Origin of the sequence: Pantoea sp. EKM101V (assembly GCF_011800325.1) — a bacterium.
GTDB lineage: Bacteria > Pseudomonadota > Gammaproteobacteria > Enterobacterales > Enterobacteriaceae > Pantoea > Pantoea anthophila.
In genome coordinates this window covers 284,586-334,711 of the sequence record NZ_JAALFP010000005.1, presented here as the reverse complement: position 1 = coordinate 334,711, position 50,126 = coordinate 284,586, and the positions used below count along the sequence as shown (strand labels likewise).

Sequence of the window (50,126 nt, the reverse complement as noted above, 5' to 3'; positions counted from 1 at the left end):
TCAGAAGTGAAACGCCGTAGCGCCGATGGTAGTGTGGGGCCTCCCCATGCGAGAGTAGGGAACTGCCAGGCATTATACAAGTGAAGAAGCCCCGCACCGACGTGCGGGGCTTTTTTACGTCTGCTGTTTGCCAGTTTAAGCTGAAACATTTTCATTTTCTGCATGAAACCTCGACAACTCACCCCAATCAGGCTAATGTTGGGCATCCAGATGTCTAAACGTTTATACGGTTGTATGAGGTGAGCAGGTTATGCCAATCAGGGTTCCCGACGAATTACCGGCAGTAAATTTTTTGCGTGATGAAAATGTCTTTGTCATGACATCATCGCGCGCCAGTGTTCAGGAGATCCGTCCGCTTAAAGTGCTGGTACTGAATCTGATGCCGAAGAAGATCGAAACGGAGAATCAGTTTCTGCGTCTGCTGTCCAACTCACCCTTACAGATCGATATTCAGCTGCTGCGTATCGACAGCCGTGAGTCGCGCAACACCCCCAGCGAGCACCTCAACAACTTCTACTGCAATTTCGAAGATATTCAGCACGACAACTACGATGGCTTAATCGTGACAGGTGCGCCGCTCGGACTGGTTGATTTTAACGATGTCGCTTACTGGCCACAGATTCAGCGCGTGCTGCACTGGGCAAATGAGCATGTTACCTCGACCCTGTTTGTCTGCTGGGCAGTGCAGGCTGCGCTGAATATTCTCTATGATATTCCGAAACAAACCCGACAGAACAAACTGTCTGGCGTCTATGAGCATCAGATACTGCATCCGCACGCGTTACTGACCCGGGGTTTTGATGATAATTTCCTGGCTCCGCACTCACGCTATGCTGATTTTCCTACCCAGCTGATCACGGATTACACCGATCTTGAGCTGTTTGCTGAATCGGAACAAACCGGTGCGTATCTGATGGCGAGCAGAGACAAGCGACTGGTCTTTGTTACCGGTCACCCGGAGTATGATGCCCTGACCCTGGCCGGTGAGTACCATCGCGATTATGAGGCAGGCGTGAAACCGGAGATTCCGTATAACTATTTCCCGCAGAATAATCCGGCGCTGCCACCGCGGGCCACCTGGCGCAGCCACGGCAATCTGCTGTTTTCGAACTGGCTCAACTACTACGTCTATCAGATCACGCCATTCGATCTGCGTCACATGAATCCGACACTGGAATAGTCCCGCTTAATCTTCAACTGAACCGTGTTAGCCGATGGCAGCACGGTTTTTTTTCGCCTGTAAAAAGCCAGATGAAAAGCATTCCTTTAAAAGATGAAACTTTAATCCGTTCTGAAACAGAGAGATATCGCCGTTTAAATATAAAAATGGAAATAGTTTTTGATTTAAGAAAATAAATGCTTATGCTCTGGATCTGTAGCTCACAAAACAAACAGCGAGTGGATCCGCTGCATTCGATCTTTTGAATACAGGAGAGCGCCAGCATGACAGATTCCGTGATCAGCCATACACTGACCTTCAGCCAGCCCCTGAACCAGGGAGCAGAGAGCCTGTTTACCCCTGAAGCCATCTCGTTTTTAGAGGCTCTGGTGACACGCTTTGCGCCGCAACGCGAAGCACTGTTACTCGACCGTCAGCGGCGACAACAACGCTATGACCAGGGCACGCTGCCAGACTTCGATATGGAAACCGCTTCCATAAGAGAAAGTGAATGGCATATTCGATCCATTCCGGCCGATTTAGCGGATCGCCGGGTGGAGATCACCGGGCCGCCCGATCGGAAGATGGTGATCAACGCGCTGAATGCTGACGTGAACGTCTTTATGGCTGACTTTGAGGATTCGCTTTCCCCGGCGTGGTCAAAACTGATTGACGGTCAGCTCACGCTGCGCGAGGCGGTGCAGGGGACGCTGAGTTACACCAGCGACAAGGGAAAAATCTATCAGTTAAACGCCCATCCGGCGGTGCTGATGTGCCGGGTGCGCGGTCTGCATCTGTCAGAAAAACATGTCAGCTGGCAGGGTAAGGCGATTCCGGGCGGCCTGTTCGATTTCGCTCTCTACTTTTTCCACAACGTTCGCGCTTTACTGGCGAAAGGCAGCGGCCCTTACTTCTATCTGCCGAAAACCGAAAGCTGGCAGGAGGTCGCCTGGTGGCGTGAGATCTTTCGTTTCAGCGAGGATCAGTTCGATCTGCCGCGCGGAACGATCAAAGCGACGGTGCTGATCGAGACCCTGCCTGCGGTCTTCCAGATGGATGAGATCCTGTGGAATCTGCGCGATCACATCGTCGGCCTGAACTGCGGTCGCTGGGATTACATCTTCAGCTATATCAAAACCCTGCAACAGCATCCGGATCGGATATTGCCGGATCGCCAGTCGGTGACCATGTCGCAGCCATTCCTGGATGCCTATTCGCGACTGCTGATTAAAACCTGTCATCGCCGGGGAGCATTTGCGATGGGAGGCATGTCGGCCCTCATTCCCCACAAAGATCCGGCGCGCAATGCCTGGGTATTGCAACGCGTAACGGAAGATAAGCAGCGTGAGGCGGGCAATGGACACGACGGCACCTGGATAGCGCATCCTGGCCTGGCAGAGAGTGCGATGGCCGTCTTCAATGCCGCTCTCGGCAACCGGCCTAATCAGCTGCATGTCATGCGTGAAGCGGACGCCCCGATCACGGCAGAGCAGTTACTTGCGCCCTGCGAAGGGCAACGCACCGAGGCGGGTATGCGTGCCAACATCCGGGTCGCGCTGCAATACCTCGAGGCCTGGATTAGCGGTAACGGCTGTGTGCCGATTGATGGACTGATGGAGGATGCCGCTACGGCGGAGATTGCGCGCACCTCTATCTGGCAGTGGATTCGCCACCAGCAAATCCTGGACAGCGGCCAGCCGGTCACCGCTGAACTGTTTCTGCGCTGGCTGAACGAAGAGCTGCATCTGCTGCAAAACACGCTGGGTGAATCCCGTTTCAGCGGCGGTCGCTACCACGACGCGGCGCAGCTGATGGCGCAGATCACCACCGAACGCGAACTGGTTTCCTTTCTTACCCTGCCAGGCTACCGCCTGATCCCCTGAACAGAGGAGCTATTGCCATGACACGCACTCAACAAATCGAGCAACTTGAACAGGATTGGCAGACCGCACGCTGGCAGGGGATTACCCGCCCGTACAGCGCAGCAGAGGTGGTTAATCTGCGCGGCTCATTACAACCCGCCTGTACGCTGGCGGAGCGCGGTGCAGAGAAACTCTGGGCACTGCTGAACGGCAAGGCAAAGAAGGGCTACATCAACAGTCTGGGCGCGCTGAGCGGCGGTCAGGCCCTCCAGCAGGCGAAAGCGGGCATTGAAGCGATCTATCTCTCTGGCTGGCAGGTGGCGGCAGATGCCAACGTTGCCGGGCAGATGTATCCCGATCAGTCGCTCTATCCGGTCAACTCAGTGCCGGAGGTCGTGACGCGCATCAATCAGACCTTTCAGCGTGCCGATCAGATTCAGTGGTCCGCGGGTATCGAAGCGGGTGACAGCCGGTACACCGATTTCTTTCTGCCGATTGTTGCCGATGCGGAAGCGGGTTTTGGCGGCGTGCTGAACGCATTCGAACTGATGAAGGCGATGATTCAGGCGGGTGCCGCGGCGGTTCACTTCGAGGATCAGCTGGCTGCGGTGAAAAAATGCGGCCATATGGGCGGTAAGGTGCTGGTGCCGACCCAGGAGGCGATTCAGAAACTGGTGGCGGCCCGGCTGGCCGCCGATGTGATGGGGGTGCCCACCCTGCTGCTGGCCCGCACCGATGCCGATGCCGCTGACCTGATCACTTCAGACTGCGATGAATACGACCGTCCCTTTATCCGGGGCGACCGGACGGCTGAAGGGTTCTTTCGCACCCATGCGGGGATAGAACAGGCGATCAGTCGCGGTCTGGCCTATGCACCCTATGCTGACATCCTGTGGTGTGAAACCTCGACGCCGGACCTGGCGATGGCGCAGCGCTTTGCCGACGCCATTCATGCGCGCTTTCCCGGCAAGCTGCTGGCCTACAACTGTTCGCCGTCGTTCAACTGGAAGAAGAATCTCGACGACAGCACCATCGCGATGTTTCAGCAGTCGCTCAGCGACATGGGTTATCGCTTCCAGTTCATCACGCTGGCAGGCATCCACAGCATGTGGTTCAACATGTTCGATCTGGCCCATGCCTATGCTCAGGGCGAAGGGATGCGACACTATGTTGAAAAGGTTCAGCAACCTGAGTTTGCGGCGCGCGATCGCGGTTACAGCTTCTCGTCGCATCAGCAGGAGGTGGGCACCGGCTATTTCGATCAGGTCACCACCACCATTCAGGGCGGTAAATCGTCGGTTACGGCGCTGACCGGTTCGACCGAAGAGCATCAGTTCTGACGCGCTTTCCTGACGGATCTCCCGCCCGCACGCTGCGGGCGGGCCTTTGCCGGAGCTGATTATGCCGCCACGTGAATCTTTAATCGCCCACACGATTCTGCAGGGGTCAGATGCGCAGTATGGCCGCTTTCTGGATATCACCGCCGGAGCGCAGCAGCGGTTTGAACAGGCGGAGTGGCAGGCGGTGCAGCACGCCATGAAGGCTCGCATCCACCTCTACGACCATCATGTCTCGCTGGTTGCTGACCAGCTGCGGGTGCTGAACGGCGCGGCAGACTGGGATCAGGCATTCTGGCTGCGGATCAAGGAACACTATCAGAGTCTGCTTCCCGGCTACCCGCGGCATGAAATTGCCGAAAGCTTTTTTAACTCCGTCTACTGCCGGTTACATGGCCATGCCGATCTGCAGCCGGAGCGCCTGTTTATCTTCAGCTCTCAATCCCAGGCTACGCCGGTTACCCCTTTGCGGCCCCTGTCGCGACGTTATCTGCCGGACAGAGGCTGGCGGGCCGTGGTGGATCAGGCTCTGGCCGATTTACCACTGACCCTGCCGTGGCAGCATCGCGCCCGGGATGTCGGCTGGATTGTCCGTCACCTGACGTCGCACTTTGCCGGTCTGGATCAGGGCTGGCTTGAGGTCAGCAGTGAGCTTTTTTATCGCAACAAAACCGCGTGGCTGGTGGCGCGCCTGCATCTGCCGGACGGCATCGCTCCCTGTCTGCTGCCGATTCAGCGCACTGACGCCGGCGAACTCTGGATAGACACCTGTCTCACCGATGTGAATGACGCCAGCATTGTCTTTGGGTTCGCCCGCGCCTGTTTTATGGTCTATGCCCCGGTGCCTGCTGCGCTGGTCGCCTGGCTGCAACCGATTCTGCCGGGCAAAACCCTGGCGGAACGGTACAGGGCAATTGGCTGCCAGAAACATGGCAAAACGGAAAGCTACCGTGAATATCTTCAGGCGCTGGCAGAGAGTGATGCGGCCTTTGAGATCGCGCCTGGCGTGCGCGGCATGGTGATGCTGGTTTTCACGCTGCCGGGGTTTGATCGGGTGTTTAAGGTGATTAAGGATCGCTTCGCGCCACAGAAAGAGGTGACGGAAGCGCAGGTGCGCGCCTGTTATCAGCAGGTCAAAGAGCATGATCGCGTGGGACGTATGGCCGATACGCAGGAGTTTGAGCAGTTTGCGCTGCCGCTGGCGCGCTTCTCACCGGCGCTGCTGGCTGAGCTGAACGCCTGTGCGGCAGAAAAAGTGGAGATCCAGGGCGACCGTCTGATTATTCGTCATCTGTGGCTGGAGCGACGGATGCAGCCGCTTAATCTCTATCTGGCGCAGGCCAGCGCGGCAGAGCGGCATCATGCGATCGAGGAGTATGGCAACGCCATCCGGCAGCTGGCGGCCGCCAATATCTTTCCCGGCGATATGCTGTTTAAAAACTTCGGCATCACCCGCCATGGCCGGGTCATTTTTTATGACTACGATGAGATCCGCCCGATGCTCGAACTGAACTTCCGGGAGGTGCCGCGCGCGCGTTATGAGGAAGATGAACTCAGCGCAGAGCCCTGGTACAGCGTCGGACCGGACGATGTGTTTCCGGAGACTTTCCGCTATGCGTTATGCAGCGAAGCCGCGACCGGCGCCTTGCTGCTGCAACTGCATCCGGAGCTTTTTGACCCCGGCTGGTGGCGCGCTCAGCAGCAGCGCATCGCTCAGGGCCATGTGGAAGAGGTGATTGCCTGGCGGCAGACGCAGCGTTTCAGCGTCTGCTACGCGGCAGAAACCGTTAACGACCACTGTACGCCAGCGTAACCTGTCGCGCCTCGCGGATGACCAACGCGCCGAGTTCAGTAATGCGGTCATCCGTCATGCGGGCAATCGGGCCGGAGATGGAGAGCGCCGCAAAGGCGTCGCCATGTTCGTCATAGATGGGGGCGGCGACACAGCGCAGACCCAGCGCATGTTCTTCATCGTCAAAGGAAAAGCCCGCTTTACGCACCTGCGCCAGATTCTCCTTCAGGCTCTGCGGCGACATCAGCGTCTTCGCGGTGTAGTAGTGCAAGCCCTTCTGATGCAACAGCGCCGTGACCTGCTCATCGCCCAGATGTGCCAGGAACGCTTTGCCGGCACCGGAGGCGTGCATCGGCAGCTTGCCGCCAATCGGCGCGGACATCCGCATCAGCTGCGTACACTGCACCTGATCGATGATCACGGCCTGATGATCGCTGAGATCCAGTACCGCCAGATTGACCGTCTCGCCGGACTGCTCCATCAGCCTGCGCAGCACCGGGTGCACCAGCGCCAGCAGGTTACGGCTTTGCAGAAAACTGCTGCCGACCACAAAGGCGTGTGCGCCGATAGTCCACAGACCCAGGTCGCCCACCTGACGGACAAAACCCTGCTGCTGCATGGTGCTGAGCAGGCGATGGGTGGTGGAGTTTGGCAGGCCCGCCTGCTGGGCCAGTTCGGTCAGCGCCACGCTGCCGTGTGAATCGGCAATCAGCTCCAGCAGGGTCAGGCCGCGCGTCAGCGACTGGACCTGACCGCCCGCAGGTGCGGCGACAGGGGTGCTACGGGGTTTTTTGCCGCGCTTAGCGGGAACCGGCGTTGCCATGGGAAACTCCTCTTTTGCATTGTGGAAATCATTTTCGTTTTAATCGTGACGTTTGCAAACGCTGCTTTTCTGGTCAGACCTCTCAGCCCGCGATCGTTATCCGTCCCGGATAAGGTGACTTTGTCGCCAGTTAAGCTTGTGCCAGAATGAAAAACAGGCTTTTTCGCCAGCAGACTGACGTGAGTGGGGCAACGGTGAGCACGAAAATCGACGCGTTATATCAGCAGCTCGCACGACGCATTATGGTGCTGGACGGTGCCATGGGCACCATGATCCAGCGCTACCGGCTGGAGGAGGCGGATTTTCGCGGCAGCCGCTTCGCAGAGTGGCCCTGCGATCTTAAAGGCAACAACGATCTGCTGGTGCTGAGTCAGCCGGCGGTGATCCGCGAGATCCACGACGCCTATCTGGCCGCAGGCGCTGACATCCTCGAAACCAACACCTTCAATGCCACGTCGATTGCGATGGCAGATTACCGCATGGAAAGCCTCTCGGCAGAAATTAACCGTGAAGCGGCCCGGCTGGCACGATCCTGCGCCGATGCATGGACGGCGAAAACGCCGGATCGTCCGCGCTTTGTGGCGGGCGTGCTGGGCCCGACTAACCGCACCTGCTCTATCTCGCCCGATGTAAACGATCCCGCCTTTCGCAACGTCACCTTCAGTCAGCTGGTGGATGCGTACCGGGAGTCGACCCGCGCGCTGGTGGAGGGCGGTGTTGACCTCATCATGATTGAAACGGTGTTCGACACGCTGAATGCGAAAGCCGCGGTCTATGCGGTGCAGAGCGAGATGGAGGCGCTGGGCGTGACGCTGCCGCTGATGATCTCCGGGACGATTACCGATGCCTCCGGGCGGACACTCTCCGGCCAGACCACCGAAGCCTTTTATAACGCTCTGCGTCATGCAGAACCCCTCTCTTTTGGTCTGAACTGTGCGCTCGGCCCGGATGAGCTGCGTCAGTATGTGGCGGAGCTGTCGCGCATCGCTGAGGGCTACGTCAGCGCGCACCCCAACGCGGGTCTGCCCAATGCGTTTGGCGAATATGATCTCGATGCGGAAGTGATGGCCCGGCAGATGGGGGAATGGGCCCGTGCCGGCTTCCTGAATATTATTGGCGGCTGCTGTGGCACGACGCCGCAGCATATTGCCGCCATGGCCGCCGCTGTTGAAGGCGTCGCACCGCGGAAGCCACCGGCTATTCCGGTGGCCTGTCGTCTCTCCGGTCTGGAGCCGCTTAACATCAGCGCCGAATCACTGTTTGTGAACGTCGGGGAGCGCACCAACGTCACCGGCTCGGCAAAATTTAAAAGACTGATTAAAGAAGAGAAATATCACGAGGCGCTGGACGTCGCGTTGCAGCAGGTGCAGAGCGGCGCGCAGATTATCGACATCAATATGGATGAAGGGATGCTCGACGCTGAAGCGGCGATGGTGCGTTTTCTGAATCTGATTGCGGGCGAACCCGATATCGCCCGCGTGCCGGTGATGATCGACTCTTCGAAATGGGCGGTGATTGAAAAAGGGTTACAGTGCATTCAGGGCAAAGGGATTGTTAACTCGATTTCGATGAAAGAGGGCGAGGCGGCCTTTATCCATCATGCCCGTCAGGTGCGGCGTTACGGCGCTGCCATGGTGGTGATGGCCTTTGATGAAGTGGGGCAGGCGGATACCCGCGCCCGTAAGATCGCGATCTGCCGCCGGGCTTATCAGATCCTCACACAGAAGGTCGGTTTCCCGCCGGAAGATATCATCTTTGACCCCAATATCTTTGCCGTGGCGACCGGCATAGAGGAGCACAACAACTACGCGATGGACTTTATCGGGGCGTGCGAAGATATCCGGCGTGAACTGCCTCATGCGATGATCTCGGGCGGCGTCTCCAACGTCTCATTTTCTTTTCGCGGCAACGAACCGGTTCGCGAAGCGATCCACGCCGTGTTCCTCTATCACGCTATCCGCAACGGCATGGGAATGGGGATCGTGAACGCCGGCCAGCTGGCTATCTATGACGATCTGCCCGCTGAACTGCGCGATGCCGTCGAAGATGTGATCCTCAACCGGCGCGAAGAGGGCACCGAGCGGCTGCTGGCGCTGGCGGAAACGTACCGTGGCGGCAAAAGTGACGGCGCGCAGGAGAAACAGCTGGCGGAGTGGCGCGGCTGGGCGGTAGCTAAGCGGCTGGAATATTCGCTGGTTAAAGGAATAACGGAGTTTATTGAGCAGGACACCGAAGAGGCACGCCAGCAGGTGTCCCGCCCGATAGAGGTTATTGAAGGGCCGCTGATGGCGGGCATGAATGTGGTCGGCGACCTGTTCGGCGAAGGCAAAATGTTTTTGCCGCAGGTGGTGAAATCGGCACGCGTCATGAAACAGGCGGTGGCGTATCTGGAACCCTTTATCGAGGCCAGCAAAGAGGCCGGGCGCAGCAACGGCAAAATCGTGCTGGCCACGGTGAAAGGGGATGTGCATGACATCGGCAAGAATATTGTTGGCGTGGTGCTGCAGTGCAATAACTACGAAATTATCGACCTGGGCGTGATGGTGCCAGGGGAGAAGATCCTGAAAACCGCGCGGGAAGTCGATGCGGATATCATCGGCTTGTCGGGCCTGATCACGCCGTCGCTGGATGAGATGGTTAACATGGCGAAGGAGATGGAGCGTCAGGGCTTTACGCTGCCGCTGCTGATAGGCGGCGCGACTACCTCAAAGGCGCATACCGCCGTCAAAATCGAGCAGCACTACAGCGGTCCGACGGTTTACGTGCAGAACGCTTCACGCACCGTCGGCGTGGTGTCATCGCTGCTCTCCGACACGCTGAAAGCCGATTTTATTGCCCGGACCCGACGGGAGTATGAAACCGTGCGCATCCAGCACGCACGCAAAAAACCGCGCACGCCGCCGGTGTCGCTGCAGGCCGCGCGCGATAACGCCAGCCTGATCGCGTGGGAAAACTACACGCCACCGGTGCCGCATCGCCCCGGCGTCAGTCAGGTTGAGGCCAGTATCGACACGCTGCGCCACTATATCGACTGGACGCCGTTCTTTATGACCTGGTCGCTGGCGGGCAAATATCCCCGCATTCTGGACGATGAGGTGGTGGGTGAAGAGGCACAGCGTCTGTTTGCCGATGCCAGTGCGATGCTCGACAGATTAAGTGAGCAGTCGCTGCTGACACCCCGTAGCGTGGTCGGTATTTTCCCGGCTAACCGGGTCGGTGACGATATCCATCTCTATAGCGATGAGCGGCGCGATGAAGTTTTGTGTGTGAGTCATCACTTACGTCAGCAGACAGAGAAAACCGACTTTGCAAACTACTGCCTGGCTGATTTCGTGGCACCCAAATCAACGGGAAAAGCGGATTATCTTGGCGCTTTCGCGGTGACCGGCGGGCTGGAAGAGGATGCGCTGGCGGCGGCGTATGACCTGCAGCATGACGACTACAACAAGATTATGGTGAAGGCGCTGGCGGACCGTCTGGCGGAGGCGTTTGCCGAATATCTGCATGAGCGGGTGCGTAAGGTGATCTGGGGCTTCGCCCCCAATGAAAATCTCAGCAATGACGAGCTGATTCGCGAGCGTTATCAGGGGATACGACCGGCGCCAGGCTATCCGGCCTGCCCGGATCACACCGAAAAAGCGGCCATCTGGACGCTGCTGGGGGTGGAAGAAGAGATCGGCATGACGCTCACCGAATCCTATGCCATGTGGCCGGGCGCCGCCGTCGCTGGCTGGTACTTCAGCCATCCTGACAGTCGATATTTCGCCGTGGCGCAGATCCAGCGTGACCAGGTGGAGGATTATGCGGCCCGCAAAGGCATGTCGGTCAGCGAAGTGGAACGCTGGCTGGCACCGCATCTTGGCTATGACGAGGAGTAAAAAAGCGGCCGGGAGACCGCTTCAGACAGCTGGAAATTTAAATCCGGGCGAATCTTACTGCAATGAATAAGCTCAATGCGCAGGGAACCCGGTCAGAAGAGGAAAGCGTCCCGCGCCAGGGACGGCGCGGGCCGAGCGGCCAGGGATTGGCATTAGCGCCTTTCCGATCTGACCGGGTTCCCTGTGCGTGCACCCGCTTACCGCAGAGCAGGCTCAGGGAGCATACGCCTTGCGCAAAGTCGCCTTAACGCCATCCATGGCAGGCTCAGCGCGGGCCATCCCTGGCCCGCTATGCTTTGCTTCAGGCGTATGCTCCCATCGCTTTACGTCCGGCCGCCGTCTGAACGAGGCCGCTTCTGCTTAGTTAAAGCGCACGTCGCGATCGGAGGTCAGATCATACAGCTGGTATTTACGACCCAGCATCTGACCGCCATCGCGCGTCAGCGGCACCCAGTTAACCTGCGCGCGACCGCGTGTTGGCGTCACGGTGAACAGATCCATCGGCACGGAGATATAGAAGCCTTTGGTGAAGTCACCCTCGCCATACTCTTCCGAGGAGACGTTGGTTTTCGTGGCATACACACCCACCATCACGCCGCTGTCAAAGCGCTTGGACACATCAACCGTCACGCCTTTATCTTTCGCCAGATACTGACCGACGCTGGCTTTCACCAGCACATCCTGCATAAACCACGGACGCCAGTAGCCGGTCAGGTTGCCGGTTGAGGCTTTATAGCGGTTGAACTGCATCATGTTGTCCCAGTCACGCTGCCGGACATAGTTGGCATCGACGCCCACCGCCCAGTTCGCATCAACCGGACGATAGAGCACCTCGCCGCCCACGCCGCCATACATCGTCTCCAGATAACCGCCGTAGACCTGACCATAGAAGCCGTTACCAAGGTGGCCCATATAGTTGGCCTGCAGATCGTTAACGTAGACGTTATTCTCGACGTAGTCGCGGATGTGGGTACGCACGCGCGGCAGCGATGAGTCGGCCGGTGCGCCGTTATAGTTGAACTTATCGTAGTTGTTGGCGAGGTTGCCAAACAGACTGCCCCCCACCAGCAGGTGGTCGGTCAGCCAGTAATCGACGTTACCCATCACGCCGACCTGATACATGTAGAAACTCTCCGGGCCGCCCACCGACTGATTCAGCACCGGTGACAGGCTGTAATTCAGGCGATCTTTGCGGATAAACATCCCCTGCTCAGTAGTGCCCGGATCGACCGGATCTTTGCGCGTCTGCTGCAGCGGCTGCTCATGGCCCAGCGGATAGCCTTGCAGATCGTTACGCAGGCTGGCGACCTGCGTTTCCGTGGTGACCTGCGGCATATTAAAGCGCGACTCGGTGACATTGATGGTGTCGATGCCGTCCGGCAGATGATTCATGATGATGCGGTTAGCGCGATCGACGCCTTCGCGGGTATCGCGATATTTGGTCTGCTCACCGGAGACATAGAGCGTATGCCCCTGTGTCTGAATACGCGGGCCATCGAGACCGGCGTTATATTTCAGGTCGGTAAGCTGATTCCCCACCACGGTCGGCTCCAGCAGACGCGGCTGCGTCTGCGGATTGTAGGCGGGCTTCTCGCTGTCGATGTGCGCCTGGCGCAGATCGTTAAAGTTCGTGCGCAGGGTAACACCAAACATAAAGGTGTTGCCGCGTTCGTAGCTGGCGTTGATATCCGCCCAGTCGGTCACACGGTAAATCGCCCCGACGTTCAGCTTGCTACGCTGCTCCAGACGGCCAGCAAAGTCATTCTGATAGTCGTTGCCCTCATACTCCATTTTAAGGCGCAGCGGCTGCCAGGGGGTCTGATACTCAATACCGCCAAACAGCGCCGTCGGACCGTGGAACATCTGCGAGCCGTTGATGGAACCCGCTTCGCCGACCCGTGGACGCTGACAGTAGCTGTCGCTGTAGGAACAGAAGGGGTTCTTCACCGTGCCGCTGTTGCCGAGATAGCCCCAGCCGAGACCGAACGTAAAGTCGAACGGCCCCCAGGCCTTGGTCGCCACCAGATATTCGCTGTCGAACAGGCCCGTGCCGCCGAGATCGCGGGTGCCGACCGCCACTTCCGGCAGCCAGAATCCTTCCTGCCACAGACGCAGTTTCAGGTCGAAGGCTTTATCTTTATAGCTTTGCGTGCCGCTGAATTCAGAGACCGCACTGTACTGGCGGGTACGCACGTCGGTGTAACGCACGGTCGTCTCCAGCCACGGGAAGAGCTGCAGCGATGCGGAGTAGTAGCGATACTGATCGTTGTCGCGGGCATTGAGGCTGAACTCCCCCTCTCTGGCCATGCGCGCGGTCGGCACCTGCATCAGGCCCACGCCGCCAAAATCAGATTGTGAAGGTCCCACCGGCGCAGGCCAGGTGTCAGCCTGCGCCTGACAGGCTGCCGCCACGGAAACAGCCAGCAGGCTGAAGAGATAACGTTTTTTCATCAGTCTGGTATCCGGTGAGTCAGTACGGAGAGAAGGCGATCGTTGAGATCTTCATAGGCGCCTGGCAGGCTCCACGATGAAAAGCCGAGCCAGATAATGCTGCCTGGCTCCACTTCCACATGGCGATGATTCCAGTACGCTACCGGCACCTGCTGCGTGGCACCCGACGGGGCAATCACCGTAACAAAATTGCGTTCTGCCCCGGAAAGTAACGAATGCTCCGCAAGATAGTCACGTACGGATTTTCCCGGTTGCCAGCTCACTTTGCCTGCCCCACTCAGCGCGCCGAGCAGCAGCACGGAATCGGACGGGGTTTGCAGCCAGAGGTCATAGCTGCCTTCCAGACGACGGTTGTCTGCCGGATCCAGACGGATCCAGTCCGGGTCGAGCGAGATAAACTGGCGGCCTGTTACCCTGATCGCACTCAGCTGGCGGATCACCTCATCAATGGCCGCCGCCCGGTCGCCACTGCTGTCGGCACGCCACGCGCGCAGCTCGCCCAGCGTCTGCTGATAGTGCTGCTGTGCCACGGCGCTGGCACCGCGCTCGGCAATAAAAGTACGACGCCAGTCCGTGTTCGCCTGCAGCGGAGGAAGCGTCACCAGTTGGGCGAGATCGGCAATCTGGCTCAGTTCAGCCTGACCGCCATTATGCGGTGCGTGGACAATCACCTGCGCCGTCGCCTGCGCGCCTGCGCTGCTGAGCAGGCTCAGCCCGGCCAGCAAAAATGTTATTTTTTTCATGATTTCGCCGGCTTCAGAATAGTGGTGTCTACAGGGAAGGCATCTGCCGCCAGCATCTGATGGGCCTGCACCACATCGCCGCTGCTGTTATCGATCCAGAAGGTGTTTTCCCACGTGCGGTTACTGCTGTCGATGCTCACCTGCTCATGCCAGACGCGGCAGGGAATGCGGTTGCCCGCGAGGGTCAGGACTTCATCGGTGCCGCGCGCAAAGGTAGAACGCACGGTCGCACCGCGAACCTTGCCCTGTTCGGTCCACTGCACGATGCGGGTCCAGCCTGCGCCATTGCTGAGGTGAAGGGGGGCAGCCAGCGGGTCCTGCTGCAGATTGCTGACGCTCAGCAGGTTATCCGGTAAGCCCAGGGTTTTTACCAGGCGCCCATGCTGTGTGACCAGCATCGCCTGATCCTGAGTCACCCATTTCTGCTGACCATTCTCGTTGTAGCCCAGCACCACGAAAATACGCGGTCCCTCATTCAGACGGGCATAGAGACTGGCGTAGGGCAGATTGTTGACCTGTTGATCGGTTACGGTGACGTCGTCAGGACCGTTAACCGCGAGCAGCAGGGTCTGTTCAAGACCTTTTTGCGTTTGTGTACAGGCCTGCAGCAGCAGGCAAGCGAGCAGCAGAGGAAGTTGGCGCACTGTGTGTCCCTGATAAGTCATGCCAAAGTAAAAATAACCACACAGACGTGTGGTTATGTTTAAAGGTGCTCTGCCCGTTACGTCTGGCGGCAAAACGGCGGACTGTGTGGCGTCGCTGAAACGTCAGCGTTGCCCGTGAGTCACCGGTCAGCAATCAGACGCGTTTCGGGTTTCCATCAACGAGTTGTGCTCGTTGTGGTTGTGGTTGTTGTACCGGTATTTGCACCGTCACCACCGCCAGAAGCGGCGATCCCGATCCCGACCAGCGCGCCCAGCGCACCGATACCGACAGCGGTCGACGTGCCGGACGAGATTGCTCCCGCCTGCGCGCCAGCTGCGGAACCCGCTTCTTCCGGCGCGGCAAAGGCGCTGGATGAGGCGGCAACGAGGATCAGGGCTGCACCGGCAACCATAGTTTTTTTCATAACAACGTTTCCTGCATTGAGTGAATGAAGGATCTCCGCCTGACGACCCTGGCTATACAGACAAGCTGTGACCAGAGCGACAGGCAGTCCCATTGCGGGCGCGTTCATTATAGGGCAACAAAATATCAGAGTTCAGCGCCATAAAAACCAGGGCGGCGGAGGGGGTGATGGCGTGATTTAATCAGTCAGATTGGAGATAACCGCCTTTTATATCGGAATATTTCGGCCTGATGCCAGATATTTCGCTGCGGGTTAAAGAATTGCAAAGCGTAATGTTCTCTTTTATTAACATCTGGTACGGAATAAGAATAATCAGAATTTACTCAGGATTGCTAAAATTAAATAGGATTATGAATCAAGGGTTAACCCAGGGTGATGACACTTTTCAGGTCCATTTTATACTGGGTATTGGCGGGTATGATCCGGCAATGTTCAGAATTGTCTTAGGTGACTTTCGGAATTTTCCCGCGCCAGTGACGGTCTGTGTATCCATAAAACGCCAGACCGGCGTAAACAGAGACAAAAAAAGGCGGCAAATATGCCGCCTGATTAATTTAAAGCCGATTAACGCCAGGACTTGTAGCGATTAATTAAGGCATTAGTGGAACTGTCATGACTGGTAATCTGTTCATCATTTTCCAGTTCCGGCAGAATGCGGTTCGCCAGTTGCTTCCCTAATTCCACACCCCACTGATCGAAGGTGAAGATATTCAGGATGGCGCCCTGAGTGAAGATTTTATGTTCATACAGGGCAATCAGCGCACCCAGGCTGAATGGGGTAATCTCACGCAGCAGGATAGAGTTGGTCGGGCGGTTACCTTCAAAGACTTTGAACGGCACGATATGGGCCACGGACTCTGCAGATTTACCGGCATCCGTAAACTCTTTCTCCACGACGTCGCGTGACTTACCAAAGGCCAGCGCTTCGGTCTGCGCAAAGAAGTTGGAAAGCAGCTTCGGATGGTGGTCGGCGAGGGCGTTATGGCTGATGGCGGGTGCAATAAAGTCGCACGGCACCAGCTTGGTTCCCTGATGGATCAGCTGATAGAACGCATGCTGACCGTTGGTGCCCGGTTCGCCCCAGATAATAGGACCGGTCTGGTAGTCCACCGGGTGACCGTCGCGATCCACATACTTGCCGTTTGACTCCATATTTCCCTGCTGGAAATAGGCCGCAAAGCGGTGCATGTACTGGTCATAAGGCAGGATCGCTTCGGTTTCGGCACCAAAGAAGTTGTTGTACCAGATACCAATTAGCGCCAGCAGCACCGGCAGGTTCTGTTCAGCAGGCGTCGAGGCGAAGTGCTGATCCATGGCGTGCGCGCCGCTCAGCAGCTGCTCGAAGTTATCGAAACCGATAGAGAGAATGATCGACAGGCCGATGGCAGACCAGAGCGAATAGCGACCGCCTACCCAGTCCCAGAATTCAAACATGTTGTTGGTGTCGATGCCAAACTCGCCCACCGCTTTGGCGTTGGTGGAGAGCGCCGCAAAGTGTTTCGCCACGTGCTGCTGATCGCCAGCCGTTTTCAGAAACCAGTCACGCGCACTGTGGGCGTTGGTCATGGTTTCCTGCGTGGTAAAGGTCTTCGATGCGACCAGGAACAGGGTGGTTTCCGGGCTGAGATCTTTCAGCGTTTCGGCGATGTGGGTGCCGTCAACGTTAGAAACAAAGTGCATGTTCAGGTGGTTTTTATACGGGCGCAGCGCCTCAGTCACCATGAACGGGCCGAGGTCGGAGCCGCCGATACCGATGTTTACCACGTCCGTAATCGCTTTACCGGTGTAGCCTTTCCACTCGCCGCTGATGATACGTTCGGAGAAGCCTTTCATCTTATCCAGCACCGCGTTCACTTCCGGCATCACATCTTTGCCATCCACCAGAATCGGGGTGTTGCTGCGGTTACGCAGCGCGACGTGCAGCACCGCACGATCTTCGGTCCGGTTAATCTTTTCACCCGAGAACATAGACTTAATGGCACCGCTGAGGTCGGTCTCTCTGGCCAGCGCCTGTAACTTATCGAGGGTTTCCTGGGTGATGCGGTTTTTGGAGAAATCCACCAGCATCTGATCATCAAAGGTGGCAGAGAATTTGGCAAAACGATCGGCATCCTCAGCAAACAGATCGGCAATTTCCACCGATTTCATCTGCTCAAAATGCTGTTGCAGCGCTTTCCAGGCTGCGGTTTGTGTCGGATTGATATTTTTCATGGCAACACTCTTGTTGATAAAAAGAACCGTCATCCCATCGGGTCACATCGACCCCGTTTAGCGTTTCAGTATGACCACAGTTGTAACTGAAAGGAAAAATTTTGTCAGCGCGCTCCGGGCTGGAGAGCGGAAAGCCCGCATCCTGTCGCCAGCATTCACTGGCGCGAACAGCCGGAGAGGGCAGTGACAACGTCCGACCGAGTGTGACGCGAAAGGCCATACAAAACGTTGTGCCGAATCAGAACCCATTAAGCTTCGCAGAAAAAAGGGCGCGCCGGGCTGAACCCACCCAGCACTCTAGCCGCTGTGGCGCAGGCAGATTTGTTTTCTGATGCGGCGCGCCAGCCATGCTGACATTGACAGCAGGGCCAGAAAAGGCTAAATGTATGCGCCTACTTGCGCACCTGTGCGCAAGCCAGAAGAGGCGCGTCGCCCAGGCAGTGTGTTGGAGGAACCGTATCCGGCGAAAACACATGATGGGGAGCGACGCCGAGGTGGGTCAGCACGCGGTGTGTTGCCTGTCGGCTACAGGGGCTGAATCCTCTGGGTTGTCACCAGAAACGTGCAGTCGACGTTTCGCAAGGTGGGGCGCTTCTGGGTGACTCGTCTACCCGATCTGGTCTGCCCGTTTCTGCTCTTTCCTTGTGCCTGGCTGAAAGAATGTTTCCCGACCCCTTTCTCAATGGCGGGAACAAGATAACCTGACACGAGGTTCTACTACATGTCTCAAACACTGATTGTGGCAAAATTTGGCGGCACCAGCGTCGCTGATTTTGAAGCGATGAATCGCAGCGCTGATGTGGTGCTGCAGGATGCCAGCACCCGTCTGGTGGTGCTTTCCGCCTCGGCGGGCATCACCAATCTGCTGGTTTCGCTGGCTGAAGGCCAGCCCGCTGCCCAGCGTGCCGTTCTGCTCGATGATATCCGCCGTATCCAGTATGCCATTGTGGATCGTCTGCAGCGTCCGGATGTGATCCGCGATGAAATCGATCGGATGATCGACAATATCAGTATGCTCTCCGAAGCCGCTTCGCTGGCCACCTCAAGTGCCCTGACCGATGAACTGGTCAGTCACGGCGAGCTGATGTCCTCCCTGCTGTTTGTTGAAATTCTGCGTGAACGCCAGGTCAATGCGGAGTGGTTTGACGTTCGCAAAGTGCTGCGCACCGACGATCGCTTTGGCCGGGCTGTGCCGGACGTCGACGTGCTGGCAACGCAGGCGACGGAGCAGCTGCAGCCGCGCATCGCGCAGGCGCTGGTTGTGACCCAGGGCTTCATCGGCAGTGAAAGTGAAGGACGCACCACCACGTTAGGCCGTGGCGGCAGTGATTACACCGCAGCGCTGCTTGGCGAAGCCCTTCACGCGGCGCGCGTGGATATCTGGACCGATGTGCCGGGTATCTACACCACCGATCCGCGCGTGGTGCCGACCGCGAAGCGTATTGATGAAATCACCTTTGAAGAAGCCGCTGAAATGGCGACGTTTGGCGCGAAAGTCCTGCATCCGGCCACGCTGCTGCCCGCCGTACGCCGCGGTATCCCGGTCTTTGTCGGCTCCAGCAAGGATCCGGCCGCGGGAGGAACCCGCGTCTGCAACGAAACCCGCAACCCGCCGCTGTTCCGGGCGCTGGCGTTGCGCCGCAAGCAGACGCTGTTAACGCTGCACAGCCTGAACATGCTGCATACGTTTGGTTTCCTCGCCGAACTGTTCAACATTCTGGCGCGCCACAACGTCTCGGTCGATCTGATCACCACCTCGGAAGTGAGCGTGGCGCTGACGCTCGACACCACCGGCTCCACCTCTACCAGTGCCAGCCTGCTGACCCAGGCGCTGCTGACGGAACTCTCGTCGCTCTGCCGGGTAGAAGTAGAAGAAGATCTGGCGCTGGTGGCGATTATCGGCAACCAGCTCTCTAAAGCCTGCGGCGTTGGCAAAGAGGTGTTTGGTGTGCTCGACCCGTTCAACCTGCGCATGATTTGCTACGGTGCCAGCAGCTACAACCTCTGCTTCCTGGTGCCGGGCAACGATGCAGAAAGCGTGGTGCGTACGCTGCACCGCAATCTGTTCGAGTAAGCCTCTCTGTTTTCTCAGGCCGCCTCAGCGCGGCCTGAGAAAGCGTCCGGCCGGGTCACCCTGGCCGGTTTTCCCCCGCGTTACCTCATCCCGGATAAATCCCCTTTTTACAAAGGGTTATTATTCCCTGTTGCCAAATGGCAACCCTTTTATCCTGCCATTTCATGTAGTTGCGTTGCGATCCGCCTGCGCAGTTTTATAATCCCGCCGCATAATCCATTCACCCAATCACAGGAAATATCATGAAAAGGTTAATCGCAGAAGCGCTGGGCACCTTTGTGCTGGTGGCGGGCGGTTGCGGGAGTGCCGTGCTGTCTGCCGCGTTTCCGCAGCTGGGCATTGGCTTTCTGGGCGTGGCGCTGGCGTTCGGGTTGAGCGTGCTGGTCATGGCCTATGCGGTCGGACACATTTCAGGCGGTCATTTTAACCCGGCGGTCACCCTGGGCCTGGTGGCAGGCGGACGTTTTCCCGCGGCGCAGGCTATCCCTTACATCCTCGCGCAGCTGGCGGGTGGCATTGCGGCTGGTGCGGTGCTCTGGCTGATCGCCAGCGGCAGAGGCGAGTTCAGTGCCGCCGCCAGCGGCTTCGCGGCGAACGGTTACGGCGCGCATTCGCCGGGCGGCTTCAGCCTGCAGGCGGGCATGATCAGCGAAGTCGTGATGACCGCCATCTTCCTGATCGTCATCATGGGGGCGACCAGCGAACGCGCACCGAAAGGCTTTGCGCCGATCGCGATTGGCCTGGCGTTAACCCTGATTCATCTTGTGACGATTCCGGTGACCAACACCTCGGTCAACCCGGCTCGCAGCACGGCAGTAGCCCTGTTCCAGGGGGACTGGGCACTCTCACAACTGTGGATGTTCTGGCTGATGCCGGTTATCGGTGGTGTGGTGGGTGGTGTGATCTACCGCAGTTTAGAGGATAAAGCAGCGTAATTTCGTCGATTTGCAGCGGATCGGCAGCAGTCGATCCGCATTTTCCCGCCCCGCCGCATCTTCGCCTTACGTCGTGATAACGAAATGTTATGATCCCGCCCGCGTCAGCAGTCGTTCCTGTATGGCGTGCTTCAGGGGCAACTCTGCATAAAACACAACACTCTTATAAGGAAGTCTGGCCATGCTCGCCACTTTAACCCGCCTGTTCCCGCTCTGGGCCGTGCTGTTATCTTTCGCCGCGTATTACTCGCCCGGAACGTTTCTTGGCATCGGGCCGTGGGTCACGTATCTGCTGATGCTGATCATGTTTGGCATGGGCGTGACGCTCAATATTGACGATTTTAAACGCGTGCTGACCCGCCCCGCGCCCGTGATTGCCGGTACCTTTCTGCACTATCTGGTGATGCCGTTAGCTGCCTGGGCGCTGGCAAAACTGTTCCATATGCCGCCCGATCTCGCCGCGGGGATGATTCTGGTCGGCAGCGTCGCCAGCGGCACCGCCAGTAACGTGATGATCTATCTGGCGAAGGGGGATGTGGCGCTGTCGGTCACGATCTCCTCCGTCTCGGCGCTGGTGGGCGTATTCGCCACGCCGCTGCTGACCCGCTTTTATGTGGACACCCATATTCAGGTGGATGTGGTGGGAATGCTGCTGAGCATCGTGAAAATCGTGGTGATCCCGATTAGCCTCGGGCTGATCATTCATCACAGCATGAACAGCGTGGTTCGCCGGGTCGAGCCCTGGCTGCCTGCGTTTTCAATGATCTGTATTCTGCTGATCATCAGCGCAGTCGTGGCGGGCAGTCAGAGCTTTATCGGATCGGTGGGCCTGATGGTGATCGCCGCTGTGATCCTGCATAACGCCATTGGCCTGCTGGGCGGTTACTGGGGAGGCAAGCTGTTTGGCTTTGATGAGTCAACCTGCCGCACGCTGGCGCTGGAGGTCGGGATGCAGAACTCCGGTCTGGCGGCGACGCTGGGCAAGCTCTACTTCTCGCCGCTGGCGGCCCTGCCGGGCGCGCTGTTCTCGGTGTGGCACAACCTGTCAGGTTCACTGCTGGCGGGCTACTGGTCCGGAAAGCCGATCAAGAAGCCGTAACACCGATGGCGCGCAGAGGTTTCCTCCTCTGCGCGCTTATTCATAATCACGCTCATCGTCGGGCTGTTCCAGCACGGTATAGGCGACACTGCAGAACAGTGAGTTGAGACGCTTCATGTCACCGAGCAAACCGAGGTGCAGCGAACTGGTCTCAATACTCTGCACGTTCTGCTGATGCAGGCGGTCAACGTGCGCGTGCGAGTAGCGGCGAATCATCAGACGGAAACGATGTTTCGCGCGGCGCAGCCGTTTGGCACTGGTGACATCGTGCGACAGAAACACCGACAGACTCATTCTGAGGTTGCTAATCAGCAGCTCCTGCAGGCCTTCCAGCTCTTTCAGTCCCTCGGCTGAGAAGGCGCGGCCCGCCGCCAGCGACTTATCCGCCACATCGCCGCTCATCCGTTCAATGATGTCGCCGGCCTGCTCCAGATTGAGCGACATCTCAATGATTTCCCCCCAGCGTCGCGAATCCTCTTCCGGCAGATCCTCTTTCGGCATCCGCGCCAGATAGAGTTTGATGGCGGTGTAGAGCACATCGACATCATCATCCAGCCGCCGCACCGTGCGCTCCTCGCGCGATTCCCCATGCATCACCTTATTGAACGCCTCCAGCATCTGCTCCAGCACGTCGCCCATGCGCAGCGCCTCGCGGGCGGCATTCACCAGGGCGAGCGCCGGGGTATCCAGCGCGCTGCGGTCAAGATGCTTCGGTTTCAGCTGCAGAGTGGTGTCCACATCGTCGGCGATGAGACGACGGCAGAGGCGCGCCATCAGGTCAGCAAAGGGCACCATCGCCACGCAGCGAACCAGGTTGTAGAAGACGTGGAAGAAGATCACCAGCTCTTCATCGTTCACCGGCAGTTTATCCAGCCATGTCGCCACGATATCGACAAAGGGCAGGATCACCACGCAGCCAATCAGCTTAAACAGCAGGCTGCCGAGCGCCACGCGCTTGCCCGCCGCATTGGAGCCGCTGGCGTTGATCAGGGCCAGCAGGCCGCTGCCCAGGTTGGCACCAATCACCAGACAGAGCGCCACCTTGAAAGAGATCACCCCGGTGGCGGTCAGCGTGGCGGTGATCAGCACCGCAGCCAGGCTGGAATAACTGATAATGGCGAAGACCGCGCCAAGCAGGGCATCGAGCATCACATCGCCGGTCAGGCTGGAGAAGAGCACCTGGACCCCGGCGGCCTGGGTAATCGGGCGGGCGGCTTCAACAATCAGCTGCAGTGCCAGCAGGATCAGACCCAGTCCGATACTGGCCCGGCCTAGCTGTCCGGCTCGGGTCTGCTTACGGCTGAGAAAGAAGACCACGCCAAAAAAGATAAACAGCGGCGAGAGCCAGGAGAGATCAAATGTCAGGATACGCGCCATGATCGCGGTGCCGACATCCGCACCCAGGATCACCACCAGCGCGGGGGTCAGGCTGACCAGATTCTGCGCCACAAAGGAGGTGACCAGCAGGGTGGTGGCATTGCTGCTCTGCACCAGCGTGGTCACACCAATGCCTGCCAGAAAGGCCATCGGTTTCTTTTCTATGCTGCGGCTGAGGACGCGGCGCAGATCGGCGCCGTAAACCCGCATGATGCCGGTGCGGACGATATGCGTGCCCCAGACCAGCAGGGCCACGGCGGAGAGTAAATTAAGCAGAGTTAACACGGGGGGTTGCTCCTCCAGAGTCAGGCTTAAAGCACAGACTGCCAGCCTGACGGAGAGAGCAATCTGTGGAAAGGGATTGCCGTGCTTTGCCTGATTTTTTCCTGTGTTTTAAGCCACCTGGCGCAAAGTCGACATCGCTAATTGTAGACCAATCTGACTGCCAGCGGGATGCAAATCCGCCGCCGATCGGTTAAGCACATCCACCGAAAGTTCCACATCCTGCGCCCGGATACGGTAGCGGATGACGTTGCCCAGCAGGCTGTGGCTGAGGATGACCGCAGGAATGCCCTGGCCCTGCGCCGTGAACTGCATCGATTCCGGACGAATCGCCACCTGGCTGTGAAAAGGCTGGCCGGTCAGCCGCGTCGCCTGCTCAGCGCTGAGCAGGTTGTAGTTACCGATAAACCCGGCGGCGAAGAGGTCAGCCGGCTGGGTGTAGAGCGCTTCGGCATCGCCGTTCTGCACGATTTTACCCCGGTTCATCAGCACAATACGATCGGAGAGCGTCAGCGCCTCCTCCTGATCGTGGGTGACGAAAAGGGTCGTGAGGTTCAGCTCGCGCTGGATGCGGCGGATTTGATCGCGCAGATGGCGACGGATTCGCGCATCCAGTGCCGATAGCGGCTCATCCAGCAGCAGCAGACGCGGACGCGTCACCAGCGAGCGTGCCAGAGCTACGCGCTGACACTGCCCGCCCGACAGCTGATGCGGATAACGGCGCGCATAGTCGCTGAGCTCCACCAGCTCCAGCACCTCCGGCACCCGCTGGCGGATCTCTGCGTCGGGCAGCTTCTGCATCTTCAGGCCAAACGCGACGTTTTTCTCTACCGTCATGTTGGGAAAGAGTGCGTAGCTCTGGAACACCATACCGATGGCGCGCTTCTGCGGCGCCAGCGGCACAATATCGTGACCCGCCAGCCGGATTTCGCCGCTGTCGACGCCGGTTAAACCGGCCAGGCAGCGCAGCAGCGTCGATTTACCGCAGCCGCTGGGGCCGAGCAGGGTAACAAACTCACCTTCTGCCGCGCTGAAATCGATCTCCTCGAAAATGGGGGTGGGCCCGTAGCGTTTATTCAGCGATCTGACCTCAAGATAACTCATACTCAGCCTCGTTCGGGATTCAGGGCGTTAGCCAGCCAGGTGACCAGCAGCACCACAAAGAAATAGGAGATCACCAGCGCGCTGGTGAAGTGACCGCTGCCGTTGCGCATGTTGTAGAGATAGACCTGCAGGGTTTCATAGCGGTTGCCGACCAGCAGGTTAGCAAAGACAAATTCGCCAATCAGAAAAGAGAAGGAGAGCAGGACCGCAATCAGCATCCCTTTGCGCAGGTTGGGCAGCACCACCCAGAGTGCCGCCTGCCAGGTGCTGGCACCCAGCAGCTGCGCGGCGTCGATCAGCTCTTTCAGGTTGATGGCCTGCATATTGTTCGCCAGCGCCCGATAGATAAAGGGCAGCGCGATGGTGAAATAACAGCCAATCAGTATCCAGGGTGTGCCGGTCAGCATCAGCGGGGAGGAAGAGTAGAGCTGCAGCAAACCCACTGACGAGACCACCGGCGGCACGGCAAAGGGCATCAGGATCAGAATGTTCATCACCGCATCCAGCCGTGGATAGTAGTAAGCAATTACAAACATGGCAGGCAGCACCAGCAGCAGCGAGAAGAGCAGCGCACCAAAGCAAATCAGCAGGGAATGGCCCAGCGCCGTCAGAAAACGCGGGTCACTCCAGAGCTGGATGAACCACTTCAGGCTATAGCCCTGCGGCAGAATGGTATTACTCCAGTCAGAGGCGATCGCATAGAGCAGCGTGGCCGCCAGCGGCAGGGCCAGCAGGAGAAAAAGTACTCCAACCATTATCCGGTGATACAGGCGCTCAGCAGATGACATGACGGCTCCTTCAGGGCTGCTTCGCGTTGAGATAGCTGCGGCGCACCAGATACTGCTGCACCAGGGTAATCAGCGCCATAATCGCCACCAGCAGCATCGCCAGCGCGCTGCCGGTGTTGGGGTCCAGCGAGATATCCCCGGAGACCAGCGCGGCGATGCGCACCGGCACCACGTTAAAGTTTCCGGTAGTCAGGGCATAAATGGTGGCGTAAGCCCCCAGCGCGTTCGCCAGCAGGATGACAAAGGTGCCAAGCAGCGCCGGAAACAGAATCGGCAGGGCGATGTGCCACCCGTAGTGCCAGCGGCTGGCCCCCAGCAGAGCCGCTGACTCCTGCCACTCTTTCTTCAGCCCGTCGAACGCCGGGTAGAGCAGCAGCACGCCCAGCGGGATCTGGAACCAGGTGTAGACCAGCACCATGCCGTTGCGCGAAAAGAGCCGGAAGCTCTCAATCAGCCCGTAGTGACGCAGCAGCAGCGTCAGACAGCCGTTCAGCCCCAGCAGGATCACAAAGGCGAAGGCGAGCGGTACACCGGCAAAATTGCTGGTCATGTTGGTAAAGGAGAGCAGGAAGCGCTGCAGCCGCCCGCCGCCGAGCTGATGCAGGGAATAGCCGGTAACCAGCGCAATCACTAATCCATAGACGCTTGACCAGAACGAAATATCGAGCGAAAAACGAAACGCCTGCTGATAAAAGGGCGATGTCAGGATGTCGTGATAGTTATCCCAGCCCCACTGGCTGTTCATCTCACTCCAGAAGCTGTTGATGGCGATCCACAGCAGCGGTGCCAGCTGAAAGGCGACCCAGAACAGGGCAAACGGCAGCAGCAGCAGCAGGGCAAAGCCTTTTTTCCTCATCTCTGTGGCTCCGCCAGCAGCCCGCGGCAGACCGGTTTGTCATGCGGCACCTCAAGCAGTTCGCACAGGGTGCCGCACAGATCGGTCTGCTGCGGTGCCAGATCAGGCTGCAGCGAGAAGGCCCGGCCAAAGACAAACAGCGGCACCGTAGTCTCCTCAGGCAGAATGCCGCCATGGGAGCGATCGTCATTCATACCGTGATCGGCGGTCACCATCACCTGATAGCCCTCGGCCAGCCACAGCGGCATCCACTGCGACAGCAGGCCGTCGGCGATGCGCGCCCGGTTGCGGTACTGCGGTGAGGAGAGCCCCGATTTATGACCGGCGTCGTCGATGTTCATCGGGTGGATCAGCAGAAAGTCGGGATCGTGACGCAGCCGCAGGCTCTCTGCGTCTTCAAACAGATGCGAATCGGGATAGCTGTCGTCAGAGTAAAAATGACCATACTGAATCGGCAGTTCCGGTGCGTCCGTATGACGATCGCGCGCCGGAACAAACGGGGTGCGGTTATAAAGTTCACTCACCCAGTGGTAGGCCGCCGCCGCGGTAGTCAGGCCCGCCGCACGGGCAAAGTGAAAGATGCTGCGCTCGCGACTTAACCGGCTGACGCCATTGTGAATAATGCCGCTCCTGACCGGCGGGACGCCGGTCAGGATGCACTCATAAAGCGGCCGCGACAGTGAGGGCAGTTCACAGGTCAGACGGTAGTAAAAACCGTTGCCCTGCGAACATTCGGCATGCAGATAACCCATTGCATGTTGTGCGACCTGATTGCTCAGCCCATCCAGCACCACCAGGATAGTCTTCATTTCCTCTCCCCGCCGCAGGTTACTGCTGCATGTTGATGATGACGTTTTCCTGCCACAGGCGCGGCAGCATTTTTGACGATTTATCCCAGGCGGCCTGATCTTTAACCGGGCGGGCATTTTTGTACTCTGACTGCGGCAGCAGACGAGCCTGAACATCCGCAGGCAGCGTCAGATGCTCGGCACGAATCGGACGGGCATAGCCCTTCGCCAGGTTGATCTGGCCCTGGTCTGAGAAGATATATTCGCGCGTCAGTTTTGCCGCGGCAGGATGTTTCGCATATTTGTTGATGAGGGTGGTGTAACCGGAAGTCACAGAACCGTCAGAGGGGATCACCACTTCGTAGCGGCTTTTATCAATCTGGTCACGGTAGTTAAGGGCGTTAAAGTCCCACACCACCGCCATCTGCACTTCCCCTTTTTCGATGTTGGCGATCACCGGATCGGTCACGCCAAGACGCCCCTGTTTTGCCAGGTCAGCGAAGAATGCCAGCGCCGGTTTCAGGTTCTTCTCGTCGCCGCCTAATGCGTAGTTTGCCGCCAGCACACCGTTGGCTGCCTGAGCTGCCACGCCGACATCACCGATAGTAACCACATACTTACCTTTTTTCAGATCGGCCCAGCTGTGGGGGATATCCTTAACCTGCTGCTTGTCGATCAGGAAAGCGATGGTGCCGGTATAGGCCAGCGCCCAGTGACCCTCTTTATCTTTGGCCCAGGCCGGGATCTGATCCCAGTGGGTCGGTTTATACGGCTGCGTCAGCCCTTTCGCCACGGCGATGGGGCCAAAGGCCGCGCCGACGTCGCCGATGTCAGCGCTGGCGTTATCTTTCTCCGCATCAAATTTCGCCAGCTCCTGCGCCGATGACATATCGGTGTCGCTGTGCTTAAGGCCATATTTGCTGTTGAGATCGCTCCAGGTCTCCTTCCAGTTGGCCCAGCTGTCCGGCATCCCGACGCTGTTGACCTGGCCTTCACTGCGCGCCGCTTTTTCCAGCGCGGCGAGGTCGTTATCGGCGGCCTGCGCGACGGGCAGGGTGAGCACTACAGCACTGGCTACTACAGAGGCGATAAACGCTTTCATCTCAGTTGCTCCGGGTGTAAGTTGAGGGGCCTGACTGGTCTAGTCCAGCAAGAACCGAGCCAATGTAGCCCCTGTATATGAACGATTTATGACAGAACCGCGCGATACGGGGGAAGAAAGGCAGCAGACCCGGGTCATCCGCCCGTCACAGGCGCGTTAACCTGAACAGTTATAGTGCGGAGTCGCACCAGAATGAGGCTACTGTTGTGGAGTCAATCGCACTCAAAACGGCGGAGGCGATCGCCAGTGCACTGCTGAGCCGTATCCGGGATGGCGAGTTTCAGAGCGGGCGGTTGCCGGCGGAACGCGCCCTGAGCGAGGCTTTCAGCACCACGCGGATCACGCTGCGTGAAGCGCTGGGCAAGCTGGAAGCGCAGGGGATGATCTACCGTGAGCTGCGTCGGGGCTGGTTTATCGCGCCGCCGCGGCTGGTCTACAACCCGCTGCACCACAGCCACTTTCATGCGATGGCGACGGAGCAGGGGCGGCGGGCGACGACGGAGGTTATTGCGGCTGGCGAGGTAGCCGCGCAGGACGCCGTGGCGACAGCACTGGGTCTGGCCCCTGGCTCGGTGGTCTACTGCATCCGCCGTCTGCGGCGCATTGATGGGCGCGCGGTACTCTATGTGGAACACTACCTGAATCCGCACTTTTTCCCTGGCCTGCTGGAGGAAGATCTGACGCGCTCCCTGACCGACCTCTATGACCAGCGCTACGGTATTCGTTACGGTGGCGCGCGCTTTACCATTCTGCCCGGCCCGCTGCCGGACGTTGCCGCACCTGCGCTAAATGTGGCGACCGGCAGCCCCGGCCTGCTGATCACCCGCATCAACCGCAATCAGCAAAAAGCGGTGATCGACTGCGACTGTGAATACTGGCGCTATGATGCACTCTGTGTGGATGTCGAAGCCTGAGGAGTTATTGTGATTTACATCACACTCGCGCATGATGATGCGCGCTGATAACTCCATTTTGAGGCGCAACATGAGTGACAAAAATCCTTTGGCCCGCCACCTTGCAACGGCACTGCAGTGGGTGCTGAATGTGGGCCTGCTGAGTCTGGCGATCATCCTGATCGTCTTTTTAGGCAAAGAGACGATCCATCTGGCAAACGTGCTGTTTAATACCGGCGAGCAGGCCTCTTCCTATCTGCTGATTGAGGGAATCGTGATCTATTTCCTCTACTTCGAATTTATTGCCCTGATTGTGAAGTACTTTCAGTCCGGCTATCACTTTCCGCTGCGCTATTTTGTCTACATCGGCATTACGGCGATCATCCGCCTGATTATTGTCGATCACAAAAATCCCTTCGATACGCTCTGCTACTCGGCAGCGATACTGATGCTGGTCATTACGCTGTGGCTGGCAAACAGCAACCGGCTGAAACGCGAATAATTCACCTGCCGTCTGGTGCGACGGCAGGTGTTCGCATCGCGTCTCTGCGCTAAACTACCGACCTCAAAATTACCGGGAGTGGTGCTATGTCTCAAGACGCGCTCAGCTTATTAGGTGCGCTCAACTGGCTTTCTCCATCGCAGGCAGCCCTCGCGCCGCCGTTGCTCGACTGGCTGATGGAAGAGGATTCAATGACGCGCCGTTTTGAACAGCATTGTCAGCGGGTGACGGTTCGGCCATTGCGCGAAGGCTTTATCGACGCCAGCGAGTTGGGCGAGGAACGCGCCCTGTTGCCGGATGATGAACGCTTCTGGCTGCGTGAAGTGCTGCTGTTCGGCGACGATCAGCCCTGGCTGGCGGGCCGCACCCTGGTGCCGGAAAGCACCCTCAACGGGCCTGAGGCGATGCTGCAGCAGCTGGGTACCCGTCCTCTGGGTCGCTATCTTTTCTCCTCTTCGACGCTGACCCGCGATTTTATTGAACCCGGACAGATTGATGCATTGTGGGGGCGGCGGTCGCGTCTGCGCCTCTCCGGCAAGCCGCTACTGCTGACTGAACTGTTTTTACCGGCATCGCCGCTCTATCGCGATCTGGTCTGAGGATTTTGTGGTGGAAAAGAGCTTAAGTATGAATAAATGGCGGGACTACAGCCGCCTGATGCGCATCGATAAACCGATCGGCACGCTGCTGCTGATGTGGCCCACGCTCTGGGCACTCTGGCTGGCTGACATGGCGATGCCGCCGTTACCGGTGCTGGCGGTGTTTGTGGCCGGGGTCTTTGTGATGCGGGCGGCGGGTTGTGTCATCAATGACTATGCCGATCGCAAAGTGGATGGTCACGTTGAGCGCACCCGACATCGGCCGCTGGCCAGCGGCGCGGTGAGTGCCAGAGAAGCGAAGCTGCTGTTTGTAATTCTGGGGCTGGTGGCTTTTGCGCTGGTGCTGACCATGAACCTGATGACCATCATGCTTTCCGTAGTGGGGCTGGCGCTGGCCTGGGTCTATCCCTTTATGAAGCGCTATACCCATCTGCCGCAGGTCGTACTGGGGGCCGCATTTGGCTGGGCAATCCCTATGGCCTGGTGTGCAGTTAGTGAGTCCTTACCTCTGGTCTGCTGGCTGGTATTCATTGCCAACATCTGCTGGACGGTTGCTTACGATACGCAGTATGCGATGGTGGACAGGGACGATGACCTGAAGATTGGGGTGAAGTCGACCGCCATTTTATTTGGTCGCTTCGACAAGCTGATTATTGGTCTGCTGCAACTGGCGACCCTGCTGCTGATGGCGTGGGTGGGGACGATGCTGCACCTGAACAGCGCCTTCTACTGGACGCTGCTGCTGGCTGCCGCCCTGTTTGTTTATCAGCAGAAGCTGATAGCCGGGCGCGAACGTCAGCCCTGTTTCCAGGCTTTCCTCAATAACAACTATGTCGGGATGGTGCTGTTCCTCGGCATTTTAATGAATACACCGCCGTTCACTCAGCTGTTCTGACTGGAAAGGCAGCCTGTCATAGCGGGAAGGCCGCGCCTGCGCAGGGGACAGGGCCAGATCGGAAAGACGCAAAAGCTGTCATCCATGACGGCTCGGCCCGCGCCATCCCTGGCGCGGGACGCTTTCCTCTTCTGTCCCTGTCCCCTGCGCGTCAGGTTTTTCGTTGCGGTAAGAAGCCTGCCTGACAGCCCTGTGCGACATAAAAAAGGCGACCCTGAGGTCGCCTTTTTTGCTTTACGCGGGTATCAGTCGTGCGCGACAGCCGTTTCAATGGTCATCCGGACATCGCTGGTCACCAGGTCAGCCAGGATGTGCCAGGTGGCCTGGGTCTGTGCCACATCCGCATCTCCGCTGTCACTGATATAGCCTTCATCACGCAGCGTCAGTACCAGTGAGGTAAAGACCGCTTTGTCGAAGAACTCCGGAGCGTTGATACCGTGCAGCACGGAGAGACGTTGTGCCAGTGTCCGGCTCTCTTTCTCCAGCGTGCCGCGGTTAATTGTCGGCTTGGCGCTGAGAATCGAGAAGGTAATGGCATAACGCTGCAGCGTTTCACGCACACCGGCGGCCAGCAGTTGCAGCGTGCGATAGCGCGCTGCGGTAAAGCGCAGTTCACCGGCCTCAAGCGTAATCAGACCCTGACGCGCCAGCTCCTGACTCAGTTCAGTCAGCAGTTGCGGCAGCTCATCCCTCTCCCAGCGCAGGAAGAGCTCACTCTTCAGCATCGGATAGATCAGGCTGACCTGACGCAGCAGTTCCGCTTCGCTCAGCGTCTGGTGTTGCTGAACAATGGCGGCAATCAGCGATGGCATCACCAGCATGTGATGAATGTTGTTGCGGTAATAGGTCATCAGCACCGCCTGCTCACGCGGCAGAATGATGATGTCGCCAATGCTGTCCTTTTCACTCTCAAACTTGTTCATGCCCAGGGCGTGATCCAGCAGGGCTTCCGCAGAGAGATCGGGCAGGGTCGCATTCGGCGAGTAAGGCACATTGCGCAGCAACTGGGTATAGCACTCCAGCTGTTCAATCAACTGTTCGCGGGTAAGTGAGCGCTGACGTGAGGCAAGCAGGGCCGTAACACAGAGGTTCATGGCGTTAGCCGCGCCGGCTTCATTGATCCGCACCATCACGCGAGCCGCAATATCGTTCACGGTCGGGGTCAGCCAGCCGGGACGCTGTGGCTCAATCGGATCGATCGAGTCACGCCATTCCGGCACGCGCTTGTTGAGATAGTTAACCAGCGGCAGCGGTTCGCCAAAGTTAACGTAACCCTGACCGAGATTGCGCAGCTTACGCAGGCCACGCACCATCTGCATGAAGCCCTCTTTCTCTTTTGCCGCGCCGCGCAGCTCTTTGGCGTAAGTACCCACTTCCATCACATGCTCATATCCGATGTAGATCGGCACCAGCGTGATGGGACGATTGCCGCCGCGCAGCATCGCCTGCAGCGTCATGGCTAACGTGCCGGTTTTCGGGTCCAGCAGACGGCCCGTGCGTGAACGGCCACCTTCGACAAAGTACTCAACCGAGTAACCCCGGGTGAACAGCTCACCGAGGTATTCGCGGAATACCGTGGCGTACAGCTTGTTGCCTTTAAAGGTGCGACGGATAAAGAAGGCACCCAGACGACGGAAGATCGGACCGGCTGGCCAGAAGTTGAGGTTGATGCCTGCTGCGATGTGCGGCGGCACCAGGCCCTGATGATAGAGCACGTAGGAGAGCAGCAGATAATCCATGTGGCTGCGGTGGCAGGGCACGTAGACAATCTCATGACCATCCTGCGCCAGCTGGCGCACTTTTTCGCCGCCATTGACGTTGATGCCCTGATAGAGACGGCTCCAGAGCCAGCCCATCACCCGATCAGTGACGCGAATCGCTTCATAGGAGAAGTTCGCCGCAATCTCTTCCATCATCTCGACGGCATTCTGCTGCGCTTTCTCATGGGAGATTTTTTTGCTGCGCGCCTCATCTTCTACGGCTTTTTCAATCGCTTTGGATTGCAGCAGGCGATTAAACAAATCCTGACGGGCCGGTAAACGCGGGCCAATCGCAGCCAGCCGCTGACGGGCAAAATGGATACGCGCGACGCGGGCCAGCTTCTGCGCGATCGACTTATCTGTCCCATGTTCCGTGGCCATACGCCGCAGCGACACGGTCGGCGAGAAGCGGACAAAGCTGTCGCGCCCATGCCAGATGACCGCAAAGAACTTCTGCACGCCGTTCAGCACCCGCAGGTGTGGTGTGGCTTCGCCCTGGACTTCACGTCCCGGTGCGCGGCCAAACATCACGGTGACGGGCAGCATCTGAATATCCAGCGTGGGATTATTGCGATGCAGGTCCAGGTAATCGTGGAAAATTTTCACCGATTCCACGCTGGGTACAAAATAGGGGAAGACGCGCGGGCCATCGTGGATAAAGACGTGGCGAGGCAGCAGGGAACCATCAATCTCTAGTGGAGAGAGCGGATCGGGCAGATGATGCCGCAGACACTGCGCGCGCAAAGTCAGTAAGTCAGCCTTCGAATCGTAAGGCAAAACATACATAATAGGTCGGGTCGGATCCAGACCATGTTCAGACACGGGATCGGCCGGAATGGCCTTACTCTTTACCAGAAACGAGAGTGGTAAATTAAGCAATTTATAATAAAGTTTACGCCAACCTGACATAGACAACATGAAGCCTCTTGTTAGCAAAGCGCCGCAAGCATACCAGAAAGTGCAGCGAAGATCTGTGGTGGTGCCAAATGCACGCAGCCCAGACATTGACGTCAATCCGATAAAAGGGTTCCCACACATGGCAAATAATGCCACCGGACTTATCAGAATAGTAAAAGCCGCCGGTTACTCCTGGCAGGGGCTGCGGGCCGCGTGGCAACATGAAGCGGCGTTTCGTCAGGAAGCCCTGGCTGCGCTGGCGGCGATCATTATCGCGTGCTGGCTGGACGTTGATGTGATCTCGCGCATCCTTATGATTGGGTCGGTGGTGCTGGTGGTCATCGTCGAAATCCTCAATAGCGCCATTGAAGCGGTGGTCGATCGCATCGGGCAGGAGCATCATCCGCTCGCGGGCCGGGCAAAAGATATGGGTTCGGCAGCGGTACTGCTGGCTATCTTACTGGCCCTGTTTGTCTGGATCGCGCTGCTCTGGACACATTTGCGATAAACCTTCCATAACGCGGCTCAGGCCGCGTTTTCCCTGACAATCGGTTTTCATTTCGCCAATACCTGTATATACTCACAGCGACTGTATAAACAACCAGGGGGCGGGATGAAAGCATTAACCAGCAGGCAGCAGCAGGTCTATGACCTGATTCGCGACCATATTACTTCAACAGGCATGCCGCCTACGCGTGCCGAGATTGCCGCGCAGCTGGGTTTCCGCTCGCCAAATGCGGCAGAAGAGCATCTGAAAGCGCTGGCGCGCAAAGGCGTCATTGAGATTGTCTCCGGCGCATCGCGCGGCATCCGTCTGTTAATGGAAGAAGAAGCCTCAGAAGGCATACCACTGATTGGCCGGGTTGCTGCCGGTGAGCCCATCATGGCGCAGGAACATATCGAGACGCATTACAAAGTCGATCCGGGCCTGTTCAAACCTTCGGCGGATTTCCTGCTGCGCGTCAGCGGAATGTCGATGAAAGATATCGGAATTATGGACGGCGACCTGCTCGCGGTGCATAAAACGCAGGATGTGCGCAATGGCCAGGTCGTGGTGGCCCGCATTGACGATGAAGTGACGGTGAAACGCTGGAAAAAGCAGGGTGCTATCGTGCATCTGCTGCCCGAAAACAGCGACTTCGACCCGATTGTTGTCGATACGCGCGCCCAGTCGCTGACCGTGGAAGGTCTGGCGGTGGGTGTCGTACGCAACGGCGAATGGCTCTGATTCTGACGCCTGCGTGCATTCGCCTTTTCTGGTGCTATTCTGTCTGCCCTGATTTTGTCGCTGCCGCCTCTGCGCAGCGACACTGAGCACGGAATGGCGAATGCGCTTTATCACGGCAACCGATAAAAATCTCTGGCGGCTCGCGCTGCCCATGATCCTGTCAAATATCACCGTTCCCTTGCTGGGCGTGGTCGATACGGCAGTGATTGGTCATCTCGACAGCCCCGTCTATCTTGGCGGGGTCGCGGTCGGGACGACCGTCACCAGCTTCCTCTTTATGCTGCTGCTTTTCCTTCGCATGAGCACCACGGGCCTGACGGCACAGGCCTTCGGGGCAGGCGACAAAGCGGCGCTGGCACGCGCCCTGATCCAGCCGCTGATCATGGCGTTGCTGGCGGGTCTGCTGTTTGTCGCGCTGCGTTACCCCATTATTCAGCTGGCCACCCATCTGATTGGCGGCGATCCTCTGGTACTGGCGCAGGCCGGACTGTTTATTCAGATCCGCTGGCTCAGTGCGCCTGCCACGCTGGCGAACCTGGTGATTCTGGGCTGGCTGCTGGGCGTGCAGTATGCGCGTGCGCCGGTGATCCTGCTGGTGGTGGGGAACCTGGTGAATATCGTGCTCGACCTCTGGCTGGTCATGGGGCTGCACTGGGGCGTTGCGGGGGCAGCCACCGCCACGGCACTGGCGGAATATATCACGCTGGGCGTCGGCGGCATGATGGTCTGGCGGGTTCTGAAGCTGCGCGGCATTCCGTTCAGCCTGCTGAAACAGAGCTGGCGCGGTGACAGCGCCCGGCTGCTGCGCCTCAACCGGGACATTATGCTGCGCTCTCTTATGCTGCAGCTCTGTTTCGCCTCGCTGACCGTGCTGGGCGCCAGGCTGGGGCCGGAGGTGGTCGCGGTGAATGCCGTGTTACTGATGTTCATTACCTTTACCGCCTACGCGCTCGATGGCTTTGCCTATGCCGTCGAAGCGTTTGCAGGTGAAGCGCATGGCGCAAAAGATGGCAGCAAACTGCTGCGCGTCTGGCACTCTGCCTGCCGACAGGCGGCGGCGGTGGCGCTCTTCTTCTCGCTGGTTTATGCCTTTACCGGCCCGCAAATCGTGATGCTGCTGACCTCTCTTCAGACAGTGCAGCAGGCGGCCGACCGCTATCTGGTCTGGCAGGTGATCATGCCGCTGATCGGCGTCTGGTGTTATCTGCTGGATGGGATGTTTATCGGCGCAACGCGCGGACGTGAGATGCGTAACAGCATGGTGGTGGCAGCCGCAGGCTATTTTCTGACGCTGCTGAGCGTGCCGGTGCTGGGCAATCACGGTTTATGGCTGGCGGTAACGGTTTTCCTCGCACTGCGCGGCCTCTCACTGTGGCTCATCTGGCGCAGGCACTGGCGTCAGCACAGCTGGTTTGCGGCCTGAGCAGGCAGATCGTTTTTAGTCCGATAGTGATTATTCCGCCGCTTATCCCCGTCGTCCGCGCTTTTTACCCTCATCCTGATGGTCATGTCCGCAGTTTTCGTGCTGCGTGCAGGCGTCTGCTTCCGCGCAGTTTTCGCATAAGCCATGGGCTTCGATCACGCTGTGACGCAGGGCAAACTGCGCTTCACCCGCCAGCGTGGCGATAATCTTTTCCACGCCCTGCGCCTGCTTCTCGGTGACGGCGGCGCAGCGGTCACAGACCAGCATGACCGACGTATGAGCCGGCGCCTCAAAATGGTGACACATCACATAGCTGTTGTTGGACTCCACCCGATGCACAAAACCCTGCTCCAGCAGGAAGTCGAGCGCACGGTAAACCGTGGGAGGTTTGGCCTGAGGTTCGCTGATCCGAAGCTGATCCAGCAGATCGTAGGCACTGATTGAGCCCGGCTGTTCCGCCATCAGACGCAACACTTCAGCGCGCTGCGAAGTCAGACGCACACCACGTTGCAGGCACATTTTTTCGGCCTGAATCAAAATTTGCTGCGACGTCATGGTAGTCATGAAAATCCTCCGCTGAATAAGTGATGTTATTTTATCACATAACCTGTCAGGGTGCTGAAGCGCGCTTCTGTCTGTTAAAACAGCACAATTAGCCTGAAAAAACAGCGCCTGAGGAATTTTCGCCCCTCTCTATCTCAAATCTGACGAAAAAACCGATCCACCTGTAAATCAACCGGAGCAGAATTTTTTGTCCTTTTGCTTTGCATCTCACTGAGTTAAGAAGTAATGTTCAGAAAGACTTAATAAAAGTCTGACATTATTTGAAATTAGCCGGTCCGTTTTTAATAATTACACGCTAATTCTGGTCGTAAAACGTCCAATCCTTTGAATTAAGACACTGTTTCCTTTGAATTCACAGCAATAACGCGTTAGCCAGGGTTCACAATAGGGCTGACAAACTATTCAGTTGTTGAATGTATCAACGACACTTTCTCAGGTGATGGCAGGCAAATGGTGAAAAAATCCGCTCAACGCTCAGCGCTGATCTGTTCCGCTGCAGCGACCGCGCTTTTCCTTTCTTCTTCCGCCATGGCGGCAGGGACCTGGTATGATGCACGTAATGACGCCATGGGCGGCACCGGCGTGGCATCTTCTGTTTATGGCTCTGCAGTGCTGGCGAACCCGGCATTAATGACGCGTGCTAAATCTGACGATAATGTCAGCATTATTATTCCTTCAGCAGGCATTCAGGTAACGGACAAAGATAAGCTGATCGATAAAGTCGATGATATTACCGACACCGTGGATCGTTACCGCGGTGTGATTGGTAACCTGACGTTTGCCGATTATCTGCGTGGTTATCCTGAACTGCGTGCTGCCTCCGGCGATGTCGCTGACAAGCTCAGCGATTTGCGCGGTAACAAAGCGGACGGCAGTGCGGGTGCGGCCGTCGCCGTGACAATCCCCAATGAAACGCTGCCTTTCGCCTTTATCGCCAAAGCCTACGGTACGGCACACGTCCGGGCTAACGTGGTACAGGGTGACATCAACTACCTGCGCGGGGTTGCTAACGGTACGATTCTGCCCGTTCCGGGCGATCAGAATAACCTTCGCTCCAGTGCGAACGGCTTAGCGGCGCTGGTTACCGATTATGGTGTGGCGGTGGCGCATGAGTTCACTGTCGCCGGTCAGCCGGTGTCGGTGGGCGTGACGCCAAAAGTGCAGAAAACCTGGCTCTATAACTACACTGCCAGCATCTATAACTACGACAAAAATGACATCAACAACAGTCAGTATCGCAGCACCGACACCGGCTTTAACGTTGATGCCGGTCTGGCGACCACCTTTGCTGAAAACTGGACGCTGGGTGTGACCGGACAGAACCTGGTTTCACGCGATCTGCAGACCCGGGAGGTTAACGGGTTCCGCGACACCTACCAGATTCGCCCGCTGGTCACCACCGGCCTGTCCTGGGATAAAGGTCCGTTTACCGTAACCGGCGATGTGGATCTCACGGAAACCAAACGTTTCAAGACCCAGGATAACAGCCAGTATGCGGCAGTGGGTGCGGAGTACCGCGTACTTGACTGGCTGCAGCTGCGCGCAGGTTATCGTGCGGACATGCGGTCTAACGACGAAAATGTGGCCACGGCAGGTTTTGGTTTGTCGCCGTTTAACAAAGCTGTCCATCTGGATCTGGCTGGCTCCGTCGGTGCTAACAATACCTGGGGCGCGATGATGCAGCTGGGCTTTAACTTCTAAGCGGATTATCCCGGCTCTCCGGGGGCGGGCGATGCACTATCGCCCGCCCTTGTGTTATCCTTGCACAGAATTCCATCACCCTTAATTACCGGATTGTCTGCGCTACATGGCTACTTTTTCTTCGCAACGCTTCTCCATCGCCCCTATGCTCGACTGGACCGATCGGCACTGTCGCTATTTTCATCGTCAGCTGACCGGCGACACCCTGCTCTACACCGAAATGGTGACGACCGGCGCGATCATCCATGGCAAAGGGGATTATCTGGCTTACAGTGACGCTGAACACCCGGTTGCATTACAGCTGGGCGGAAGCGATCCGGCGGCGCTGGCGCAGTGCGCGAAGCTGGCGGAGCAGCGCGGCTACGATGAGATCAACCTGAACGTCGGCTGTCCCTCTGATCGGGTGCAGAATGGCCGGTTCGGTGCCTGCCTGATGGCCGAAGCCACTCTGGTCGCAGATGCCGTGAAAGCGATGCGCGACGTGGTGTCGATTCCGGTCACGGTGAAAACCCGCATCGGGATTGATGAGCTGGACAGCTATGCCTTCCTGACCGACTTTATCGGCACGGTGGCGGGCCGCGGCGAGTGCGAGACATTTATCATCCATGCGCGCAAAGCCTGGCTCTCCGGCCTCAGCCCCAAAGAGAACCGCGAAATCCCCCCGCTGGATTATCCCCGCGTCTACCAGCTGAAGCGCGATTTCCCGCATCTGACGATTGCGCTCAATGGCGGCGTGAAAACGCTGGAAGAGGCACAGGCGCATCTGGAGCACCTTGACGGCGTGATGATGGGCCGTGAAGCCTATCAGAACCCCGGCATTCTGGCGCAGGTCGACCAGCAGCTGTTCGGGCGTCAGCATCCGGCGGCTAACCCGGTTGAGGTGGTACGCGCCATGTATCCCTATATTGAAGCGGAACTGGCGAAGGGCACCTATCTGGGCCACGTCACGCGCCATATGCTGGGACTCTTCCAGGGCATTCCGGGCGCACGCCAGTGGCGACGCCATCTGAGTGAAAATGCGCATAAGCCGGGGGCGGATGTCCGCGTTCTGGAAGCGGCGCTGGCGCTGGTGGCGGATAAGATTCCACAGGAAGCCTGATCCGCTCACGCCGCAGAAAACCAGCCTTCGGGCTGGTTTTTTTTACGCCATCATCTGGTCTTTTTCACCAGGTTATCTCACACTCCCTTCCCGTAAACCACGACTATTCAATGGGTTACCTGTTGGCACGCTTTTTGTAACTGTCCTGGTATGAAAGTGGATAAAGGAGTCCTGACGTGGAAATTTTATTTGTATTGGGGTTTTTCCTGATGCTGTTGCTGACCGGCGTGTCGCTGCTGGGCGTGCTGGCAGCACTGGTGGTCGCCACCCTGGTAATGTTTGTCGGCGGGTTGTTTGCACTTGTTATCAAAGTGTTACCGTGGCTGGTGCTGGCCGTAATCGCGGTCTGGCTGCATCGCGCCTTCTTTGGCGACAGCGAGGCGCGGGCACGACGTAAGCTAAGACGTAAGATCAACAGGTTAGACCGGAAAAGCTGGCGATAATTGCGGGAGTGATCACAGAGTGAGAGATTGCAAAGCCGCAATCTGCAATTAAACATATTTTTTACTTATGTTTTCTGGCAGGATGGCTTTTGTCAACGCGATGTGCCATCGACGCGACAGGAATTCATCGCCGCTGTCCCTACACCAGCGCGAACAAAAAATAAAAAAGAGAAGGGCTTCCTGCGGGAAGCCCTTTTTGTTTGTCCGGTCAGGGGATCAGCAGGCAGGAACCCTGCGTGGCACGGCTCTCCAGAATCTGATGTGCTTTGCTGGCCTCTTTCAGCGCAAACTTCTGCTGCTCCGGTACCTCCACCCTGATTGCGCCGCTTGCCAGCAGCGAGAAGAGTTCGGCGCTGGCCGTTTCCAGCTCCTGGCGGTTGGTGATGTAGCCAAACAGCGAAGGGCGGGTAACAAACAGCGAGCCTTTCTTATTCAGAATGCCGAGGTCGATGCCGGTTACCGGCCCGGACGCGTTACCGAAACTGACCATCAGCCCGTGACGGCGCAGGGAATCCAGCGACGCTTCCCAGGTATCTTTGCCGACAGAGTCATACACCACACCCACTTTTTTCCCGTCGGTCAGCTCGCTGACGCGCGCGGCAATATTCTCTTCGCGATAGTTGATGGTCGCCCAGGCCCCGGCGTTTCTGGCGATGGTTGCTTTTTCCGCAGAGCCGACCGTGCCAATCAGGTGTGCGCCCAGTGCTTTTGCCCACTGACAGGCGATTAAACCGACGCCGCCTGCGGCGGCATGAAACAGGAAGGTCTCGCCGGCGCTGATTTTATAGGTCTGCCGCAGCAGATACTGCGTGGTCAGCCCTTTCAGATAGCTGGCGGCCCCCTGTTCAAAGCTGATCGCCTCCGGGAGATGCATCAGGCGATCTTCGGCCACGTTATGGACTTCGCTGTAGGCCCCTATTGACGCCAGGCAGTAGACCACGCGATCGCCGGGTTTAAACAGGGTGACGCCACGGCCCACACGCGACACCACGCCTGCGGCTTCCGTACCCAGACCCGAAGGAAACGCCGCCACCGGATAGAGGCCGCTGCGCACATAGGTGTCGATGTAATTAATCCCGATCGCGCGGTGTTCCACCTGCACTTCATGTTCAGCCGGGTCAGCCGGGTCAAAATCCGTCCACGTTAACACTTCCGGTCCGCCGTGCGCGCTGAACTGAATACGCTTTGCCATTCTGACTCCTGTGATTGTTTCATCATGAGGGTGAGGCACGCCCCCCAACTAAGGTATACTTGCGCGTCCCCACAGAAGATCGGTAATGCATTCACTATGGCAGGAAATAAACCCACCAACAAATCGAACGAAACGCAGGATCGCCAGCTGGCTGGCGTGAAAATGCCCCCGCATTCGCTGGAAGCGGAGCAGTCGGTGCTCGGTGGGTTAATGCTGGATAACGAGCGCTGGGATAACGTCTCTGAGCGCGTCGTCGCGAATGATTTTTTCAACCGCTCGCACCGGCTGATTTTTTCAGAGATGCAGCGGTTGCTGGAAAACAGCAAGCCCATTGACCTGATTACGCTCTCCGAGTCACTGGAAACCCGTGGCGAACTGGAGATGGCGGGGGGGTTCGCCTACCTGGCTGAGCTGGCGAAAAACACCCCGAGTGCAGCAAACATCGGCGCCTATGCCGATATCGTGCGCGAACGTGCGGTCGTACGCGAGATGATCTCCGTCGCCAACGAGATCGCCGATGCCGGTTATGATCCGCAGGGGCGGAACAGCGAAGAGCTGCTCGACTTTGCGGAATCGAACGTCTTCAAGATTGCCGAAGCGCGCGCAGATAAAGATGCCGGGCCGAAAAACATCGAGCAGATTCTGGAATCGACCGTCTCCCGTATTGAGTCGCTCTATCAGACCCCGCACGATGGCGTCACCGGCGTCGACACCGGCTATCAGGATCTGAATAAAAAGACCGCTGGCCTGCAGGGTTCAGACCTGATCATCGTCGCCGCCCGTCCTTCGATGGGTAAAACCACTTTTGCGATGAACCTGTGCGAAAACGCCGCGATGCTGCAGGATAAGCCGGTGCTGATTTTCAGTCTGGAGATGCCCAGCGAGCAGATCATGATGCGTATGCTGGCCTCGCTTTCCCGCGTCGACCAGACCCGCATCCGAACCGGCCAGCTTGATGATGAGGACTGGGCCCGTATCTCCGGCACCATGGGTATCCTGCTGGAGAAGAAGAACATGTACATCGATGACTCTTCCGGCCTGACCCCCACTGAAGTGCGTTCGCGTGCCCGGCGTATCTACCGTGAAAACGGCGGATTGAGCCTGATCATGATCGACTACCTGCAGCTGATGCGCGTGCCGTCGCTGTCGGACAACCGAACGCTCGAAATTGCGGAGATCTCCCGCTCACTCAAGGCGCTGGCCAAAGAGCTTAATGTGCCGGTGGTCGCGCTGTCGCAGCTTAACCGCTCACTGGAGCAGCGTGCCGATAAGCGTCCGGTTAACTCGGATCTGCGTGAATCGGGATCGATCGAGCAGGATGCGGATTTGATCATGTTCATCTATCGTGACGAGGTCTATCACGAGAACAGCGATCTCAAAGGGATCGCCGAGATCATCCTGGGTAAACAGCGTAACGGTCCAATCGGTACGGTGCGGCTGACGTTTAACGGTCAGTGGTCACGCTTCGACAACTACGCCGGCCCGCAATACGACGACGAATAATCTGCGCTTTGTGCTGTCATGCACGATCTGTGCATGACAGCTCCCATCATCAGAAAATAGTGTTGGACAACCTCTCCGGTTATCGGGTTATCTGTAACAAAGCGACGCCTCTCACGCTGTGGAAACGGAATGACTCACGTAGACGATTACGACCTGAAAATCCTGACTTTATTACAAGCTAACGGCCGTCTTACTAACCAGGAACTCAGCGACCTGGTTGGCCTCTCCGCCTCGCAATGTTCCCGCCGCCGCATCAATCTGGAACAGGCCAATCTGATTCTGGGCTATCACGCCCGGCTCTCGCCCGATGCCATCGGCCTGGGGATGGTGGGGCTGATAGAGGTACGCTTAATCAACCACACCACCGAATATGTGGAGAGCTTTCACCGCATGGTGGAGCAGGAAGAGGCGATTGTCGACGCCTACAAAACCACCGGTGACGCTGACTATCTGCTTAAAGTGGCGGTGGCCGATCTTAACTCCCTCAGTGCGCTTATCAGCCAGTTAGTGGCGGGCCATCAGAGCGTGTCCCACGTCAAAACCGCCGTTGTACTGGGGCGCATGAAAGAGAATGGCCTGATGATGCTGCCTGCGAACAAAACGCGCTAAAAAGGTGCGTGCTGTGCGTTTTTGGTGCAGACTGGCGACCATAAACGCAAAGAATACGCATCGTAACGGGATTTTGCGCATGGAGTGACGGTTTTAACCGGAAGGTATGCACGAAATCCTGTTATAAAGCGCCTTAGATATCAACGGGATATCACCAGCCTTCGGCCAGCAGCCGATTGACGCTGCGGCAATGGTGCGTTTTTTGCATTGCAACCGCATCATTTGCACTGAGACAACCCCCATGGATAACATCGCAGAACCCTCCCGCGTCCCGCATTCGCGTATTGAAGATGCGCTGGCGATGGTGCTGGGCACCCTGATGGTTTCGTTCGGCGTCATTATGCTGAAACAGGCGGGTGCCCTGACGGGCGGCACTGCCGGTATCGCCTTTCTGCTGAGCTACCTCTCTCCGCTCTCCTTTGGCAGCGCATTTTTCCTGATCAACCTGCCTTTTTACTGGCTGGCGGTAAAACGCATGGGCTGGGAATTTACCCTGAAAACCTTCTGTGCCGTCGGGCTGGTATCGCTGTTTACGCAGCTGCACCCGCTGTTCGTTCACTTTTCCGATCTCAATCCGTTCTATGCGACACTGTTCGGTAACGTCATCATGGGGATCGGGTTTATAGTGTTGTTTCGTCATAAGGCGAGCCTGGGCGGCATCAATATTCTGGCGCTGTGGCTACAGGATCGCGTTGGGATCCGCGCGGGTAAACTGCAGATGGCGGTCGACACCTGCGTCGTGCTGGCGTCCCTGTTTGTGGTCAGTGGCCCCATCCTGCTGGCCTCCATTGCAGGAGCCGTGATCCTCAATCTGATTATTGCAATGAACCACCGTCCGGGACGCTATCGGGTTTAGCCCTCTTTACCTCTGGACCAATCATGGAGACCTACACCGTGTTTCAAAACGTTGATGCCTATGCGGGCGATCCGATTCTGTCGTTGATGGAAGCCTTTAAACAAGATCCGCGCGAACACAAAGTTAACCTGAGCATCGGGCTTTACTACGACGAGCAGAACATTATCCCGCAGCTGAAGGCCGTAGCGGCTGCTGAAGAGCAGCTCAATGCCGAGCCAAAGCAGGCATCGCTCTATCTGCCCATGGAAGGCCTGAACAGCTACCGCAACGCGATCGCGCCGCTGCTGTTTGGTGCCGACCATCCGGTGCTGCAGGCGGGTCGTATCGCCTCGATTCAGACGCTGGGGGGATCGGGTGCGCTGAAAGTCGGGGCAGACTTCCTTAAGCGTTACTTCCCGCAGTCGGCCGTCTGGGTCAGCGATCCCACCTGGGAAAACCATATCGCGATTTTTAATGGCGCAGGTTTTGAGGTGAAGAGCTACCCCTGGTATGACGCCGAAACCCACGGTGTGCGTTTTGATGCCTTTATCCATACCCTGAAAACGCTGCCAGCGCAGAGCATCGTGTTACTGCATCCCTGCTGCCATAACCCGACCGGCGCTGACCTGACCAATGCACAGTGGGATGAGACCATTGAGGTACTGAAAGCACAGCAGCTGATTCCTTTCCTGGATATCGCCTATCAGGGCTTTGGTGAAGGCATGCAGCAGGATGCCTATGCGCTGCGCGCCGTCGCGGCAGCCGGCCTGCCGGCACTGGTCAGCAACTCTTTCTCTAAAATCTTCTCGCTCTATGGTGAGCGCGTAGGCGGACTCTCTGTCGTCTGTGACAGCGCCGAAGAGTCAGCGCGCGTGCTGGGCCAGCTGAAAGCGACCGTTCGCCGCAACTACTCCAGCCCGCCGAATTTCGGTGCGCAGGTCGTGGCCCGCGTCCTCAACGACGACGCGCTGAAAGCGAGCTGGCTGGACGAAGTGGAGACGATGCGTCTGCGCATTCTCGCGATGCGTGAGTCACTGGTCGGGGTGCTGAGCACGGCACTGCCGGGCAAAAACTTCGACTACCTGCTGAAGCAGCGCGGCATGTTCAGCTACACCGGCCTGAGCGTGCAGCAGGTTGACCGCCTGCGCAATGAGTTCGGCATCTACCTGGTGGGCAGTGGCCGCATGTGTGTGGCCGGTCTGAACAGCAAAAATGTGCATCAGGTGGCGGAAGCCTTTGCCGCGGTGATGTAACGGCACGCCTGCTGTGAACAAACCGCCCGCCTCGCGCTGGCGGTTTTTTTATGGCTCAGGGTTTACCTTTCGGCGACATGCTGCACACTTAAACGGGGTAACCGTTTCAGGAATAAGCTATGTGGCATCAACAGACTATTACGCTGAGCGCGAAGCCGCGCGGCTTTCATCTCATCACTGATGAGATCACCGACTCGCTCTCCGGATTGCGTGATATCAAAACCGGTCTGCTGCATCTGCTGTTGCAGCATACGTCCGCGTCATTAACCTTAAATGAAAATTGCGATCCGACGGTGCGCAGCGATATGGAGCAGCATTTCCTGCGGCACGTGCCGGAGAATGCGCCTTATCAGCACGACTACGAAGGACGTGATGACATGCCGGCGCACATTAAATCCTCGACCCTGGGCGTGTCGCTCTTGCTGCCGGTTCAGCGGGGACGTCTGGTTCTGGGGACCTGGCAGGGTATCTGGCTGGGCGAGCATCGCATTGAGGGCGGTGCCAGGCGGATTGTCGCCACTTTACAAGGGGAATCGTGATGAATCACTCAGACTTACTGACCTATTGCATGAGCAAGCCGGGCGCAGAGCAGAGCGTCCACAGTGACTGGAAGGCCACGCAGATCAAAAGCAACGGCGTGCTGTTTGCGATGGTACATGAGGTAAAAGGGCGGCCTGCGGTTTCGCTGAAATCGACGCCTGCGCTGGCAGAGCTGCTGCGCGAAGAGCATAGCGACATCATTCCCAGTGAGCATCTGAATAAATCACACTGGAGCACACTGTTCCTGGATGGGTCGCTGAAGGATTCGCAGATCTACTATCTGGTCGATGCCTCCTTCCAGCAGGTTGACGCCGCGCGCCAGGCCGCGCTTTAACACCCTCCTGCCTGAGCAGGAGGGTGCAGGCGACCCGATCAGGCAGCCGACTGCTCGCGCAGGGTGTTGATATCGATAACAAAGCGATATTTCACATCGCTTTTCAGCATGCGCTCATAGGCTTCGTTGATCTGATCCATCGCGATCAGTTCGATGTCCGAGGTGATGCCGTGCTCGCCACAGAAATCGAGCATCTCCTGCGTTTCTGCGATACCGCCAATCAGTGAACCGGCGATGCTGCGACGTTTGAAGATCAGGTTAAACACCTGCGGAGCCGGGTGATCGTGCTCAGGTGCGCCGACCAGCGTCATATTGCCATCCAGCTTCAGCAGGGTGATGAAGGGGTTAAGGTCGTGCTGAGCGGCAACGGTGTTCAGGATAAAGTCGAAGCTGTTGGCGTGCTGCGCCATCTGCTCTGGATCTTTGGAGATCACCACCTCATCGGCGCCCAGGCGTTTGCCATCCTCGATTTTGGACGGCGAGGTGGTGAACAGCACCACATGCGCCCCCATTGCGTGAGCAATTTTCACGCCCATGTGCCCCAGGCCACCCAGGCCTACGATACCGACTTTTTTGCCGGGGCCGACATTCCAGTGGCGCAGCGGCGAATAGGTCGTGATACCGGCACACAGCAGCGGCGCGACGCCCGCCAGAGCCAGGTTTTCCGGAATGCGCAGCACAAAGCTCTCATCCACAACCATCGCCGTTGAGTAGCCGCCGTAGGTGATCGCACCGGTCTCGCGGTCTTCACCGTTGTAGGTGCCGACAAAACCGTTTTCACAATATTGCTCCAGCCCCTGCTGACAGCTCGGGCAGCTGCGGCACGAATCCACCATGCAGCCTACGCCAACCAGATCGCCGACTTTGTATTTCTGCGTCTGTGGGCCCACCGCGGTGACGCGACCCACAATTTCATGCCCCGGAACCACAGGGAAAATCGTGTTTTTCCACTCATTGCGGGCCTGATGCAGGTCTGAGTGGCAGACGCCACAGAACAGCACCTCAAGCTGAACGTCATGGGCGCGCAGCTCACGCGGCTTATAATCGAACGGTGCCAGTTTGGATTTTGCATCCTGAGCAGCATACGCATGCGTAATATTCATGGTGTCTCCAGTTTCGATGTGTCGTGAGTGTTTTCTGATGAAGTGCAGCAGCGCAGTGGTGCTGCAAAAAACAGGGCGACGCCAGGGGCGTGCCAAAGAGGAACCGCTTAAGGATAGTCAGCGTGGGGAAAAGCGTATATGCCTATACATGTCTGAATCTTGCCTGATTCTGCATTTTTCTGGCTGAACCGGCAGCAGAAATAAGCAGGCCCGCACGGGGCGGGCCTGGCATCATTACTTCTGTAACAGGGGCTTCAGGAAGCGCGCGGTATGCGATTTCTCACACTCCGCCACGGTCTCTGGCGTGCCGGCAATCAGGATTTCGCCGCCGCCGCTGCCGCCTTCCGGGCCAAGGTCGACAATCCAGTCAGCGGTTTTCACCACGTCGAGGTTGTGCTCAATCACCACGATGGTGTTGCCCTGATCGCGCAGCTGATGCAGGACTTCCAGCAGCTGCTGAATATCGGCAAAGTGCAGGCCGGTGGTCGGCTCATCAAGAATGTAGAGCGTCTGACCGGTACCACGCTTCGACAGTTCACGCGCCAGCTTCACGCGCTGAGCTTCACCACCGGAGAGGGTGGTGGCGGACTGGCCGAGACGAATGTAGGAGAGACCCACATCCATCAGCGTCTGCAACTTACGCGCCAGCGCCGGAACCGCATCAAAAAACTCACGCGCTTCTTCGATGGTCATCTCCAGCACTTCGTGAATGCTCTTGCCTTTGTATTTCACTTCCAGCGTTTCACGGTTATAGCGTTTGCCTTTGCACTGATCGCACGGCACATAGATGTCCGGCAGGAAGTGCATTTCGACTTTCAGCACGCCATCGCCCTGACAGGCTTCACAGCGTCCGCCGCGCACGTTAAAGCTGAAACGACCCGGCGTGTAACCGCGTGACCGCGCTTCCGGCACGCCAGCAAAGAGTTCACGCACCGGGGTGAAGATGCCGGTGTAGGTCGCCGGGTTGGAGCGCGGCGTGCGGCCAATCGGGCTCTGGTCAATGTCGATGACTTTGTCGAAGTGCTCCAGTCCCGCCACGTCGCGGTAAGGGGCTGGCTCTGCGATGGTGGCACCGTTCAGCGCCCGCTGCGCAATCGGGAACAGCGTATCGTTAATCAGGGTCGACTTACCGGAGCCGGAGACACCGGTAATGCAGGTGAACAGACCCACCGGCAGCGTCAGCGTGACATCCTTGAGGTTATTGCCGCGCGCGCCGGTAATCTTCAGCACCTTCGACGGATCGCCCTTCACCCGCGCCTCCGGCACGGCGATTTCACGCTTGCCGCTCAGGAACTGGCCCGTCAGGGACGCTTCCTGCGCCATGATCTCATCCACGGTGCCTTCTGCCACCACCTGGCCGCCATGCACGCCTGCACCCGGACCAATGTCGATCACGTGGTCGGCGGCACGAATCGCATCTTCATCGTGCTCAACCACAATCACGGTGTTACCGAGATCGCGCAGGTGAATCAGGGTGCCGAGCAGACGCTCGTTATCGCGCTGATGCAGGCCGATTGACGGTTCGTCCAGCACATACATGACGCCCACCAGACCGGCACCGATCTGGCTCGCCAGACGGATACGCTGCGCCTCACCACCGGAAAGGGTTTCAGCGGAGCGCGACATCGACAGGTAGTTCAGGCCGACGTTCACAAGGAAGCTCAGGCGATCGCTAATCTCTTTCAGCACCTTTTCGGCGATCTGCGCACGCTGGCCGCTGAGCTTCAGATTTTCAAAGAAGGACATCGCGTGACCGATGCTCATCTCAGAGATGGTCGGCAGCGTGGTATCTTCGACAAAGACATGGCGCGCTTCGCGACGCAGACGGGTGCCTTCACAGCTCGCACAGGCGCGGTTGCTGATGAACTTCGCCAGCTCTTCGCGCACCGCTGAGGATTCGGTCTCTTTGTAGCGGCGCTCCATGTTGTTGAGCACGCCTTCAAACGGATGACGGCGAACCGAGGTGTCGCCACGGTCGTTGATGTACTTAAATTCGATGCTCTCTTTGCCAGAGCCGTACAGGATCACTTTCTGCACGTTGTCGGGCAGGCTGCCGAACGGCGCTTCAATATCAAAACTGAGGTGATCCGCCAGCGAACGCAGCATCTGGAAATAGTAAAAGTTGCGGCGGTCCCAGCCACGGATTGCGCCACCGGCCAGAGAGAGCTCAGGGTTCTGCACCACGCGGTCCGGATCGAAATATTGCTGTACGCCCAAGCCATCGCAGGTCGGACAGGCGCCTGCCGGGTTATTAAACGAGAACAGGCGCGGCTCCAGCTCACTCATGCTGTAACCACAAATCGGGCAGGCGAAGTTCGCGGAGAAGAGCAGCTCTTCGGCCTCGCTGTCATCCATGTCCGCCACGATCGCCGTGCCGCCTGAGAGCTCCAGGGTTGTCTCAAAGGACTCGGCCAGGCGCGTCGCCAGATCGTCACGCACTTTAAAGCGGTCAATCACCACTTCGATGGTGTGTTTTTTCTGCAGCTCCAGTTTCGGCGGGTCAGACAGGTCGCACACTTCGCCGTCGATACGCGCACGGATGTAGCCCTGCGTCGCCAGATTTTCCAGCGTTTTGGTGTGCTCACCCTTGCGATCTTTCACCACCGGTGCCAGCAGCATCAGACGGCGGCCTTCCGGCTGAGCCAGAACCTGATCGACCATCTGGCTCACGGTCTGCGCCGCCAGCGGTACGTTGTGGTCCGGGCAGCGCGGTTCGCCCACGCGGGCAAACAGCAGACGCAGGTAGTCGTGGATCTCGGTGATGGTTCCCACCGTCGAGCGCGGGTTATGCGAGGTGGATTTCTGTTCAATAGAGATGGCGGGCGACAGACCTTCGATATGATCGACGTCCGGCTTCTCCATTAACGAAAGAAACTGGCGCGCATACGCAGAGAGCGACTCCACATAGCGGCGCTGACCTTCCGCATACAGCGTATCAAACGCCAGTGAGGATTTACCGGAGCCTGACAGGCCGGTCACCACAATGAGTTTGTCGCGTGGGATGGTCAGGTTAATGTTTTTCA

General features: G+C 57.9%; 41 protein-coding genes and 1 riboswitch (1 of these 42 only partly in view). Of the genes, 24 read left to right on the top strand and 17 right to left on the bottom strand.

Annotated features, from left to right (window positions below; translation table 11 throughout):
* The first annotated feature begins 250 nt into the window (after positions 1–250).
* The 4 genes from metA to aceK all read left to right on the top strand — a co-directional run bounded on the left by metA (position 251) and on the right by aceK (position 6,171).
* Positions 251–1,180, top strand: coding sequence for a homoserine O-succinyltransferase (gene metA, locus HFD92_RS10990; RefSeq protein WP_167428926.1), 930 nt, complete (start codon positions 251–253; stop codon positions 1,178–1,180).
* Between the two features lie 263 nt (positions 1,181–1,443).
* Entirely contained in the window at positions 1,444–3,042 is a 1,599-nt protein-coding gene (gene aceB, locus HFD92_RS10985) for a malate synthase A (protein WP_167428925.1), read from the top strand.
* A 17-nt stretch (positions 3,043–3,059) separates the two neighbouring features.
* On the top strand, positions 3,060–4,361 hold the full coding sequence (gene aceA / locus HFD92_RS10980; RefSeq protein ID WP_167428924.1) for an isocitrate lyase: 1,302 nt from the start codon (positions 3,060–3,062) through the stop codon (positions 4,359–4,361).
* A gap of 61 nt (positions 4,362–4,422) precedes the next feature.
* Positions 4,423–6,171: a bifunctional isocitrate dehydrogenase kinase/phosphatase gene (aceK, locus tag HFD92_RS10975; RefSeq protein WP_167428923.1), complete on the top strand. Its 1,749-nt coding sequence runs from the start codon at positions 4,423–4,425 to the stop codon at positions 6,169–6,171.
* Here the strand turns inward: aceK and iclR are convergent.
* Entirely contained in the window at positions 6,146–6,973 is an 828-nt protein-coding gene (iclR, locus tag HFD92_RS10970) for a glyoxylate bypass operon transcriptional repressor IclR (RefSeq protein ID WP_046100998.1), read from the bottom strand. The two genes, aceK and iclR, sit on opposite strands and share 26 nt — an antisense overlap.
* 194 nt (positions 6,974–7,167) lie before the next feature.
* Here iclR and metH point away from each other — a divergent pair, with 194 nt between their 5' ends.
* A complete protein-coding gene (gene metH, locus HFD92_RS10965) occupies positions 7,168–10,851 on the top strand; it encodes a methionine synthase (RefSeq protein WP_167428936.1) in 3,684 nt (1,227 codons plus the stop codon).
* A 360-nt stretch (positions 10,852–11,211) separates the two neighbouring features.
* On the opposite strand, the gene HFD92_RS10960 is transcribed toward metH, so the two are convergent.
* The 5 genes from HFD92_RS10960 to pgi all read right to left on the bottom strand — a co-directional run bounded on the left by HFD92_RS10960 (position 11,212) and on the right by pgi (position 17,325).
* The gene (locus HFD92_RS10960; RefSeq protein ID WP_167428922.1) at positions 11,212–13,302 is read right to left on the bottom strand and encodes a YjbH domain-containing protein; all 2,091 of its coding nucleotides are present in this window, start codon (positions 13,300–13,302) and stop codon (positions 11,212–11,214) included.
* Positions 13,302–14,045: a capsule biosynthesis GfcC family protein gene (locus tag HFD92_RS10955; protein WP_167428921.1), complete on the bottom strand. Its 744-nt coding sequence runs from the start codon at positions 14,043–14,045 to the stop codon at positions 13,302–13,304. Before HFD92_RS10955 ends, HFD92_RS10960 begins: the two co-directional genes overlap by 1 nt.
* Positions 14,042–14,689 carry a YjbF family lipoprotein gene (locus HFD92_RS10950; RefSeq protein ID WP_009092635.1) on the bottom strand — a complete coding sequence of 216 codons (648 nt, stop codon included), beginning with the start codon at positions 14,687–14,689 and terminating at the stop codon, positions 14,042–14,044. The genes HFD92_RS10955 and HFD92_RS10950 overlap by 4 nt, the downstream gene beginning before the upstream one ends.
* 176 nt (positions 14,690–14,865) lie before the next feature.
* On the bottom strand, positions 14,866–15,114 hold the full coding sequence (gene yjbE / locus HFD92_RS10945; protein ID WP_009092634.1) for an exopolysaccharide production protein YjbE: 249 nt from the start codon (positions 15,112–15,114) through the stop codon (positions 14,866–14,868).
* A gap of 564 nt (positions 15,115–15,678) precedes the next feature.
* On the bottom strand, positions 15,679–17,325 hold the full coding sequence (gene pgi / locus HFD92_RS10940) for a glucose-6-phosphate isomerase (protein ID WP_009092632.1): 1,647 nt from the start codon (positions 17,323–17,325) through the stop codon (positions 15,679–15,681).
* A 411-nt stretch (positions 17,326–17,736) separates the two neighbouring features.
* Positions 17,737–17,927, top strand: a riboswitch (Lysine riboswitch).
* A gap of 119 nt (positions 17,928–18,046) precedes the next feature.
* On the opposite strand from pgi, the gene lysC reads away from it, so the two are divergent.
* From lysC to panS, 3 genes are all read left to right on the top strand, one after another.
* Positions 18,047–19,399 (top strand): lysine-sensitive aspartokinase 3, encoded by a 1,353-nt coding sequence (gene lysC / locus HFD92_RS10935; RefSeq protein WP_167428920.1) that lies wholly within the window; start codon positions 18,047–18,049, stop codon positions 19,397–19,399.
* 242 nt (positions 19,400–19,641) lie between these two features.
* Positions 19,642–20,334 (top strand): aquaporin Z, encoded by a 693-nt coding sequence (gene aqpZ / locus HFD92_RS10930; protein WP_167428919.1) that lies wholly within the window; start codon positions 19,642–19,644, stop codon positions 20,332–20,334.
* Between the two features lie 181 nt (positions 20,335–20,515).
* Positions 20,516–21,433, top strand: a complete 918-nt coding sequence (gene panS, locus HFD92_RS10925) for a ketopantoate/pantoate/pantothenate transporter PanS (protein WP_167428918.1) — start codon at positions 20,516–20,518, stop codon at positions 21,431–21,433.
* A 36-nt stretch (positions 21,434–21,469) separates the two neighbouring features.
* Here the strand turns inward: panS and HFD92_RS10920 are convergent, their stop codons facing one another.
* The 6 genes from HFD92_RS10920 to HFD92_RS10895 form a co-directional block, all read right to left on the bottom strand.
* Positions 21,470–23,095: a Na/Pi cotransporter family protein gene (locus HFD92_RS10920; protein WP_111208883.1), complete on the bottom strand. Its 1,626-nt coding sequence runs from the start codon at positions 23,093–23,095 to the stop codon at positions 21,470–21,472.
* Positions 23,096–23,203: 108 nt separating this feature from the next.
* Positions 23,204–24,196 (bottom strand): ABC transporter ATP-binding protein, encoded by a 993-nt coding sequence (locus HFD92_RS10915; RefSeq protein ID WP_046101005.1) that lies wholly within the window; start codon positions 24,194–24,196, stop codon positions 23,204–23,206.
* A 2-nt stretch (positions 24,197–24,198) separates the two neighbouring features.
* Positions 24,199–24,984 (bottom strand): ABC transporter permease, encoded by a 786-nt coding sequence (locus tag HFD92_RS10910; protein ID WP_111208881.1) that lies wholly within the window; start codon positions 24,982–24,984, stop codon positions 24,199–24,201.
* A gap of 10 nt (positions 24,985–24,994) precedes the next feature.
* Entirely contained in the window at positions 24,995–25,840 is an 846-nt protein-coding gene (locus HFD92_RS10905) for an ABC transporter permease subunit (protein WP_167428917.1), read from the bottom strand.
* Positions 25,837–26,649, bottom strand: coding sequence for an alkaline phosphatase family protein (locus tag HFD92_RS10900; RefSeq protein WP_046101007.1), 813 nt, complete (start codon positions 26,647–26,649; stop codon positions 25,837–25,839). Before HFD92_RS10900 ends, HFD92_RS10905 begins: the two co-directional genes overlap by 4 nt.
* Before the next feature lie 19 nt (positions 26,650–26,668).
* Complete coding sequence (locus HFD92_RS10895) at positions 26,669–27,730, bottom strand: ABC transporter substrate-binding protein (RefSeq protein WP_009092621.1); 1,062 nt, start codon at positions 27,728–27,730, stop codon at positions 26,669–26,671.
* 206 nt (positions 27,731–27,936) lie between these two features.
* Between HFD92_RS10895 and HFD92_RS10890 the strand changes: the two genes are divergently transcribed.
* From HFD92_RS10890 to ubiA, 4 genes are all read left to right on the top strand, one after another.
* Positions 27,937–28,644 carry a UTRA domain-containing protein gene (locus tag HFD92_RS10890; protein WP_009092620.1) on the top strand — a complete coding sequence of 236 codons (708 nt, stop codon included), beginning with the start codon at positions 27,937–27,939 and terminating at the stop codon, positions 28,642–28,644.
* Positions 28,645–28,714: 70 nt separating this feature from the next.
* Positions 28,715–29,125 (top strand): phosphate-starvation-inducible protein PsiE, encoded by a 411-nt coding sequence (gene psiE, locus HFD92_RS10885; RefSeq protein WP_009092619.1) that lies wholly within the window; start codon positions 28,715–28,717, stop codon positions 29,123–29,125.
* An 86-nt stretch (positions 29,126–29,211) separates the two neighbouring features.
* Positions 29,212–29,724, top strand: coding sequence for a chorismate lyase (gene ubiC, locus HFD92_RS10880; protein WP_009092618.1), 513 nt, complete (start codon positions 29,212–29,214; stop codon positions 29,722–29,724).
* A 28-nt stretch (positions 29,725–29,752) separates the two neighbouring features.
* Entirely contained in the window at positions 29,753–30,619 is an 867-nt protein-coding gene (gene ubiA / locus HFD92_RS10875; RefSeq protein ID WP_369974609.1) for a 4-hydroxybenzoate octaprenyltransferase, read from the top strand.
* Between the two features lie 245 nt (positions 30,620–30,864).
* Here the strand turns inward: ubiA and plsB are convergent, their stop codons facing one another.
* Positions 30,865–33,288, bottom strand: a complete 2,424-nt coding sequence (plsB, locus tag HFD92_RS10870; RefSeq protein ID WP_154928693.1) for a glycerol-3-phosphate 1-O-acyltransferase PlsB — start codon at positions 33,286–33,288, stop codon at positions 30,865–30,867.
* A gap of 127 nt (positions 33,289–33,415) precedes the next feature.
* Here plsB and HFD92_RS10865 point away from each other — a divergent pair, with 127 nt between their 5' ends.
* The 3 genes from HFD92_RS10865 (at position 33,416) to dinF (ending at position 35,927) form a co-directional block, all read left to right on the top strand.
* Positions 33,416–33,784 carry a diacylglycerol kinase gene (locus tag HFD92_RS10865; RefSeq protein ID WP_009092615.1) on the top strand — a complete coding sequence of 123 codons (369 nt, stop codon included), beginning with the start codon at positions 33,416–33,418 and terminating at the stop codon, positions 33,782–33,784.
* 105 nt (positions 33,785–33,889) lie between these two features.
* The gene (lexA, locus tag HFD92_RS10860) at positions 33,890–34,504 is read left to right on the top strand and encodes a transcriptional repressor LexA (protein ID WP_009092614.1); all 615 of its coding nucleotides are present in this window, start codon (positions 33,890–33,892) and stop codon (positions 34,502–34,504) included.
* Between the two features lie 100 nt (positions 34,505–34,604).
* Positions 34,605–35,927, top strand: coding sequence for an MATE family efflux transporter DinF (gene dinF / locus HFD92_RS10855; protein ID WP_167428916.1), 1,323 nt, complete (start codon positions 34,605–34,607; stop codon positions 35,925–35,927).
* Positions 35,928–35,969: 42 nt separating this feature from the next.
* Here the strand turns inward: dinF and zur are convergent, their stop codons facing one another.
* Positions 35,970–36,491 carry a zinc uptake transcriptional repressor Zur gene (gene zur, locus HFD92_RS10850; RefSeq protein WP_009092612.1) on the bottom strand — a complete coding sequence of 174 codons (522 nt, stop codon included), beginning with the start codon at positions 36,489–36,491 and terminating at the stop codon, positions 35,970–35,972.
* A 450-nt stretch (positions 36,492–36,941) separates the two neighbouring features.
* Here zur and traF point away from each other — a divergent pair, with 450 nt between their 5' ends.
* The 3 genes from traF to pspG all read left to right on the top strand — a co-directional run bounded on the left by traF (position 36,942) and on the right by pspG (position 39,734).
* Complete coding sequence (gene traF, locus HFD92_RS10845) at positions 36,942–38,192, top strand: conjugal transfer protein TraF (RefSeq protein WP_009092611.1); 1,251 nt, start codon at positions 36,942–36,944, stop codon at positions 38,190–38,192.
* A gap of 106 nt (positions 38,193–38,298) precedes the next feature.
* Positions 38,299–39,291, top strand: a complete 993-nt coding sequence (gene dusA / locus HFD92_RS10840; RefSeq protein WP_009092610.1) for a tRNA dihydrouridine(20/20a) synthase DusA — start codon at positions 38,299–38,301, stop codon at positions 39,289–39,291.
* A gap of 176 nt (positions 39,292–39,467) precedes the next feature.
* Positions 39,468–39,734, top strand: a complete 267-nt coding sequence (gene pspG / locus HFD92_RS10835; RefSeq protein WP_009092609.1) for an envelope stress response protein PspG — start codon at positions 39,468–39,470, stop codon at positions 39,732–39,734.
* Positions 39,735–39,942: 208 nt separating this feature from the next.
* Here the strand turns inward: pspG and HFD92_RS10830 are convergent, their stop codons facing one another.
* Entirely contained in the window at positions 39,943–40,926 is a 984-nt protein-coding gene (locus HFD92_RS10830) for a quinone oxidoreductase (RefSeq protein WP_167428915.1), read from the bottom strand.
* A gap of 96 nt (positions 40,927–41,022) precedes the next feature.
* Between HFD92_RS10830 and dnaB the strand changes: the two genes are divergently transcribed.
* The 6 genes from dnaB (at position 41,023) to HFD92_RS10800 (ending at position 46,000) form a co-directional block, all read left to right on the top strand.
* Positions 41,023–42,429, top strand: a complete 1,407-nt coding sequence (gene dnaB, locus HFD92_RS10825) for a replicative DNA helicase (protein WP_009092607.1) — start codon at positions 41,023–41,025, stop codon at positions 42,427–42,429.
* Between the two features lie 129 nt (positions 42,430–42,558).
* Positions 42,559–43,038, top strand: a complete 480-nt coding sequence (locus tag HFD92_RS10820) for an Lrp/AsnC family transcriptional regulator (RefSeq protein ID WP_167428914.1) — start codon at positions 42,559–42,561, stop codon at positions 43,036–43,038.
* Positions 43,039–43,279: 241 nt separating this feature from the next.
* The gene (locus HFD92_RS10815) at positions 43,280–43,894 is read left to right on the top strand and encodes a YitT family protein (protein WP_009092605.1); all 615 of its coding nucleotides are present in this window, start codon (positions 43,280–43,282) and stop codon (positions 43,892–43,894) included.
* A gap of 38 nt (positions 43,895–43,932) precedes the next feature.
* Entirely contained in the window at positions 43,933–45,126 is a 1,194-nt protein-coding gene (locus HFD92_RS10810; protein WP_009092604.1) for an amino acid aminotransferase, read from the top strand.
* Positions 45,127–45,245: 119 nt separating this feature from the next.
* Positions 45,246–45,665 carry a secondary thiamine-phosphate synthase enzyme YjbQ gene (locus tag HFD92_RS10805; protein WP_009092603.1) on the top strand — a complete coding sequence of 140 codons (420 nt, stop codon included), beginning with the start codon at positions 45,246–45,248 and terminating at the stop codon, positions 45,663–45,665.
* Positions 45,665–46,000 carry an MmcQ/YjbR family DNA-binding protein gene (locus tag HFD92_RS10800; RefSeq protein ID WP_009092602.1) on the top strand — a complete coding sequence of 112 codons (336 nt, stop codon included), beginning with the start codon at positions 45,665–45,667 and terminating at the stop codon, positions 45,998–46,000. The genes HFD92_RS10805 and HFD92_RS10800 overlap by 1 nt, the downstream gene beginning before the upstream one ends.
* Positions 46,001–46,038: 38 nt before the next feature.
* Here HFD92_RS10800 and HFD92_RS10795 read toward each other — a convergent pair whose 3' ends face one another.
* Positions 46,039–47,103: an NAD(P)-dependent alcohol dehydrogenase gene (locus HFD92_RS10795; RefSeq protein WP_167428913.1), complete on the bottom strand. Its 1,065-nt coding sequence runs from the start codon at positions 47,101–47,103 to the stop codon at positions 46,039–46,041.
* Positions 47,104–47,337: 234 nt separating this feature from the next.
* Positions 47,338–50,126, bottom strand: partial view of an excinuclease ABC subunit UvrA gene (gene uvrA, locus HFD92_RS10790; protein ID WP_046101018.1) — the 3' portion only. The gene runs 40 nt beyond the window's last position; the window shows 2,789 of its 2,829 coding nt (coding positions 41–2,829); the start codon falls outside the window, past its right edge; the stop codon is at positions 47,338–47,340.

Coding starts and splice junctions, on each gene's coding strand:
- metA (WP_167428926.1), top strand. CDS start 251: ATGCCAATCAGGGTTCCCGACGAATTACCGGCAGTAAATTTTTTGCGT.
- aceB (WP_167428925.1), top strand. CDS start 1,444: ATGACAGATTCCGTGATCAGCCATACACTGACCTTCAGCCAGCCCCTG.
- aceA (WP_167428924.1), top strand. CDS start 3,060: ATGACACGCACTCAACAAATCGAGCAACTTGAACAGGATTGGCAGACC.
- aceK (WP_167428923.1), top strand. CDS start 4,423: ATGCCGCCACGTGAATCTTTAATCGCCCACACGATTCTGCAGGGGTCA.
- iclR (WP_046100998.1), bottom strand. CDS start 6,973: ATGGCAACGCCGGTTCCCGCTAAGCGCGGCAAAAAACCCCGTAGCACC.
- HFD92_RS10960 (WP_167428922.1), bottom strand. CDS start 13,302: ATGAAAAAACGTTATCTCTTCAGCCTGCTGGCTGTTTCCGTGGCGGCA.
- HFD92_RS10955 (WP_167428921.1), bottom strand. CDS start 14,045: ATGAAAAAAATAACATTTTTGCTGGCCGGGCTGAGCCTGCTCAGCAGC.
- yjbE (WP_009092634.1), bottom strand. CDS start 15,114: ATGAAAAAAACTATGGTTGCCGGTGCAGCCCTGATCCTCGTTGCCGCC.
- pgi (WP_009092632.1), bottom strand. CDS start 17,325: ATGAAAAATATCAATCCGACACAAACCGCAGCCTGGAAAGCGCTGCAA.
- lysC (WP_167428920.1), top strand. CDS start 18,047: ATGTCTCAAACACTGATTGTGGCAAAATTTGGCGGCACCAGCGTCGCT.
- aqpZ (WP_167428919.1), top strand. CDS start 19,642: ATGAAAAGGTTAATCGCAGAAGCGCTGGGCACCTTTGTGCTGGTGGCG.
- panS (WP_167428918.1), top strand. CDS start 20,516: ATGCTCGCCACTTTAACCCGCCTGTTCCCGCTCTGGGCCGTGCTGTTA.
- HFD92_RS10915 (WP_046101005.1), bottom strand. CDS start 24,196: ATGAGTTATCTTGAGGTCAGATCGCTGAATAAACGCTACGGGCCCACC.
- HFD92_RS10910 (WP_111208881.1), bottom strand. CDS start 24,984: ATGTCATCTGCTGAGCGCCTGTATCACCGGATAATGGTTGGAGTACTT.
- HFD92_RS10905 (WP_167428917.1), bottom strand. CDS start 25,840: ATGAGGAAAAAAGGCTTTGCCCTGCTGCTGCTGCTGCCGTTTGCCCTG.
- HFD92_RS10900 (WP_046101007.1), bottom strand. CDS start 26,649: ATGAAGACTATCCTGGTGGTGCTGGATGGGCTGAGCAATCAGGTCGCA.
- HFD92_RS10895 (WP_009092621.1), bottom strand. CDS start 27,730: ATGAAAGCGTTTATCGCCTCTGTAGTAGCCAGTGCTGTAGTGCTCACC.
- psiE (WP_009092619.1), top strand. CDS start 28,715: ATGAGTGACAAAAATCCTTTGGCCCGCCACCTTGCAACGGCACTGCAG.
- ubiC (WP_009092618.1), top strand. CDS start 29,212: ATGTCTCAAGACGCGCTCAGCTTATTAGGTGCGCTCAACTGGCTTTCT.
- ubiA (WP_369974609.1), top strand. CDS start 29,753: ATGAATAAATGGCGGGACTACAGCCGCCTGATGCGCATCGATAAACCG.
- plsB (WP_154928693.1), bottom strand. CDS start 33,288: ATGTCAGGTTGGCGTAAACTTTATTATAAATTGCTTAATTTACCACTC.
- HFD92_RS10865 (WP_009092615.1), top strand. CDS start 33,416: ATGGCAAATAATGCCACCGGACTTATCAGAATAGTAAAAGCCGCCGGT.
- lexA (WP_009092614.1), top strand. CDS start 33,890: ATGAAAGCATTAACCAGCAGGCAGCAGCAGGTCTATGACCTGATTCGC.
- dinF (WP_167428916.1), top strand. CDS start 34,605: ATGCGCTTTATCACGGCAACCGATAAAAATCTCTGGCGGCTCGCGCTG.
- zur (WP_009092612.1), bottom strand. CDS start 36,491: ATGACTACCATGACGTCGCAGCAAATTTTGATTCAGGCCGAAAAAATG.
- traF (WP_009092611.1), top strand. CDS start 36,942: ATGGTGAAAAAATCCGCTCAACGCTCAGCGCTGATCTGTTCCGCTGCA.
- dusA (WP_009092610.1), top strand. CDS start 38,299: ATGGCTACTTTTTCTTCGCAACGCTTCTCCATCGCCCCTATGCTCGAC.
- HFD92_RS10830 (WP_167428915.1), bottom strand. CDS start 40,926: ATGGCAAAGCGTATTCAGTTCAGCGCGCACGGCGGACCGGAAGTGTTA.
- dnaB (WP_009092607.1), top strand. CDS start 41,023: ATGGCAGGAAATAAACCCACCAACAAATCGAACGAAACGCAGGATCGC.
- HFD92_RS10820 (WP_167428914.1), top strand. CDS start 42,559: ATGACTCACGTAGACGATTACGACCTGAAAATCCTGACTTTATTACAA.
- HFD92_RS10815 (WP_009092605.1), top strand. CDS start 43,280: ATGGATAACATCGCAGAACCCTCCCGCGTCCCGCATTCGCGTATTGAA.
- HFD92_RS10805 (WP_009092603.1), top strand. CDS start 45,246: ATGTGGCATCAACAGACTATTACGCTGAGCGCGAAGCCGCGCGGCTTT.
- HFD92_RS10800 (WP_009092602.1), top strand. CDS start 45,665: ATGAATCACTCAGACTTACTGACCTATTGCATGAGCAAGCCGGGCGCA.
- HFD92_RS10795 (WP_167428913.1), bottom strand. CDS start 47,103: ATGAATATTACGCATGCGTATGCTGCTCAGGATGCAAAATCCAAACTG.